General features: G+C 64.2%; 56 protein-coding genes and 1 riboswitch (1 of these 57 cut by a window edge). Of the genes, 25 read left to right on the forward strand and 31 right to left on the reverse strand.

The features are described 5' to 3' along the window. Positions 1-343 precede the first annotated feature (343 nt). From JNM03_RS01150 to JNM03_RS01170, 5 genes are all read right to left on the reverse strand, one after another. Positions 344-1,543 (reverse strand): reverse transcriptase domain-containing protein, encoded by a 1,200-nt coding sequence (locus tag JNM03_RS01150; protein WP_294033795.1) that lies wholly within the window; start codon positions 1,541-1,543, stop codon positions 344-346. Between the two features lie 278 nt (positions 1,544-1,821). Then, positions 1,822-3,708 carry a phosphomethylpyrimidine synthase ThiC gene (gene thiC, locus JNM03_RS01155; protein WP_294033797.1) on the reverse strand — a complete coding sequence of 629 codons (1,887 nt, stop codon included), beginning with the start codon at positions 3,706-3,708 and terminating at the stop codon, positions 1,822-1,824. Between the two features lie 57 nt (positions 3,709-3,765). Further along, a riboswitch (TPP riboswitch) is annotated at positions 3,766-3,876 on the reverse strand. 231 nt (positions 3,877-4,107) lie between these two features. After that, positions 4,108-6,585, reverse strand: coding sequence for a TonB-dependent receptor (locus tag JNM03_RS01160; RefSeq protein ID WP_294033799.1), 2,478 nt, complete (start codon positions 6,583-6,585; stop codon positions 4,108-4,110). 107 nt (positions 6,586-6,692) lie between these two features. Next, positions 6,693-7,496 (reverse strand): hypothetical protein, encoded by an 804-nt coding sequence (locus tag JNM03_RS01165; protein WP_294033801.1) that lies wholly within the window; start codon positions 7,494-7,496, stop codon positions 6,693-6,695. A 63-nt stretch (positions 7,497-7,559) separates the two neighbouring features. Beyond that, positions 7,560-8,033, reverse strand: a complete 474-nt coding sequence (locus JNM03_RS01170; RefSeq protein ID WP_294033803.1) for a hypothetical protein — start codon at positions 8,031-8,033, stop codon at positions 7,560-7,562. A 455-nt stretch (positions 8,034-8,488) separates the two neighbouring features. Here JNM03_RS01170 and JNM03_RS01175 point away from each other — a divergent pair, with 455 nt between their 5' ends. From JNM03_RS01175 to JNM03_RS01185, 3 genes are all read left to right on the forward strand, one after another. Continuing rightward, positions 8,489-9,979, forward strand: a complete 1,491-nt coding sequence (locus tag JNM03_RS01175) for a hypothetical protein (protein ID WP_294033805.1) — start codon at positions 8,489-8,491, stop codon at positions 9,977-9,979. A 78-nt stretch (positions 9,980-10,057) separates the two neighbouring features. Further along, a complete protein-coding gene (locus tag JNM03_RS01180) occupies positions 10,058-11,290 on the forward strand; it encodes a cytochrome P450 (RefSeq protein ID WP_294033807.1) in 1,233 nt (410 codons plus the stop codon). A gap of 74 nt (positions 11,291-11,364) precedes the next feature. Further along, positions 11,365-11,823 carry a DUF6265 family protein gene (locus tag JNM03_RS01185; RefSeq protein WP_294033809.1) on the forward strand — a complete coding sequence of 153 codons (459 nt, stop codon included), beginning with the start codon at positions 11,365-11,367 and terminating at the stop codon, positions 11,821-11,823. A gap of 45 nt (positions 11,824-11,868) precedes the next feature. On the opposite strand, the gene JNM03_RS01190 is transcribed toward JNM03_RS01185, so the two are convergent. From JNM03_RS01190 to JNM03_RS01205, 4 genes are read right to left on the reverse strand one after another with little or no spacing between them, the layout of a single operon-like run. Then, entirely contained in the window at positions 11,869-12,324 is a 456-nt protein-coding gene (locus JNM03_RS01190) for a DMT family transporter (RefSeq protein ID WP_294033811.1), read from the reverse strand. 19 nt (positions 12,325-12,343) lie between these two features. Continuing rightward, positions 12,344-12,820, reverse strand: a complete 477-nt coding sequence (locus JNM03_RS01195; RefSeq protein ID WP_294033813.1) for a nuclear transport factor 2 family protein — start codon at positions 12,818-12,820, stop codon at positions 12,344-12,346. 13 nt (positions 12,821-12,833) lie between these two features. Next, the gene (locus tag JNM03_RS01200) at positions 12,834-13,268 is read right to left on the reverse strand and encodes a VOC family protein (RefSeq protein WP_294033815.1); all 435 of its coding nucleotides are present in this window, start codon (positions 13,266-13,268) and stop codon (positions 12,834-12,836) included. Next, positions 13,265-13,900 carry a pyridoxamine 5'-phosphate oxidase family protein gene (locus JNM03_RS01205; protein WP_294033817.1) on the reverse strand — a complete coding sequence of 212 codons (636 nt, stop codon included), beginning with the start codon at positions 13,898-13,900 and terminating at the stop codon, positions 13,265-13,267. The genes JNM03_RS01200 and JNM03_RS01205 overlap by 4 nt, the downstream gene beginning before the upstream one ends. A 148-nt stretch (positions 13,901-14,048) precedes the next feature. Here JNM03_RS01205 and JNM03_RS01210 point away from each other — a divergent pair, with 148 nt between their 5' ends. Next, entirely contained in the window at positions 14,049-14,939 is an 891-nt protein-coding gene (locus JNM03_RS01210) for a LysR substrate-binding domain-containing protein (protein ID WP_294033819.1), read from the forward strand. 3 nt (positions 14,940-14,942) lie between these two features. Here JNM03_RS01210 and JNM03_RS01215 read toward each other — a convergent pair whose 3' ends face one another. Next, entirely contained in the window at positions 14,943-15,950 is a 1,008-nt protein-coding gene (locus JNM03_RS01215; RefSeq protein WP_294033820.1) for a MipA/OmpV family protein, read from the reverse strand. A gap of 162 nt (positions 15,951-16,112) precedes the next feature. Between JNM03_RS01215 and JNM03_RS01220 the strand changes: the two genes are divergently transcribed. From JNM03_RS01220 to JNM03_RS01230, 3 genes are read left to right on the forward strand one after another with little or no spacing between them, the layout of a single operon-like run. Continuing rightward, complete coding sequence (locus JNM03_RS01220; RefSeq protein ID WP_294033822.1) at positions 16,113-16,337, forward strand: hypothetical protein; 225 nt, start codon at positions 16,113-16,115, stop codon at positions 16,335-16,337. A gap of 47 nt (positions 16,338-16,384) precedes the next feature. Then, positions 16,385-18,313 (forward strand): 1-deoxy-D-xylulose-5-phosphate synthase, encoded by a 1,929-nt coding sequence (gene dxs, locus JNM03_RS01225; protein WP_294033824.1) that lies wholly within the window; start codon positions 16,385-16,387, stop codon positions 18,311-18,313. Then, positions 18,313-18,447 carry a hypothetical protein gene (locus tag JNM03_RS01230; RefSeq protein ID WP_294033826.1) on the forward strand — a complete coding sequence of 45 codons (135 nt, stop codon included), beginning with the start codon at positions 18,313-18,315 and terminating at the stop codon, positions 18,445-18,447. Before dxs ends, JNM03_RS01230 begins: the two co-directional genes overlap by 1 nt. A 64-nt stretch (positions 18,448-18,511) precedes the next feature. On the opposite strand, the gene JNM03_RS01235 is transcribed toward JNM03_RS01230, so the two are convergent. From JNM03_RS01235 to purE, 9 genes are all read right to left on the reverse strand, one after another. Beyond that, positions 18,512-18,931 carry a DUF3035 domain-containing protein gene (locus JNM03_RS01235; RefSeq protein WP_294033828.1) on the reverse strand — a complete coding sequence of 140 codons (420 nt, stop codon included), beginning with the start codon at positions 18,929-18,931 and terminating at the stop codon, positions 18,512-18,514. A gap of 27 nt (positions 18,932-18,958) precedes the next feature. Beyond that, positions 18,959-19,483 carry a signal peptidase II gene (gene lspA, locus JNM03_RS01240; protein WP_294033830.1) on the reverse strand — a complete coding sequence of 175 codons (525 nt, stop codon included), beginning with the start codon at positions 19,481-19,483 and terminating at the stop codon, positions 18,959-18,961. Then, complete coding sequence (gene ileS, locus JNM03_RS01245; RefSeq protein ID WP_294033832.1) at positions 19,480-22,437, reverse strand: isoleucine--tRNA ligase; 2,958 nt, start codon at positions 22,435-22,437, stop codon at positions 19,480-19,482. Before ileS ends, lspA begins: the two co-directional genes overlap by 4 nt. Positions 22,438-22,579: 142 nt before the next feature. Further along, on the reverse strand, positions 22,580-23,632 hold the full coding sequence (locus JNM03_RS01250) for a glycerophosphodiester phosphodiesterase family protein (RefSeq protein WP_294033833.1): 1,053 nt from the start codon (positions 23,630-23,632) through the stop codon (positions 22,580-22,582). Positions 23,633-23,674: 42 nt separating this feature from the next. Next, positions 23,675-24,604, reverse strand: coding sequence for a bifunctional riboflavin kinase/FAD synthetase (locus JNM03_RS01255; RefSeq protein ID WP_294033834.1), 930 nt, complete (start codon positions 24,602-24,604; stop codon positions 23,675-23,677). Then, positions 24,601-25,848, reverse strand: coding sequence for a dipeptidase (locus JNM03_RS01260; protein WP_294033836.1), 1,248 nt, complete (start codon positions 25,846-25,848; stop codon positions 24,601-24,603). The genes JNM03_RS01255 and JNM03_RS01260 overlap by 4 nt, the downstream gene beginning before the upstream one ends. Next, positions 25,848-26,342, reverse strand: coding sequence for a dihydrofolate reductase (locus JNM03_RS01265; RefSeq protein WP_294033838.1), 495 nt, complete (start codon positions 26,340-26,342; stop codon positions 25,848-25,850). The genes JNM03_RS01260 and JNM03_RS01265 overlap by 1 nt, the downstream gene beginning before the upstream one ends. Further along, the gene (locus JNM03_RS01270; RefSeq protein WP_294033840.1) at positions 26,339-27,424 is read right to left on the reverse strand and encodes a 5-(carboxyamino)imidazole ribonucleotide synthase; all 1,086 of its coding nucleotides are present in this window, start codon (positions 27,422-27,424) and stop codon (positions 26,339-26,341) included. The genes JNM03_RS01265 and JNM03_RS01270 overlap by 4 nt, the downstream gene beginning before the upstream one ends. Before the next feature lie 4 nt (positions 27,425-27,428). Then, complete coding sequence (purE, locus tag JNM03_RS01275; RefSeq protein WP_294033842.1) at positions 27,429-27,926, reverse strand: 5-(carboxyamino)imidazole ribonucleotide mutase; 498 nt, start codon at positions 27,924-27,926, stop codon at positions 27,429-27,431. 193 nt (positions 27,927-28,119) lie between these two features. Here purE and JNM03_RS01280 point away from each other — a divergent pair, with 193 nt between their 5' ends. From JNM03_RS01280 to JNM03_RS01295, 4 genes are all read left to right on the forward strand, one after another. Next, a complete protein-coding gene (locus JNM03_RS01280; RefSeq protein WP_294033844.1) occupies positions 28,120-28,764 on the forward strand; it encodes a GGDEF domain-containing protein in 645 nt (214 codons plus the stop codon). Positions 28,765-28,836: 72 nt separating this feature from the next. After that, positions 28,837-29,169, forward strand: a complete 333-nt coding sequence (locus JNM03_RS01285; RefSeq protein WP_294033846.1) for a hypothetical protein — start codon at positions 28,837-28,839, stop codon at positions 29,167-29,169. Between the two features lie 31 nt (positions 29,170-29,200). Beyond that, positions 29,201-29,761: a TMEM165/GDT1 family protein gene (locus JNM03_RS01290; protein WP_294033848.1), complete on the forward strand. Its 561-nt coding sequence runs from the start codon at positions 29,201-29,203 to the stop codon at positions 29,759-29,761. Between the two features lie 123 nt (positions 29,762-29,884). Beyond that, positions 29,885-30,370, forward strand: coding sequence for a DNA starvation/stationary phase protection protein (locus JNM03_RS01295; RefSeq protein WP_294033850.1), 486 nt, complete (start codon positions 29,885-29,887; stop codon positions 30,368-30,370). A 98-nt stretch (positions 30,371-30,468) separates the two neighbouring features. On the opposite strand, the gene JNM03_RS01300 is transcribed toward JNM03_RS01295, so the two are convergent. After that, positions 30,469-31,257, reverse strand: a complete 789-nt coding sequence (locus tag JNM03_RS01300) for a cold-shock protein (RefSeq protein WP_294033852.1) — start codon at positions 31,255-31,257, stop codon at positions 30,469-30,471. 261 nt (positions 31,258-31,518) lie between these two features. Here JNM03_RS01300 and JNM03_RS01305 point away from each other — a divergent pair, with 261 nt between their 5' ends. From JNM03_RS01305 to JNM03_RS01370, 14 genes are all read left to right on the forward strand, one after another. Then, positions 31,519-32,136: a ribonuclease H-like domain-containing protein gene (locus JNM03_RS01305; protein WP_294033853.1), complete on the forward strand. Its 618-nt coding sequence runs from the start codon at positions 31,519-31,521 to the stop codon at positions 32,134-32,136. 59 nt (positions 32,137-32,195) lie between these two features. Then, a complete protein-coding gene (gene lptC / locus JNM03_RS01310; RefSeq protein WP_294033855.1) occupies positions 32,196-32,837 on the forward strand; it encodes an LPS export ABC transporter periplasmic protein LptC in 642 nt (213 codons plus the stop codon). Continuing rightward, positions 32,834-33,409, forward strand: coding sequence for an LptA/OstA family protein (locus JNM03_RS01315; RefSeq protein ID WP_294033857.1), 576 nt, complete (start codon positions 32,834-32,836; stop codon positions 33,407-33,409). Before lptC ends, JNM03_RS01315 begins: the two co-directional genes overlap by 4 nt. A 103-nt stretch (positions 33,410-33,512) precedes the next feature. Further along, entirely contained in the window at positions 33,513-33,674 is a 162-nt protein-coding gene (locus JNM03_RS01320; RefSeq protein ID WP_294033859.1) for a hypothetical protein, read from the forward strand. Positions 33,675-33,779: 105 nt separating this feature from the next. Next, positions 33,780-35,591, forward strand: a complete 1,812-nt coding sequence (locus tag JNM03_RS01325) for an ABC transporter ATP-binding protein/permease (protein ID WP_294033860.1) — start codon at positions 33,780-33,782, stop codon at positions 35,589-35,591. Positions 35,592-35,700: 109 nt separating this feature from the next. After that, entirely contained in the window at positions 35,701-37,338 is a 1,638-nt protein-coding gene (ybaL, locus tag JNM03_RS01330) for a YbaL family putative K(+) efflux transporter (protein WP_294033861.1), read from the forward strand. A gap of 70 nt (positions 37,339-37,408) precedes the next feature. Continuing rightward, positions 37,409-39,184 carry a DNA helicase RecQ gene (gene recQ, locus JNM03_RS01335; RefSeq protein WP_294033863.1) on the forward strand — a complete coding sequence of 592 codons (1,776 nt, stop codon included), beginning with the start codon at positions 37,409-37,411 and terminating at the stop codon, positions 39,182-39,184. Positions 39,185-39,252: 68 nt separating this feature from the next. Next, positions 39,253-40,311, forward strand: coding sequence for an AraC family transcriptional regulator (locus JNM03_RS01340; protein ID WP_294033864.1), 1,059 nt, complete (start codon positions 39,253-39,255; stop codon positions 40,309-40,311). Between the two features lie 74 nt (positions 40,312-40,385). Next, the gene (locus tag JNM03_RS01345) at positions 40,386-41,198 is read left to right on the forward strand and encodes a sterol desaturase family protein (protein WP_294033865.1); all 813 of its coding nucleotides are present in this window, start codon (positions 40,386-40,388) and stop codon (positions 41,196-41,198) included. A gap of 71 nt (positions 41,199-41,269) precedes the next feature. Continuing rightward, positions 41,270-41,863: a hypothetical protein gene (locus JNM03_RS01350; protein WP_294033866.1), complete on the forward strand. Its 594-nt coding sequence runs from the start codon at positions 41,270-41,272 to the stop codon at positions 41,861-41,863. A 51-nt stretch (positions 41,864-41,914) separates the two neighbouring features. Continuing rightward, positions 41,915-42,349 carry a TIGR01244 family sulfur transferase gene (locus JNM03_RS01355; protein WP_294033867.1) on the forward strand — a complete coding sequence of 145 codons (435 nt, stop codon included), beginning with the start codon at positions 41,915-41,917 and terminating at the stop codon, positions 42,347-42,349. Then, on the forward strand, positions 42,346-42,753 hold the full coding sequence (locus JNM03_RS01360) for a hypothetical protein (protein ID WP_294033868.1): 408 nt from the start codon (positions 42,346-42,348) through the stop codon (positions 42,751-42,753). The genes JNM03_RS01355 and JNM03_RS01360 overlap by 4 nt, the downstream gene beginning before the upstream one ends. After that, entirely contained in the window at positions 42,746-43,657 is a 912-nt protein-coding gene (locus tag JNM03_RS01365) for a sterol desaturase family protein (RefSeq protein ID WP_294033869.1), read from the forward strand. Before JNM03_RS01360 ends, JNM03_RS01365 begins: the two co-directional genes overlap by 8 nt. A 115-nt stretch (positions 43,658-43,772) precedes the next feature. Next, complete coding sequence (locus tag JNM03_RS01370; RefSeq protein ID WP_294033870.1) at positions 43,773-45,362, forward strand: GMC family oxidoreductase; 1,590 nt, start codon at positions 43,773-43,775, stop codon at positions 45,360-45,362. Between the two features lie 336 nt (positions 45,363-45,698). Here the strand turns inward: JNM03_RS01370 and JNM03_RS01375 are convergent, their stop codons facing one another. From JNM03_RS01375 to JNM03_RS01425, 11 genes are all read right to left on the reverse strand, one after another. Beyond that, positions 45,699-48,065 carry a TonB-dependent receptor gene (locus JNM03_RS01375; protein WP_294033871.1) on the reverse strand — a complete coding sequence of 789 codons (2,367 nt, stop codon included), beginning with the start codon at positions 48,063-48,065 and terminating at the stop codon, positions 45,699-45,701. 215 nt (positions 48,066-48,280) lie between these two features. Beyond that, complete coding sequence (locus JNM03_RS01380; protein ID WP_294033872.1) at positions 48,281-49,621, reverse strand: ammonium transporter; 1,341 nt, start codon at positions 49,619-49,621, stop codon at positions 48,281-48,283. 17 nt (positions 49,622-49,638) lie between these two features. Further along, a complete protein-coding gene (locus JNM03_RS01385) occupies positions 49,639-49,977 on the reverse strand; it encodes a P-II family nitrogen regulator (protein ID WP_003043080.1) in 339 nt (112 codons plus the stop codon). Positions 49,978-50,154: 177 nt separating this feature from the next. Next, positions 50,155-50,856, reverse strand: a complete 702-nt coding sequence (locus tag JNM03_RS01390) for an endonuclease/exonuclease/phosphatase family protein (protein WP_294033873.1) — start codon at positions 50,854-50,856, stop codon at positions 50,155-50,157. Positions 50,857-50,927: 71 nt separating this feature from the next. Next, positions 50,928-51,140 carry a DUF2007 domain-containing protein gene (locus JNM03_RS01395; RefSeq protein ID WP_294033874.1) on the reverse strand — a complete coding sequence of 71 codons (213 nt, stop codon included), beginning with the start codon at positions 51,138-51,140 and terminating at the stop codon, positions 50,928-50,930. Then, positions 51,140-51,697 carry a pyridoxamine 5'-phosphate oxidase family protein gene (locus tag JNM03_RS01400; RefSeq protein WP_294033875.1) on the reverse strand — a complete coding sequence of 186 codons (558 nt, stop codon included), beginning with the start codon at positions 51,695-51,697 and terminating at the stop codon, positions 51,140-51,142. The genes JNM03_RS01395 and JNM03_RS01400 overlap by 1 nt, the downstream gene beginning before the upstream one ends. Before the next feature lie 28 nt (positions 51,698-51,725). Continuing rightward, positions 51,726-52,301 (reverse strand): DUF924 family protein, encoded by a 576-nt coding sequence (locus JNM03_RS01405; RefSeq protein WP_294033876.1) that lies wholly within the window; start codon positions 52,299-52,301, stop codon positions 51,726-51,728. 120 nt (positions 52,302-52,421) lie between these two features. Continuing rightward, positions 52,422-52,823, reverse strand: a complete 402-nt coding sequence (locus JNM03_RS01410) for a hypothetical protein (RefSeq protein ID WP_294033877.1) — start codon at positions 52,821-52,823, stop codon at positions 52,422-52,424. An 82-nt stretch (positions 52,824-52,905) separates the two neighbouring features. Continuing rightward, positions 52,906-54,117 (reverse strand): hypothetical protein, encoded by a 1,212-nt coding sequence (locus tag JNM03_RS01415; protein ID WP_294033878.1) that lies wholly within the window; start codon positions 54,115-54,117, stop codon positions 52,906-52,908. 238 nt (positions 54,118-54,355) lie between these two features. After that, entirely contained in the window at positions 54,356-55,798 is a 1,443-nt protein-coding gene (gene tldD / locus JNM03_RS01420) for a metalloprotease TldD (protein ID WP_294033879.1), read from the reverse strand. Positions 55,799-55,864: 66 nt separating this feature from the next. Further along, on the reverse strand, positions 55,865-56,221 hold the 3' portion of the coding sequence (locus JNM03_RS01425; protein WP_294033880.1) for a DUF4402 domain-containing protein. 195 nt of this gene lie beyond the right edge of the window; only the last 357 of its 552 coding nucleotides appear in the window; its start codon lies beyond the right edge, outside the window; its stop codon occupies positions 55,865-55,867.

Here is a 56,221-nt window from a genome sequence, read left to right on the forward strand (position 1 = left end):
AGCACCTCTATGAACTCCCGCTGTCGCTGGGGCGTCCAGCCGTCCGACCGGCGCTGGCGGGCGACGGGTAGCCATTCGTAATCATCGGGATTGAAGCCGTGGGCGTCGCGCGCGGCGGGTGTGGCGTTTGGGGCGGGGAAGGGGGTCTGATCGGTCATCTGTAAAGATTAACCGATTTGGTACGCTGTAGGACAATAGAATTTTTTGAGGCGTAGGGCGCTGATCAGTAACCCGTGGTCAGCATGTTGATTGCGGCCATGACTGTTTTGCCATGATGAATTGTAGAGGGGGTGACGCGATGGACGCAGCTAAAGTTGCTGGGTCGCGTCGAGGGACGGCCCGTCTATTCGATGCCAAGGAAACGGCGTTGTTTTTTATTGAGGGCGCTAAAATGCTGGCCCAACGCTTCTTCAATTGCGCTGACCAGCGCCGCGCGTTTCATTGTTGAGACTTCATGCACCAGTTCAGTGTGATTTGCCGCGCCTTTGTATGCCTGCAGGTACCCGGACGAGAGAGCATCAAGGAAACCGCCCAGCCTTGGTAGCGTGACCCTTTTTTGCAGAAGCGCATCGACTCTACCCAAACCTGCAATCTTTGCCCCGATGTTCTGAACGCATTTGTCGCTTATTCGAAGTTCGTACTCTCCGGAATCCGAAAACGCTATTTCCATTCCAAGAAATTCGGCGGATTCCTCGGGTTTATAAACCTTAGTCTTAGAGTTTTTTGTTCCGATAGCGCCAATGGATAGACTTAGCTTTTCAAGCTCACCTCGAAGAAATTTGTCAAAGGAAGTGCATTCTTCTTCGCAATCAAAAAAGGCAACTATATCATCAACATATCTTATTGCTCGGTATCCGTGCTTTTCGAGCGTTTTGTCCAAATCTCTAAGTATCAACCCGGCAAAATATGGAGATAGGGGCATGCCTTGACGGACGCCTTTTCCAGGGACAATTCCAGATCGTCCAATAATATTCCTCCAATCAGGGTCAAATCCGTCTTCAATCTCCGTATGTACAAACGGGATTATCAACTTGTGGAGAGATCGATGCGGTATTATTCTAGATGAGAGATCGACAATAATATCTCTAGGTATATTGTCGAAAAACTTCTCAATGTCGGCTTTGTAAACCCACTTGTGCTTGTTTCGGAAACGAATTGACTGAATTCGCGCGTCACCAACGGTTCGATTGGAGTTTCTTATGAGGCCGTAGCTGATTGAGTTGAGAAGGCCGCGTTTCTCAAGCGCTGGCCTTATTTCATTGAGAATCGCAAATTGAACAATTCGATCGGCGATGGTTGGGACGCAAATAATGCGATGCCCGCCGTTTTCTTTCGGCTTCGCGATAGCCAAAAGGCCCTTAGGTTTAAAGTTTCCTCGAATCCTTTCCCGGATTTGATAAAACTCAGAAGCAATATTCTCTTGAAATTTTTTGCCTGATTTTCGGTCTATACCGAAACAGGACTTTCTGAGGCGCCGTCCCTCATATCGCCAGACACTTTCGAGATTAGCCCTCGAAAATGCATTGTCCAAGGCGTTAGCCATCTAGTTGCCGCCAGCCTTACCTAATCGCCCCATGCTGGCGGGTATCTAGGAGCCGAGCCTCCGCATTCGGAGAACCGGCATTTGCCACGTGTACGAAGCTGCGGGATACGGCCACGAAGGCGCGTTTCGCCGAAACTTCGACCTGACTACAGAAAGCGGCTTTCCACTTCTGAAGGCAAACCCAAATGGGGGTCGTTAGCCGCCCATGAAGATGGGGTAATCATGGCAACTTTGCAAGCGGCCTCCAATACTGCCCGCAAACATTGCTCCCGAACTACTTAATCATGCTCCCGATCACCTGCGCCCATGTACAGTTCGCGCCCAGTGTCCTCATAGACTTGGCTCATTTCCGCCATGCCCTTCTCGGCTTCTTCTGCTGCAATAAAGCCCGCGCTGTCCTGATTTTGCAGCTTCGCGAAGTCGCGGACTTCCTGGCTGATCTTCATCGAGCAGAATTTCGGGCCACACATACTGCAGAAATGCGCCGACTTGGCGCCCTCCGCCGGGAGCGTCTGGTCGTGGTACTGCTCGGCGGTTTCGGGGTCGAGCGACAGGTTGAACTGGTCGCGCCAGCGGAATTCGAAGCGGGCTTTGCTGAGCGCGTCGTCGCGGACCTGCGCGGCGGGGTGGCCCTTGGCAAGGTCGGCGGCGTGGGCGGCGAGCTTGTAGGTGACGACGCCGACCTTCACATCGTCGCGGTCGGGGAGGCCGAGATGCTCCTTGGGCGTGACGTAGCAAAGCATCGCGGTGCCGTACCAGCCGATCTGCGCGGCGCCGATGCCGCTGGTGATATGGTCGTAGCCGGGCGCGATGTCGGTGGTGAGCGGCCCCAAGGTATAGAAGGGCGCTTCGCCGCAGGCTTCGAGCTGCTTTTCCATATTCTCCTTGATCTTGTGCATGGGCACGTGGCCCGGCCCCTCGATCATCACCTGCACATCCTGCGCCCACGCGCGCTTGGTGAGCTCGCCGAGCGTGTAGAGCTCTGCGAACTGCGCCTCGTCGTTCGCGTCGTAGATGCTGCCGGGGCGGAGGCCGTCGCCGAGGGAGTAGGCGACGTCATAGGCCTTCATGATCTCGGTAATCTCGTCGAAGCGTTCGTAGAGGAAGCTTTCCTTGTGATGCGCGAGGCACCATTTCGCCATGATGCTGCCGCCGCGCGACACGATGCCGGTCATGCGCTTCGCCGCGAGGGGGACGTAAGGAAGCCGGACGCCCGCATGGATGGTGAAATAATCGACGCCCTGTTCGGCCTGTTCGATCAGCGTGTCGGCGAAGATGTCCCAGGTCAGGTCCTCGGCGATGCCGCCGACTTTCTCGAGCGCCTGATAGATGGGGACGGTGCCGATCGGGACGGGCGAGTTGCGGATGATCCATTCGCGCGTGTCGTGGATGTTGCGCCCCGTGGACAGGTCCATGACGGTGTCGGCGCCCCAGCGGATCGACCAGACCATCTTGTCGACCTCGCTCGCGACGTCGGACGCGACCGCGCTGTTGCCGATATTGGCGTTGATCTTGACCAGGAAGTTGCGGCCGATCGCCATCGGCTCGCTTTCGGGGTGGTTGATGTTGCTGGGGATGATCGCGCGGCCTCTTGCCACTTCATCACGAACGAATTCGGGGGTGACATAATCGGGGATGCTGGCGCCCCAGTCCTGCCCGTCGCGCTTATATTCGGCAAGGCGTTCGCGGCCGAGATTCTCGCGCGTCGCGACATATTCCATCTCGGGCGTGATGATGCCGCGGCGGGCATAGTGCATCTGGCTGACGTTCGCGCCGGGCTTGGCGCGCAGCACCGTCTTGCGGACGTTGGGGAAGGCGGGGACACCGCCGCTGCGGTCGGGGCCAAGCTGGCCGTTATCCTCGGGCCGCACCTCGCGCTGGGTCACTTCCTCGACGTCGCCGCGGGCGCGGATCCAGCTTGCGCGCAGTTCGGGGAGGCCTTTGGCGATGTCGATCTGCGCGTTCGGATCGGTGTAGGGGCCCGACGTGTCATAGACGCGGACGCTGGGTTCGCCGCTGTGCGGGTCGAGGTCGATCTCGCGCATCGCGACGCGGATGCCGCTGCCGGTGGGGCTTGCAATCTGAACCTTGCGGCTGCCGCGGATCGGACCGGTCGTAACGCCGATCGGGGCGGAGTTTTCGAATTTCGCGTCGATGTCGGCCATGTGCAGTCGCTCCGTTTGGTATCGGAGCGAAAGACGGATTTCCCCCACTTGGCTTTTGGGTGGAACGCCGGCCCTCCCTCCGCCCGAGTTACCGGGATCAGGTTCAACGGGTCGCGGACTGTTCCGCTCTCAACCTGTTTCCACACTCAGGCTCCCCGGGGATGGGCGGACGTTAGGGCGGGGCGGGACGAATGTCCACATCTCGTCATTCCCGTGAACCCTGGTCCGGCTTGCGGCGCGATCATCGCGGCGCAATCGCCAAATGCGGGCAAGGAGCCGCCAGGATCTGGAGGGCAGACCCTCATCCGCGCCGAAAATTGCCAACCCGGATGGGCTTGCGGGTACAGGTGGCGGCCGCATCGCTTTTGAACGAGCAGGATATATGCCGAGTATTTCGAGTTAAAAAACCTTCCGAATGCCGAAGCTGATGAGCCTGCCGGGCGGATCGAGATAGGCCGGTTGATAGTTTAGCGGGGTCGAACCTGTGCTGTCGCGGACCTGTGGGCGTCGATCGAACAGGTTGACGATGCCCAGGGTCGTTCGCGCGCCCCGGAGCCATTGCGGTGCATTGGCGCCGCCGAAGCGGTCGGCAAGGTTCACGAACAGGTTGACGTTCACCGTCGCCAGGTCGGAGAAGGCCAGATCGCCGCCGCCGCTCGGATTGCGTATTATGGATCCGCTTTGCCAATTGAGCGTGATGCGCGCGCCCAGGCCCTTTTTGAAAAAGCCCGCCTGCAATTCGAGTTCGTGTCGCCTCGGACCGCCGCGCAAGTCGATCGCCGCACCATCGAGCAGGTCGAGCTTGGGCAGGTCCCGGCGGACGAGGATTTCATCTTGCAGACGCCACATATGATAGAGGCTGACAAATAGTCGGCTTTTCATATTCTCGAAACGTCGTGCCATTGCGCTGTTGGGCTGAACCATCGCGACCATGGTACCTGACGGAGCCGCCGCCCGTGCCTCCGCCTCGCTCGAATAGGTCCGTACAGGGGCGTTGCGCATCCACGGTTCTACCGCTCCCAAGGGGCGAACGAAGTTGACGCCCCAGCGCAACTGCTTTTGACGGGACCGTTCGAAATTGAGCGGCCTGCCGTCGATTTGTGCGAGTCGGCCATCGATACCGCGCGTGAAGCGTTCCGGAAACGCGACCTCAATTTCCGGGGTCACGATCGGAAAGGGGGCGATCGGGTGGTCGACCCCCGTCGTGACATAATCCACGCTCAGGGTCAGGTCGGTCGCGGCCAAAGGTTTTGCGTTGAGGCCTAGCCGCAGGACGTGGCGATCGTCGGAACGCAGAGTGGGATTGCCGCCGAATGTTTGTATGACATCCACCACCTCGCGTCGGGCAAAATCAAAGATACGAACATTCGGGGTCACGACAAGCGGCGCTCCCAGTTGCTCCATAGCTGGTGCGCCTTGTTCGTCGGAAACGGAGGCAACAAAGTTGATCGCTTCGACCGGCGCCCAGTTGAGACCATAGCCGAAGGTGCGCAGCGTGCCGAAATCGGAAAGTTGTTCGATCTCGAGATTGGCGTTGACGGAAAGATTGCCCAGCCCGGAACCACGCTGCGCACGCCGCCGGGTGATCGGCACGTCGAGATTCACTTGTACAGCGCCGCTGTCGCGGGAAATCTCTGCCCGCTCAACGCTACCATTTTGCGAGACGCTGTTGAAATCGCGCTGTTCGAGGCTTCCCCGGACGTTTGCCGATATTGGACCGGCAGGCAATTGCAGCACCGGACCGCTCACCAAAATATTGGCGCTCGCATGGCTGTCGGAGGATTGTGTCTTGTTTCGTTCAGCGGCGATGTCGGTGAAAACCTTCGTGCGCAGGCGATCATAATTTCCTGTGAAGGTCCAAAGCCATTTACCGATTCTACCGTGCAAGGTGGTTCCGATATGGGCGGTCCGTGTATCGGTCCGTTGGGCCAACGGTCCATTCGCGTCGCGCCCCACAAGGCCGTTGATATTGGTCGCCTCGAAACGGCCATGCAGCGTGGACGACACATCGTCCAGAACGTTTCCGCTGATCAGGCCGCTGAGTGCCAGCCGTTCTATTTCGGGTAGCAGCGTCCGAAATTCGCCCGCATCCGGCACGTCCTCGAACTGTGCCAGGTTCCGTTCGCTTTCGAGCAGCGATGTCGATCGATTATACTCTGCGCCAAAGTCGAACCGCGTATTTCCCCGGATAGCAAAATAATTGGCTTGCGCATTGTCAGTGTCGTATCCTCCGGCACTGGGGAGGATATGGCCAAGCTGGCCGAGGCGAGAGCTGAATCTCTCAAATGTTACGATATTGACGACCTTCTGATTAGCCCGATATCCATATCGCAAGGCTAGTTCCTCCGGGAACACCTCCATTCGTTCGATCGCCTCGGCGGGGATTTCAGCGATCTCGGTGAAACTCGATACACGCCGTCCATTCAGCAGCGTGACGGGGCGGCTGTCCGCCGCTCCGCGACCGCCGGCCACTTGTGATCCCAGTGCCTGGATGAGTTCCCCGATAGTACCGGCACCATAGGCGTCGATGTCGAGAGCGTTGAGCGTCCGTTCCGGCGGGATGTCTCCAACGACCGCTCCCCGAGGTCGCTGCCCGGTAACGAGGATGCTCCCGTCATTTTCCTGCGGCGGCGCATCGACCGCCGACCCGGCCCGCCCGCCGGTTTCAGGGTCTGAGGCCAGCGGGGGAGTTTCCTTGAATTGCTCTTCCAGATCTCGCTGTATATCGGTCGGCAGCGGATCGCCGTCAGCATCCAGATACTGTCGCTGCGGCGTTTCCACAGGTTCGGAAGGGGCTTGATCGGTTGCCGCAGGCGGCTCGGCCAGACAGGCGAGCGGAGCTATCGTCGTACCCCCGGCGATCAGCGCCGCGGCCAATCTAAGTCCTGGATTCATCCAGTTCCCTTCAACGCCCGACACGTCCCGCCGACCGTTCTCGAGGGCCGCTTGGGCGGTAGAAGGAAGCGGCCTGCGGTTCGGTCTTCTCACCGGCTGGCGCCGCCGCCATAGTCGGGATCACAGGCGATCCAGGTCAGGAAGTCAGCGTTTAACGCGTCGATTCCGTTTTCCCGTTCCTCATACCCGGTCCGGGCAAGTATCCACTGGTCAAGATTTTCGCCATCGCGGAAAGCTGCCGCCAATTGGGCGATGATAGCAGCGCTCTTTGTTCGGATGACCAGGAAGTCATAAAAAGCTGTGGCCGTGGAATAGAATTGGAGCGTCTCGTTGGATCGGGCCTCAAATACGGGCGCCAATTGCCCGGATGATGCGGGAATCGATCCCGTCGCCATCTCGGGGTGAACCATCGTCAAGAACCTCTGCAAGGGGATAAGCTTCGCTTCTCTGGCATAACGCACCGCCGCGCGGCGCCGAATCGCCTTCAGGGCCTCCCCTTCAAATGCTACGGCCGCCATCTCATCGAGCCAGTCAGGCGCATCGCCCCCATATTGATCGCGCTTCGTGCTGGGCACGAGGTAACGGACAAACAGGTCATGGCCAATTTCGTGCCGCAACAAATAGACAGGTGGGGGAAGCGTCCGATTGGTGGAGCTTTTTCTGAAAGTCCACACATAGACGGGCAGGCCGTCCGGAGACCGATCGCCCCATCTGGATGTCGTATAGTCTGAATCGACGATGCCGAAGCGCGCGTCGGCAAGGTTCAGCACTGATCCCGCCGATCGATACGCGGCGTTCCCTTCTTCCGTTGCCGACTCAGCACTTTCTGCGTCGACATCCACGTAACCGAATGCGGTGCTTCTGATGAACGATTGCCCCGAATGAGATTCCATGACCGAACTCATCGGGGGCATCAGGAGCATTATGGCAGCGACTCTCGGGACGGACAGCATATGTCAGGGTTGACGCGCCGCTGAAAATGGTACCGCCGCAATGCCATCGATAGTCGCGACCCCCGCCAAATTCCGGCTTTCAGCATCGATCGAAAGTGAAAAGCTGACCTTCGGATTGGACTCTATGCTAAACGATACGGATCGTTCGGAAATGGACAATTCGTTCAGCGGAAGCCAACTCTTGCCATCGGACCGCATATATTTCCCGGACCAGGCTCCGTTCTCATTTCTGAAATCAAAGGTCCAGTCTCTCTGAAGAAATTTCCCCGTCCACACCCCCTCCGTCGCACGTCCTTCAATATTCTGCACGGCAGCCCGATTTGGGAGCGCGGGTGTCGTGGAAGAGGGCGACATAATAACGGCTGAAAGAACCATCATTGCCAAAGAAAAAATCATGACATTTCCAATGTTCTCAAGTCGTGATGTACCCCAGGTCCGCTTGGGTCGGCTATCGCGCAGATATTGGAAGGTGCTCACATGGCAAGCACCTTCCGCGGAGAAGCCCGCTAAGTCATTGATTTAGACGTGGCCGCCTTGGGGAAAGCACAAGACACCTTCCACCGGACCTTCTGGTGTGTCAACAATAACAGGAACACATACTGATTGCGTCGTTTTGGTTGCAAGCGGTTCCGCATGGGCGACCGGAACGATTGTAGAAATCAGTATAGCGGCCGAAAATAGAACACGCTTCATCGATTTTACTCCTGTTTCTGCAAATGGGTTGGAACACGAACCCGATAAAAATCTATGAAAGTAAGCAGAGGAATCAAGATAAAGCTCGACCAATTTTGAGTATTTTAAGTCGATCTTGGATCAATATCTGCTGAACGAGCGCGCAAAACGATTGAACGTATACCCGGGATTTCAGATCGCTACTTCCAGCGAGTTGCAACATTGTGTCTCCGGAAAAGCGGGAATGACGATGACAGCGAGTGGGTGACAGCGCGAATCCCGCCCGCTACCACCGGTTCATGGGGGATAATCCGATACAGCAAGTAACGCGGCGCGACTGGATGGTCGTGCTGGGGCTGGCATTGGCGCTGCGGCTAGCGTCGGCGTGGTTCGAGACCGTGCTGCACCCCGACGAGGTCTATCAATATCTCGAAGGCGCGTTTCGCACGACGCACGCCTATTCGGTGATGACCTGGGAATATCGCGACGGGATGCGCGCGGACCTTTATCCGTGGCTGCTGTCGTGGCCGATGCGGCTGGGCGAATGGATCGCGCCGGACAGCCGGCTGCCGATCCTGTTGCCGCGTATCGTGATGGCGCTGCTGTCGCTGGGGATCGTCGGGGCGGCGGGATGGCTGGGGGCGCGGGTGTCGCGCGCGCATTTCTGGACGGCCGGGCTGCTGGCCGCCTTCTGGACCGACCTTGTCGGCTTCGCGCCGCATCCGCTGACCGAACAGATGGCGGCGCTGCTGACGGTGCCGGCGATCGCCCTGCTGGCGCGGCGCGACTGGAGCGCGCGGGTGCTCGTCGCCATCGGCTTTGCGCTGGGGATGGCCTTCCTGTTCCGGCCGCATCTGGCGCCCGCGATCGGCGTGACGGCGCTATGGTACCTTTGGACGGTGCGCTTTGCGGGCTTCGTGCCTTTGCTCGGCGGCAGTTTGCTGGCGCTCGCGGTCGGCGCGGGCAGCGACATGCTCGGCGGCGACTATCCCTTTGAATGGATGGTCAATAATTTCACCCGCAACATCGTCGACAACGTCTCCGCCCGCTACGGCGTCTCCGGCCCGCTGGGCTATGTGCGCGAAGTTTGGCAAGTTTGGTCCGTCTGGACATTCCCGATCCTCGCGCTCGCGGCGTGGGGGGCGCGGCGCTACCCGCTGCTGCTGATCTTTGCGGTGGCGAATATCGTCGTGCACAGCGCCATCGGTCACAAGGAATATCGCTTCCTCATCCCGTCGCTCAGCGCGTTCATCCTGCTGGCGGGGGTGGCGACCGCGGACTTTGCCGCATGGTGGGCGAAGCAGCGCAATCTGAACGCCGAGGGGCGGTTGCGGTTGCTGGTCGTGGTTTGGCTGCTCGCGGCGGCGACGGTGGTGCCGGTGTACAAGGCGCGCGATACGTTCATCGTGACATCGTTTACCGCAAAGGCGATCGACGACGCGCGCGCGCGACCCGATCTCTGCGGCTTCGCGCTCGTCGGGCGCGAGTTCGACGGAACCTATGGCTATGCGCGGCTGCGGCGCGACGTGCCGATCTTCATCCGCGGCAAGGGCGATCCAAAGATCGATCCCGCCTTCTATAATTATGCGGTTGTCTGGAACGGCTTTGAGGCTGAGCTGTCGTCGGCGTTCGTCAAAAGGGCGTGCACTGACGGCGAACAGAAGCAGTGCGTCTATGAGCGCGCGGGCGGGTGCAGCGAGGCGTCCTCACCGTCCGAGATCAACCGCTATCTCGCCGAGCATGATATGTAGCCGCGCTGGACTCCCGTTGCCGCCGTGGCATAGTCGCCAGGCAAGATCCACGAGACGCGCGGGCGGCGGGAGAGCGAGATGGCATCGGTGATGGACGAAGCGCGCGCGGTAAGCCCGGTCGATGTCAGCGACATCGCGCTTTATGTCGAAGACCGGTGGCGCGAACCGTTCGCGTCGCTGCGCGCCACGATGCCGGTAAGCTGGTGCCCCGACAGCCCCTATGGCGGATATTGGTCGGTCGCGAGCCACGCGCTGGTCCAGCAGGTCGAGCTCGATCCGGCGACCTTCTCCTCTTCGTGGGAGAATGGCAACATCGTCATCGCCGACCCCCCGCCGCAATCGAACTTGCCCAATTTCATCGCCGCCGACCCGCCGGTCCACACCGCGCAGCGGAAGGTGATCTCTCCCGCTTTCAGCCCGAGCCAGATGAGCGAACGCGAAAAGACGGTGAAACGACGGACGCGCGAACTGTTCGATGCGCTGCCGGTCGGCGAGACGTTCGACTGGGTCGAGAGCGTGTCGGTCCCGCTGACGATCGGAATGCTGTGCATCCTGTTCGATTTCCCGTGGGAGGAGCGCCACGACCTGAAGCGCTGGTCGGATTATGGCGGCAATGTTTCGCCCGAAACGGCCAGCGAGGAGTATCGCGCCGAATGGATGGCGCAGATGACCGCGATGCTGGCGCGGTTCGACGAGGAGTTCGCGAAGCGGAAGGCGCTGCCGCCGACCGACGACCTGCTGTCGCGCATGGTGCACAGCGACGCGATGGGCAGCCTCAACCCGATGGAGCGGCTGGCGAACATTGCGCTGCTGATCGTCGGCGGTAACGATACGACGCGCAATTCGATGAGCGGGCTGGTCGAGGCGCTGCACCGCTTTCCCGGCGAGCTGGACCGGCTGCGCGCCGACAAGGCGCTGATCCCCAACGCCGCGCAGGAAATCATCCGCTGGCAGTCGCCGGTGACGCATATGCGGCGCACCTGTACCGAGGATGTCGAACTGGGCGGGCAGACACTGCGCAAGGGCGAGAAGGTCATCCTCTGGTATATCTCGGCGAACCGGGACGAGAGTGTGTTTCCCGATGCCGAGCGGTTCGATGTCGGGCGCGATAATGCGCGGCGGCACGTCGCCTTCGGACATGGCATCCACCGTTGCGTCGGGGCGCGGCTGGCGGAAATCCAGCTTTGCACGCTGATCGAGGAGATCGTCGATCGCGGCATCCGCATTGAACCGCAGGGCCCGGCGGAGCGCCTACCGAGCCCCTTTCTGCATGGCTTCGTGCACATGCCGGTGCGGATCGTGGTGGACTGACAGGCACCTGCCGTCGGGAAGCGAGGGAAAGGCCGCGCTGGGGTGCCGTCGACAGCGGGTCGAAGAGGAACGGGATGAAGAGGATCGCAACTTTGCTCGCGGCGGTGCTCCTGATTGCGGCGACGCCTGTGCCGACGGTGGCCGATCTTGCGTGGATGGCGGGAAGCTGGGTCGAGGAGGGAAGCGCGGGCGCGGTTGGCGGCCGCTGGACCGAGGAATATTGGACGATCCCGCGCGGCGGCGTGATGCTGGGCGCGAGCCGGTCGAGGCGTGGCGCCGCGCTTGGGGAGTTCGAGTTCCTGCGGCTGCAGGTCGGTGAGGATGGCGTGGTCGCCTATGTGGCCCAACCCGGCGGCGGGACGCCGGTCGCTTTCCTGCTGGCCGATCAAGACGTCATGAGCGCGACCTTTGAAAATGCGGCGCACGACTATCCCCAGCGTATCCGTTACCAGCGCGACGGTGACGTCATGACGGCGACGATTTCGGCGATCGACGGATCGAAAGCGCGGTCCTGGGTGTATCGGCGCCGGTAGGAAGCCCGTGGCGCCTTGCGCGCGTGATCTCGCGGCGGTGGTGGGTCAGCCTGTCTTTCGCGCCAGATAGACCCCCGCGATCATCAGCGCGATGCCGGCGATGCGCTTTGCATCGACCGCTGATCGCAGCGCCCCGAACAGCCCGAAATGGTCGATCGTCGCGGCGCTGACGAGTTGGCCCAGAAGCACGAAGAAGATCGCGTTGCCGACGCCGAAGCGCGGCGCGATGATCGTGACGGCGATGACGTAAAAGGCGACGAATGTGCCGCCAAGATAGAATTGGAAGGGGATGGTGCCGGTCAGCCGGACCTGACCGAGCGAACCGGTGGCAACGGCCCCCGCAACGGCGATAAGCAGCGCCAGAGCGAAGAGGATGACCGATGCTGCCATCGGATGCCCGAGCCGCGTTCCAAGTCCGGCGTTGAGAGCCGCCAGAACCGGAATGCCGATCCCCGTCAGCAACATGACTGCCGCGAAAGCCGGCGCCTGTCCTGTTGTCATTGTTTTCCCCTGGATGCTGTCAGAGCCCGAGGTCTTCGAGTCCCGGATGATCGTCAGGGCGTCGGTCGCCCTGCCCGTCGCGTGCCCAGTGCAGCAGACGATCGGTCTCTGCAATCGCGACGTCGTTGATGCTGGCGATTCGGCGTCGCATTTCGCCATTGTCGGCGAATTCCCAATTTTCGTTGCCGTAGGAGCGCCACCAGCGCCCATCGTCGTCGTGCCATTCATAGGCGAAGCGCACCGCGATCCGGTTGCCGGCGAAGGCCCAGACATCCTTGACCAGTCGATAGTCATGCTCGCGCTGCCATTTTCCGGCCAGAAACGCGATGATGGCGGCGCGGCCGGTGATGAAATGCGCGCGGTTCCGCCACACACTGTCTTCCGTATAGCCGAGCGCCACGCGCGCCGGGTCGCGGCTGTTCCAGCCATCTTCGGCCAGGCGGACCTTCAGCCGCGCACTGTCGGCGTCGAAGGGCGGAAGAGGCGGCTTGGACATGCGATGGCTCCGGTCAGGCAAAGGGGGTGGCGAACTCGATGCGGATGCCGCCCGGCATCGCGCAGATGAAATGGTGCGTCGCCGCGCCGGGCCGAATCGGTTCGGGCGCGAATTCGATGATGGTGCCGGGGTGACGCTGGATGCGGTGGAACACCGTGTGTAGCGCCGCGAGATCGGCTACGCCGAGCGCGAGATGGTGGAGGCCGACATGGGCCCGCCGATCGAATGGGGCCGCCGTCGCTGGATCGGCGACCTGCCAGAGCGTGAGCAGGGTCGTGCCGTCGGTCACGAAGATGGCGGGATAATCCGGACGCTCGGCCGCAACGCGATAGCCCAGCGCCTCGACGAAGAAGGCGCACGCTTCGGCGACGTCGCGGACGGCAAGCCCGACATGATGTGCGCCGAGGGTGAGCGGGGCGGTGGAGGATTCGGCCGGAGCTTCGGTCATGACGGGGAACCTGTATCTGGAGCGGCGCGCAGTGCGGCGATTTCGGCGCGCAACTGATTGAGTTCCGCCGCCATCGGCCGGATCACGGCAGCGATCTCCGCCTCGGTGAAGCGCGGCGTGATATGCTGCGAACAATTCCATTCCCAGCCGATCACGTCGATGAACATCGCGCGTTCGGGCGTCGCGCGATATCCCTCCGGCATCAGCGCGGTGACCGCGGCGGGATCGTCGGCCAGTTCGACGCTGTGCGCATGCCCGACCAGTTTCAACCGATCGCGGTTCGGATAATCCATCAGGAACAGCGAGACGCGATCGTTCACCGACAGATTGGCGGTGCTGATAAACTGCCGGTTGCCGCGATAGTCGGCGAAACCAAGGCGATTGCCGCCGATATGGCGCAGAAAGCCCGGCGGACCGCCGCGGTGCTGCATATAGGGCCAGCCACCAGCGGTAACGCTGGCCATGTAGAGGCTGTCGCGCAGCGCGATGAAGCCAAGCTCCCTGTCGGTCAGCGGGTCGGGGGAGCCGTCGGCGCCCGCGTCGAGTCTGGCATAGAGATCGCGTGATCCCCTCTGCTCCTGTGCGGCTTTTACGGCGTCATCGAAGAGAGTGCGCCTGTAATTCCGCGCCATCGCTTTAGGCCTTTCATGCCAAAGCTGCGAACGAAGGAACCCGAGGGGGTGGGGGTGCTCCTTCGTTCGCCCGGCCCATTTAGATCGTTGCGCAAATGGTGATAATAGATGAAATGGAGATGATAATGTTCCGATAGGTGGAATAATAATGGATCATCTTCAGGCGATCGAGATGTTCGTTGCGGTGGCGGGTGAAGGCGGATTCGCGGCGGCGGCGCGCAAGTTGCGCATCTCTCCGCCGGCGGTGACGCGCGGTATCGCGGCCCTCGAGGCGCGGCTTGGCACCGCGCTGTTCCATCGGTCGACGCGCGCGGTCGCGCTGACCGATGCAGGGAGCGTCTTTCTCGGCGAGGCGCGGCGTCTGCTCGCCGGGCTGGCCGAGGCCGAGCGCGCGGTCCGCGGCGTGCAGGCCGAGCCGAGCGGGCAGCTTTTCCTTACCGCGCCGGTGATGTTCGGTCGGCTGCACGTCCTGCCGGTCGTCGATGCGCTGCTCACCGGGCATCACGATCTGGCGGTGCGGATGATGCTGATCGATCGCAATGTCCGCATCGTCGAGGAGGGAATCGACGTGGCGGTTCGGATCGGGTCGCTCGCGGATTCGAGCCTGAAGGCGGTGCGGGTCGGTGCGGTGCGGCAGGTGCTGGTCGCAAGCCCGGCCTATATCGCGCGACGCGGCGCCCCCACGACCCTTGCCGAGCTGGCCGCGCACGACGTGATCGGCATGGAAGGACCGCGCACCGCGAACGAGTGGAGCTTTGCGAGCGGGCGCTGGCGCGCCGAGCGACGGCCGCGGCTGATCGTCAACACGGTCGATGCGACATTGGCCGCGGCGGAAGCCGGGCGTGGAATCGCCAACCTGCTGAGCTATCAGGTGGCCGATGCGCTTGATGGCGGGCGGCTCGTGTCGCTGCTCCCCGATGAAGCGCCGCCGCCGCTTCCGGTGCACCTGCTGTTCGAGCCGTTGCGTGCGGCGTTGCCCTCGGTGCGCCTGTTCGTCGATGCCATGAAAGGCCGGATGCGGATGGCCGGGCTGGTCTGAGCGTCAGAACTGGTAGGCGATACCGCCCCCGGCAAGCCACTGGCTGCGGCTGCCCGCGATGCCGACAATCGGCGAATCGCCATAGCGGCCGGTGAGCCGTCCATATTGGGCGCCGCCGATCAGCACGAAGCCCTTGCGCAGATCGCCCGACAGCCCATAGGCGCCCGCGACGCCGATCGTGTATTTCCCCGCCGTCGCCTTGCGCCCGGCGCCCGAATAGACAGGCAGGCCGCTGGCCGCGCTGCCGGCGGGATCGACATCGAAATAGTAGCGGCCGAACCCCTTGCCATAGACGTTCATCGACGCCGACATGCCGATGTAGGCGCGTTTCGACAGCGGCGTGCCATAGTCGATTGTCGGCGAGACGACCCAACTTCCGTGGCGGCCGGAGATGTCCTTCAGCGCCACGACGCGCAGGCCGACCTGATCATAGCCGCTGGTGACGACACCGGTGTGCGTGATGCCCGCCGAAACGCCGGCCTCGACCGCCAGCTTCTTTTCGCCCAGCGCCTCGACCTGCGCGTCCTTGATGCGGCCCGTACGGTCGCTGCGCAGGTTGATGATCGGGCCGAATTTGATGTCGGTCTTTTGCCCGCGTTTCTGCCGGATCAGGTCGACCTGGAAATTGGTGCCGCGCGTCGAGAAGGCGAAGCCCTTGAACCGGCCCCGAAAATAGAAGGCGGGCAGGATGTTGCGTTCGTCCGAGCCATTGTAGCTGGGCACCGTGATCACGCCGCCGGCGACCGCGAAATAGTCGCGGGCCCATTTGCGGTCTTCGTCGTCATGCGGGCCCTGCGCGGGAAGGAGGATATTCTCGTCGATGTCGCCGCTGTCCTGGACGTACCGCGCAGGTGTTTCGCTGCTGCCGATCGCGATGGGACCGGTGCTCGCGGGAAGGTCGCGGGGCAGCGCGGTCTCTTCGGCAGCGGCGGGCGCGGCGGCGAAGATCGCAAGGGCGGCAGCGAGCGGAAGGGCACAGGCAAAACGGAAGAACGACGTCAAATCAGGCATATCCATCCTATGTTCTTGCCCCCTCGGCGGGGGGTGTATGTGATTGCCGCGACAATGCAAAGACTTCGTCTTGCCGGAAAATGCTTTTCACTTCATCGTGACTTTCATGCACCAACAATCTTTTACCCTAGCGATATGCGCATACCGCCGCATTTGTTCCCGATGAGCCGCGTTCCGCGTCTTGCCGGCTATGTGCTGATGGCCGCCGCCGTGCTGATGGCCGTGCTAGCGCGGCGCGGGCTGGACAAAATCGGGCCGGTGCCGTCGGTTGCGATCATCCTGCTGCTCGGGATGGTGGGGGTGATGCTGGTCTTCACCGACCTGATGGTGCGAGGGCTCTATGCCCGGATCGATGCGGCCAAGGCCCACGAGGGAGAGGGCGAGTAGCCCCCTTTTCGTTCGACAGTTTCTGTGGTTACCAGTATGACGACGCGATGACCGACCGTCCGCATACGCCGCTGCTCGACACGGTGGATGTCCCCGCCGACCTCCGCAAGCTGAAGCCCGAAGACCTCCGTCAGTTCGCCGACGAACTGCGCGCCGAGATGATTTCGGCCGTCGGAACCACCGGCGGCCACCTGGGCAGCGGGCTGGGCGTCGTCGAACTGACCGTCGCGCTGCATTATGTGTTCGACACGCCGCGCGACAAGATCGTGTGGGACGTCGGGCATCAATGCTATCCGCACAAGATCATCACCGGGCGCCGCGACCGCATCCGCACCTTGCGCACCGGCGGCGGCCTGTCGGGCTTTACCAAGCGCAGCGAGAGCGAATATGATCCCTTTGGCGCGGCGCATTCGTCCACCTCGATCAGCGCCGCGCTGGGCTTTGCGGTGGCCAACAAGCTGAAGGACGAACCCGGCCGCGCGATCGCGGTGATCGGCGACGGATCGATGTCGGCGGGCATGGCCTATGAGGCGATGAACAATGCGCAGGCTGCGGGAAACCGCCTGATCGTGATACTCAACGACAATGACATGTCGATCGCGCCGCCGGTCGGCGGGTTGTCGGCCTATCTGGCGAAGCTGGTGTCATCGCGCCCGTTTCTGGAACTGCGCGAAATCGCGCGGCGCTTTGCGCGCAAACTGCCCGAGCCGCTCCACAAGGCGGCGCGCAAGACCGATGAGTTCGCGCGCGGCATGGCGATGGGCGGTACGCTGTTCGAGGAATTGGGCTTTTATTATGTTGGGCCGATCGACGGGCATAATCTGGAACACCTGATCCCGGTGCTGGAGAATGTCCGCGACAGCGACCATGGCCCGGTGCTGATTCACGCGGTGACGCAGAAGGGCAAGGGCTATGCCCCCGCCGAAGCCGCCGCCGACAAATATCATGGTGTCCAGAAGTTCGACGTCATCACCGGCGAGCAGGCGAAGGCGCCGCCGGGGCCGCCGGCGTACCAGAATGTCTTTGGCGAGACGCTGGCGAAACTCGCGGACAGCGATCCGCGCATCGTCGCGATTACCGCGGCGATGCCGTCGGGAACAGGCGTCGACAAATTTGCCAAAGCGCATCCCGACCGCACCTTCGACGTCGGCATCGCCGAACAGCATGCGGTGACATTCGCGGCGGGCCTTGCCGCGCAGGGGATGCGGCCCTTTGCCGCCATCTATTCGACCTTTCTCCAGCGCGCCTATGATCAGGTCGTTCACGATGTCGCGATCCAGAATCTGCCGGTGCGCTTTGCGATCGACCGCGCGGGGCTGGTCGGCGCCGACGGATCGACGCATGCGGGGTCGTTCGACGTCACCTATCTTGCGACCCTGCCCAACATGGTCGTGATGGCGGCTGCCGACGAAGCGGAACTGGTCCATATGACCTATACCGCCGCCGAATATGACGATGGCCCGATCGCTTTCCGCTATCCGCGCGGGAGCGGCACCGGGGTGGCGCTTCCCGCCGTTCCCGAAAAGCTGGCGATCGGCAAGGGGCGCGTCGTGCGGCAGGGCAAGACGGTCGCGATCTTCTCGCTCGGCACGCGGCTGGCCGAAGCGTTGAAAGCCGCCGATACGCTGGAGGCGCGGGGGCTTTCGACCAGCGTGATCGACTTGCGCTTTGCCAAGCCGCTCGACGAGGAACTGATCCGCAGAACGCTGGCCAGTCACGAAGTCTGCGTGACGATCGAGGAAGGTAGCATCGGCGGACTGGGCGCACATGTGCTGACGCTGGCGAGCGACGAAGGGCTGATCGACGCGGGGTTGAAACTGCGGACGATGCGGCTGCCCGATGTGTTTCAGGACCAGGATTCGCCACAGGCGCAATATGACGCCGCAGGCCTCAACGCCCCGCAGATCGTCGATTGCGTGCTGAAGGCGCTCCGCCACAACAGCGCGGGCGTGGAAGAGGCCGGCGCACGGGCGTGATGGCTGATGATTCGGCGGCTAGCTGCGTCGGACTGTTTCTGCTGTTGTGGATCGTGATGGCCCGCCGCGGGCGAAGCGAGGCGGTGATGCGCGCAGCATTGCGGCAGTTCCATCGGCACCGCGAAGCAAAATAGCCTCATGCGACGGCATGAAAAAGGGCGGCCGCAGCCGCCCATTTTCTTTGCCGGATCGGACGACTTATGCGCCCGGGATGGCGGCGCTCGCGTCGCGGCCGTCGCCTTCGGGGGCGAAGATGATGTCGCGGGTGACCAGGCCTTTGTCGACGACCTGCGTGTTCGGGCTGCCGACATTGCTGCGGATACCGGGATCGCCGCGTTGGCCGTCGGCGCTGCCGATGATCGCGTTTTCGGTCGCGCTCCGCGGGGCGGGGCCGCCGAAGAGGGCGCGCAGCGTCTGCTCGGCGGTCGATTCGCCGCCGGGGCGCGCGGCGCCGGGCGCCGGCGGGTTCAGCGAGAAATCGGGAGGCACGACGAGCGGCGCCTGACGCGACACCGCGAATTCGTCGGGCCGGTCGCGGCTGAACAGATTGTTCGAGCCGCACGCCGAAAGCGTCGTCGCGAGAATCGAGGCGGCAAGAATGGCGGTGGTCCGGTTCACTAAACTAATACTCCCAATGCGCCCCGTTTACTCGGCGGACGGCGTACCATCCGCGGCTGGCGCCTTTTCGCTCAAGAGCAGCGCGCGCGCAACCAGCAAAAGCACGCCGATCGTGATGCAGGCATCGGCGACGTTGAAGATCATGAAAGGGCGAAAGCTGCCGAAATGGAGGTCGGCATAGTCGACGACATAGCCAAGGCGAACGCGATCGACGATATTGCCGAGCGCACCGCCGAGGATCAGCGCCAGCGCAACGACGTCGCCCTTCGCTTTTTCGCGCGTCATCCAGACCGCGACCGCGCCAGCGACGATCGCCGTCACCGCGACGATGATCCAGCGCGTCGTCGGCGACTGGTCGGAGAACATGGACAGCGAAATGCCATAATTCTGCGCCCAGGTCAGGTTGAAGAACGACAGGATCTCGATCGAGCCATAGGGCTTGGTCTGCAGCGACAACGGGACGGTGACGACCCATTTCGCCAGCTGGTCGAGAATGAAGGCGACGGCCGCGATGGCCAGACCGAAGCCGAGGTGGGGGGAGCGCTGACTCATCGCTCGTCCAATACCGTCTCGCAGCGATTGCACAAGCTGCCGTCCTCGGCCACTTCGGGGAGGTGGCGCCAGCAGCGGCCGCATTTGTGGTTTTCGGTGCGCTTCACGTCCCAGTCGCCTTGGCGAACCGTCGAGGTGATGAAGATTTCCTCGAAGTCGACGTCGCCCGGATCGGTCGGCACCCACACCTCTGCTTCGAGACTGGAGCGGACGACCTTCTCACGCCGCAGCGGTTCGATGCGTTCGGTGACGAGCGCACGGGTATTGCGGATGAGCGCCCATTTCTCCTCCAGCCCGCGCGAAGCCTGATCGAGCGCGGGAAGCGACGGCCATTCGAGCAGATGCACGCTGGCCGCATCGGGATAGCGCGTCCCCCAAACCTCTTCGCTGGTGAACACCAGCACCGGCGCGGCGTACCGGACCAGCGCGTGGAACAGCACGTCGAGGACGCTGCGATAGGCGCGGCGGGTGTCGGTGCCGAGTGGCGCGGCGGGGCCGAGGTCGCAGTAGAGGACATCCTTGCGGATATCGAAATAGAAGGCCGACAGGTCCTCGTTGCAGAAATCGGCGAGCAGGCGGGTATATGTGTTATAGTCGAAGTCATCGACCGCCTGATGCATCTTCGCGTCGAGGTCGGCGAGCAGGCCGAGCATGTAACGCTCAAGCTCGGGCATCGCCGAAACGTCGGTGACACGTTCCTCTTCGCTGAAGCCGTCGAGCGCGCCGAGCAGATAGCGGAAGGTGTTCCTGAGCTTGCGATACTGGTCGGCGACGCCGGTCAGGATTTCCTTGCCGATGCGGTGATCCTCGGTGAAGTCCACGCTCAGCGCCCACAGGCGGAGGATGTCGGCGCCATAGTCGCGCATCAGGTCGATCGGGCTGATCGTGTTGCCCAAGGACTTCGACATCTTGAAGCCCTTGGCGTCCATGGTGAAACCGTGTGTCAGCACCGCCTTGTATGGTGCCTGTCCGCGCGTGCCGCAGCTTTCGAGCAGCGACGACTGGAACCAGCCGCGATGCTGGTCGCTGCCCTCCAGATACAGGTCGGCGCTGTGGGTCGAGCCGTCATGGCGGACGAGCGCGGGCCATTTGCCGCTTTCGAGTACGAAAGCGTGGGTGCAGCCCGAATCGAACCAGACGTCAAGGATGTCGGTGATGCGCTCGAAATCGGCGGCGTTGTAATCTGGCCCAAGATAGTCCTGCGCGCGCGCGTCGCTCCATGCATCGACGCCCGATTCCTTCACCGCCGCGACGATACGGTCGTTGACCACGGGGTCATTCAGATACTGGCCGGTCTTGCGGTCGACGAAGAGCGTGATCGGCACGCCCCACGCCCGCTGGCGGGACAGCACCCAGTCGGGGCGACCTTCGACCATCGATCCGATGCGGTTTCGGCCCTTGGCGGGGACAAAGCGCGTGTCATCGATCGCCTGCATCGCTGCCTGCCGGAGCGTCGGTGCGGCGTCGAGCGCCTCCTCGGCGGGGTTGATCGCGCCGCCTTCGCCTTCCCAGCGCTTTTCGCCGCGCGACTTGGGCTCGATATGCGTCATCACCTTGTCCATCGGCACGAACCATTGCCGGGTGCAGCGATAGATGACCTTGGCTTTCGAGCGCCAGCTATGGGGATAGCTGTGCTTGTAGTCGGCCGATGCCGCGAGTAGCGCGCCGGCTTCACGCAGGTCCGAACAGATCGGGCCGTCGGGGGCGTTGAACTTGGGGTTGATCACGCTGCCCTGACCGCCGAGCCAGCCCCAGTCGGCGCGATATTTGCCGTCGCCCTCGACCGCGAACACGGGGTCGAGCCCGTTCGCCTTGCACAGGTCGAAGTCGTCCTCGCCATGGTCGGGCGCCATATGGACGAGGCCGGTGCCGCTGTCGGTTGTGACGAAATCGCCCGCAAGGAAGGGACGCGGCCGCGCGAAGAAGCCGCCGAGCGCGTGCATCGGGTGGCGGGCGATAGTGCCGGCGAGGTCGGCACCTTTGAAGGTCGCGATCAATTCTGGCAATTCGGCAACCGGATTTCCATCCGCGTCGACGCGATGGCCGCCGGCATCGCTGCCTGCGCCGATGGAGCGCTGTCCCGGCTGCCAACGCGTCATCGCTGCGGAAAACAGATCCGAAGCTACCAGATACTTGCGGCCGAAAATCGAAAAGACCAAATATTCAACCTCCGGCCCATAGGCTAAAGCCTGGTTGACCGGGATCGTCCACGGGGTCGTCGTCCAGATCACCGCATGCGCGCCCACCAGTTCGGCGATCGGGCTCTCGACGATCTCGAAGGCCACGTCGACTTGCGTCGAGACGATATCCTCATATTCGACTTCGGCTTCGGCGAGCGCGGTCTTTTCGACCGGCGACCACATCACCGGCTTGGCGCCGCGATAGAGCATGTCGTTCGCGGCGAATTTTAAGAGTTCGCGTACGATGGTGGCCTCGGCCTCATAGTCCATCGTGAGGTAGGGGTGGTCCCAGTCGCCGCCGATGCCGAGGCGCTTCAACTGCTCGCGCTGGGTGTCGACCCAATGCTGGGCATAGGCGCGGCATTCGGCGCGGAATTCCTCGACCGGAACCTCGTCCTTGTTGAGCTTTTTCTTGCGATACTGCTCCTCGACCTTCCACTCGATGGGGAGGCCGTGGCAGTCCCAGCCGGGGACGTAAGGTGCGTCGCGGCCTTTGAGCGTCTGGGTGCGGACGACCATGTCCTTCAGGATGTGGTTGAGCGCATGGCCGATATGCATGTCGCCATTGGCATAAGGCGGGCCGTCGTGGAGGATGAACTGGTCGCGGCCCTTGCGGGCCTCGCGAATCTGCCCCTCCAGGTTGCCTTCGAGCCATTTCGCCAGAATCAGCGGCTCCTTCTGCGGCAGTCCGGCCTTCATCGGGAAGTCGGTCTTGGGCAGGAAGACGGTGTCGCGATAGTCGCGGGCTTCGGGCGCAGAGGTGCTGTCGGTCATGGTGCGCGGCGCTTAGCGCAGATTCGCGGCGGCGCAAAGGTCGCCGAGAAAAGAAGGGGAGCGGAGAAGCCGCCAATTGGCGCTCTTCTTCGCGGCTTCGCGCGAGCCAAAATCTCTGCGCGCCCTGCGTCTCTGTTCGAATCTATTTCTGGCGTGGACGGAGCGCCGGGCCGAGGTTGTAGATGTCGTCGATCCAGACGTAACCGGTGAAGCTGGCGGGGATACGGGTCAGTTGCCGCACGTCGGTCAACCCCATGCCGTCCTTGTCGCCACCGCGCGGACCGACCAGCAGGACACGGGTCCCGTGCTTTGCGGCGCGGTCCTGCAGGCGGTCAGGCCAGCCCCAATACGCCCATTGATAGTCGAGCGGCACCATGATGGTCCTGCCGACGCAGCTTTGCGGATACCAGCCCGACCAGCCGAACTTGAGATAGTCCTTGGTGCAGCGCTTCGCGCTTTCGGGGTCCATCGTCCACGCCTTGGGCGCCCTGGCGCGGATAACCGGCATCAGCGGCGCCTTGCCGAAAAAGCCGAAGCGCGACTGGTTCGGGTCGATCCCCGCGCGTGCGAAGCTGGCGAGGACCAGTGCAGCCTCATTCGGATCGCGCGATTTGAAGTTGATCAGCAGAGAGGCGTGGCCAAGATCGTGCAGCACCTCGTCGAGGCTGGGCATCAGCCCGACCCCCGTGCCGCGCAGCGGGAAGGTCTTGCCGCCATCGGCGGTGTAGCCATAGCCGACGTCGAGCGCCTTCAGCTCGGCCATGGTCCGGTCGCGAACGGGACCCTTGCCGTCGGTGCGACAATCGAGCCCCCAGTCGTGGAATATGGCGACCTGTCCGTCCTTCGTCCCCGCGACATCGAACTTCACCATGCCCGCGTCGCGGCCGATCGCCGCCTTCATCGAGGGCAGAGTATTCTCGATATAGGGATGTTCGGGCGTGAAGATGCGCGTCGCGGTGCAGGTCGTGTCGGTGATTCCGCGATGGTCGAACAATTGCGATACGCCGCGATGTGCAATCAGGATGCGATGGCCCGCCGGGTCGGGCGCGAGCCAGCTTGCGTTGCTGAGCGTGAGCCAGGCGACGAGTACGGTGAAGAGCCAGAGGAGAATCCTGGTGCGCCCCTTCATCGCCTTTTTGGGTGGGCCGGTGAGCGCGGCGGCCCAATCGTCGCTGTCGCTGGTTTCGACCATCATCCCCCCTTTGTCGTGCCCGACCTGATCGGGGGTGACGACAATCTATACAGTGGCCAATAACTCGCGAGCCACGTCACAATCCAATGCAATTTGAACCATTAAGGCGTCCATGCTGTCGAACTTCGCCTCGGGCCGGATGAAGGCGTGGAAGGCGATGTCGATTTCCTGCCCGTAGAGGTCTTCGGCAAAGTCAAAGAAATGGGGTTCGAGCAATTCCTTCGGCGGGTCGAAGCTGGGGCGGACGCCGAGATTCGCCGCGCCTTTCAATACCCGCCCATCCGGCAGGTGACCGGTGACGGCGTAGATGCCGTAGCGGGGGCGAAGATACTGGCCCATTTCCAGATTCGCGGTGGGAAAGCCGAGCAAACGCCCGTTCTTGTCGCCGTGCTGGACGATATTGCGGACGGTGAAGGGGCGGGTCAGGAGGCGGGTCGCCGTGGCGCAATCGCCGGCGCGCAAGGCATCGCGAATGCGGCTCGACGAAATGACCGCGTCGGCATCGTCGACGGGGACGACCATTTCGGTAAAAAAGGCGAGCCGCCGGGCATGGTCGGCCAGCGTCACGACATTGCCGCGCCGTCCTTTGCCAAAGACGAAATCAGCGCCGGTGACAACGCCCGCTGCACCATAAAGATCGAGAAGAAGTCCGGTGATGAAATCCTCCGCCGTCGTCCCGGCGAGCGTGGCGTCGAAGGGGAGGACGAGCATCGCGTCGGCGCCCGCGGCCGCGAACAATTCCTGTCGCTGGGCGAGCGTCGTCAGCCGGAAGGGTGGCAGGTCGGGCTTGAAGAAGCGGACGGGATGCGGGTCGAACGTCGCGACGATCGCGGGGCGCCCCTCGTCGCGCGCGTGGCGTACCGCGCGACCGACGACGGTCTGGTGTCCGGCGTGAAAGCCGTCGAAATTGCCGAGCGCGATCACGCCGCCCCGCAATTCCCCGTCGATACGCCGATGGCCGTCGAGGCGGATCATGGCGCTTTGGCGAGCGGGCGCGGCGCCGCTTTCAGGGGGGCGACCCCTGCGCGCAGCACGCGGATCGCGTTGCCGCCCATTGCGGCGCGAATCTCGTCGTCGGTGAAGCCTGCATCGATCAGCGCCTGTGTAACCTGCACCAGCTTCGACGTGTCGAAGCGCACGGTTGTGCCGCCGTCATAATCGCTGCCGAGCCCGACATATTGGATGCCGACGAGGTCGCGGACATGTTTCATCGCCTTTGCGATGCTGGCGGGCGAGGTATCGCAGACCGCGGCGTCCCAATATCCGATGCCGATCACCCCGCCGGTTGCGGCGACGCCGCGGATTTCTTCGTCGGTGAGGTTGCGGTTGACCTTGCAGGTCGCCTGCACTCCGCCGTGGCTGGAGACGACGGGGCGGCGCGCGATCTTGAAGATGTCGGCGACGCAGGTGTGGCTGCAATGCGCGATATCGACGATCATGCCGAGTTCTTCCATTCGCGGGACGACCTTGCGGCCAAGCGGCGTCAGGCCGTACTTCCTGAGCCCGTGCATCGATCCGGCGACGTCATTGTCGAAGAAATGCGCGAGCCCGGCCATGCGAAAGCCGGCGGCGTGAAGCTGGTCGAGGTTGCGAATATCGCCCTCAAGGTCCTGCAACCCCTCGATGCTGAGCATGACGCCGCGCGGTAACGGATGATCGGGCAGGAGGGCGTTCTTCGGATCGCGCAGCCGGGCCAGTTCCTCGATCCCGGCGGCGTCGGTTTCGAGAGTCCAAGTCGTCAGATTTCGATCTCGCAGCTCCGCTTCACGTCGTTCCGCCAAAGCGCGTTTCAGCTTTTCGGCGTGCCACAGCGAGCGTTCGAGGAGCGAGGTCCAGGTGCGCGGCGGCTGGAGCTGAGCGACGGTCAGCAGCGTGATATTGTCGGTATCACCACTGTTCGCGTCGTAATTCTGTCCCTTGGGCGTCTTGGTGACGCTCGAGAGTATCTGCAAGGCGACATTGCCCTCCTCGAGGCGCGGCAAATCGACATGACCGCGATCCGCGCGATCCAGGATGTCGCGCTGCCAGAGCAGGGTGTCGCTGTGCAGATCGACGATCGTCAGCGTCTTGTGCAGCGCCTTCGCATGGTCCGACACGGCCGGCAGCGGTTTGCCATCGATCTTGTTGAGGCTGCGCTCGGTCATTCCGGGCGCGAGGCCGAAGAAGGCGCCGGCCGCGATGGCGAGCAGGAGCGCGGCGCCGAGGACCCAACGCCGCATCAGCGTTTCCGAACCAGGCTGACGAAGCTGAAGGCGGGACGGACGGATTCCTCGGCGGGATAATCCTCGCGCGCGATCTCTTGCCATTCGTCGGGATCGGGAGCGGGAATCGAGGCGTCGCCGGCCGGCGACAGCGCGACTTCCGTCAGCTCGATCCGGTCGGCCAGCGGGACGAAGAGGCGATAGATTTCGGCGCCGCCGATCACCATCACCTGCGGTGCATTGGCCAGTTTCAGCGCGTCCTCGATGCTGGTGGCCGTTTCGGCCCCCTCGTCCTGCCAGCTTTCGTTACGGGTCAGGACGATATGGCGGCGGCCTTCGAGGATCGCGGGCAGGCTATCGAAGGTCTTGCGCCCCATGATCATCGGCCGTCCCATCGTCAGCTGCTTGAAGCGGCGGAGGTCGGCGGGCAGGTGCCAGGGCATCTTGCCGTCGGCGCCGATCACGCCATTGGCGGCGCGCGCGAGGATGAGCGTGATTTCGGGTCGATTCATGCGGGAGAGGCTCCGGGCGCTGCACCCGCCCATGTGGCGTGACCGAGCTTGCGGCCTTCGCGGACTTCGGTCTTGCTGTAATGATGGACGTGGCATCGATCGTCGGCGAGCAGGTCGGGAACGATCGCGATGTCGGCGCCGATCAGGTTGCGCATGACGACCGGCAGCGCGCGCGTCGCGGCGCTCCCCAGCGGCAGGCCGGCGATCGCGCGGATATGGTTTTCGAACTGGCTCGTGACCGCGCCCTCGATTGTCCAGTGGCCGCTGTTGTGGACGCGCGGGGCCATTTCGTTGAACACCGGACCCGCGTCGGTGGCGAAAAACTCGCCGGTGAGGACGCCGACATAGTCGAGCGCGTCGGCGATCTGCGCCATCATCGCGCGCGCTTCATCCTGCTGGTCGAGGATCGAACGTGGCGGCGGCAGGCTGGCGGTCGCGAGGATGCCACCTTCATGGACGTTGACCGACGAATCCCAGAAACGAATCTCGCCATCGATGCCGCGGACGAGGATCACCGAAAATTCATGCTCGAAAGCAACAAAGCCTTCGAGGATCGCGGCATGTCCTCCGATCGTTTCCCATGCTCTGTCGGCATCTTGCGGACGCGCGATGCGCGCCTGGCCCTTGCCATCATAGCCCATGCGGACGGTCTTGAGGATTGCCGGGGCGCCGATTTCGGCGAGGGCGGCATCGAGCGCGGCGCGGTCGGGTACCGGCGCGAAGGGCGCGGTTCTGCCGCCAAGATCGACGACGAAGCGCTTTTCCGCCAGCCGATCCTGGGCGATTTCCAGCCCCAGTGCGCCAGGGCGCACCGCGACATGCCCCGCCAGAAAGCGCACCGTATCGACGGGGACATTCTCGAACTCGAAGGTCACGACGTCGCAGGCGGCAGCGAAGGCGGCGAGCCGCGGCTCGTCGTCCCACGCTGCCTGGCTGTGGTGCGCGGTCACCTCGGCGGCGACGCTTTCCGCGTCGGGGGCATAGATGTGAACCTTGAAACCGAGCTGCGCCGCGGCAAGGCCGAGCATTCGCCCGAGTTGGCCGCCGCCCAGAATGCCGATGGTCGCGCCGGGCGGGAGCAAGGGATCAGCCCTCGCGGACCGGCGTGGGGGCGACCGCGTCGCTTTGCCGGTTGCGCCAGGCGTCGAGCTTTGTCGCCAGATCGGAGTTTTCATTGGCGAGCAAAGCTGCCGCGAACAGGCCGGCGTTCGTCGCGCCCGCCTTGCCGATCGCGAAGGTCGCGACCGGAATCCCGCCGGGCATCTGGACGATCGAATACAGGCTGTCGACGCCGTTCAGCGCCGCCGACTGGACCGGCACGCCGAGGACCGGAACGCGCGTCATCGAGGCCACCATCCCGGGCAGGTGCGCGGCGCCGCCGGCCCCCGCGATGATTGCCCGAAGGCCGCGGTCTGCCGCGCTTTTTGCGTAGTCGATGAGCCGATCGGGCGTGCGGTGCGCCGACACGATCCGTACCTCGTGCGCGATACCGAATTCCTCGAGGATCTGGACCGCGTGCGCCATCGTCGGCCAGTCCGACTGGCTGCCCATGATAACCCCGACGAGCGGCGTTCCGTCGCCCATGATCCAACCCTCCTGCCCAGGCGATGAATCGCCGCCGCTATCCCCCTAAAGTCTGTCCCGCGTGCTGGCAACGCCGTGCGCGATTGTTCGCGGCGCGTTTACGGATTGGTATGAAGTCGCGGCTAACCTTCTGGCTGTATATCGTGCCGGCGTTCGTCGGCGGACCATTTTGGTATGCACCGGGGACGAGGGAATGGATAGCGTTGGGGGGGCAAGGATTGCGGTCGATCAGCTCGGCTTCGCATCCGTTGACTCCATCGAGGATCATCTGCGCGAGTTGCGCCGCGAACGCGATGCGCTGCGCCGGGAAAACCGCATCCTGAAGATCGCGGTGGCCGAGCTTGAGCGCGTGTCAGAGCGCGACACGCTGACCCCGTTGTTCAATCGCCGCTATTTCCTGACCGCGATCCACCAGCGCCTGGCGCGTTTCGAGCGCCACAGCGAAAGCGCCGCGGTGGTGTTCGTCGATGTCAACCAGCTCAAGTTCATCAACGACAGCTTCGGTCACGCGGCGGGCGATTTCGCGCTGATGGAGATCGCCAAGCGGCTCGACGCCTCGATTCGGGCGACCGACGTCGCGGCGCGCATCGGCGGCGACGAGTTCGGCCTGATTCTCGACCGGTCGAGCGAGGACGGTGCGCGGGTACAGGTCAACCGACTGGGCCATGTGTTGAGCAGCGAGCCCGCCATCTACGACGGCCATGCGATCACCCTGTCGGCCTGTTTCGGGATCGCGATGCTGCAGACCGGGATGACCGAATCGGACATCCTCGCCGCCGCCGACCGCGACATGTATCGCAGCAAGCAGCAGCAGCCGGGCCACGCCGGTCAACGGTGAGCAGGCGGCGGCTTCCCGCTTAAACGGCCGTTAACCAATAAGGCGCATCCTCACTTCAGGGACAGGGGGTGGATGATGCGTACCCAGGGCGAACAGTATCTCGACATCCAGGACCGGATCACCGGACAGATCGGCGCGTTGGCCGAAGCCTTGCCGCACTGCGCGCTCGCGCAGATCGTACAGTCGATCGACGACATTCGCTGCCTCGCGCGCGATCACGGCTTTGCCGCGGTCGAAACGCTGGCCAGCCGGCTGGAGTCCACGGTGGCCGGCGGCGGCTATCGCGCGGCGATCCTGACCTATCTCGACGCGATGAGCGATGCCGTCGCCGCACCGCCGGGGCCGCTGCCCGCCGCCGCGCAGGAAGCGTGGCTCGCGTCGGTTGCGATGCGACTGGGGCATTGACGCCAAAGCGTTGATATCACAGGCATTTGCCATGGACGCTATCATGCTTGCCCTTGTCGCGGTCGGTCTGGCCAACGCCGACGGACGAACGGGGATTTTCCTGTCGAACCTGCTGAACGAGCGCCGCGACCGGCGGACGATGGTCGTGATCCTGTTTGGGGCCTTTCTGGTCAATGCGGCGATTGCAGCGGCGTTCGGAGCCGTTGCGAACCGGCTGATCGGGCAGGGCGTCGTCGCGCTCCTCGTCGCGGCCGCGTTGCTTTCGGCGGCGGTGGCGTTGCTGTGGCGCGAGCGCCTGCCGGCGGACACCGCGTCGGGCGCGGCTTCGCCGATCGGGCTGGCCGGTCGTATGCTGGTCGCGCAGTTCGGCGACCGCAGCCATTTCCTGATCGGCGCGCTTGCCGCCACCAGCGGGGCGGGCGTCTGGGCCGCCGCGGGCGGGATGATCGGCTGGGTGCTAGCGATGGTGCCATTCCTGGCCTTTGGACCGGCGCTCGCCGAACAGCGCGCGGCGCGGCTGATTCGCTGGATTGCGGCAGCGATCCTGACGCTGTGGGGCGCGAGGACGGCCATGGGGGCTTTTGGCTTATAGAGTTTTTCGTTCGATCGCCGATTCTATCATCGTTTTTGTCGATGACAGCGAGCAAAGGGTTTCATGGGCATCGGCCCGGCATCGCCCTTACATGACGGGAGCACCAGAAGAAGGAGGCTCTCCATGACCACGAACACCTTGCCGGCGAACACCCGACCCGCGAACAACCATCCGGCCGTGGCCGATGCGCTCAACGGGCTGCTTGCCGACAGCTTTGCGCTGTATCTCAAGACCAAGAATTACCACTGGCACGTCCAGGGGCCGCGCTTTCGTGAGCTGCACTTGCTGTTCGACGAGCAGGCGACGCAGATTCTCGCCACGACCGACCTGATCGCCGAGCGGGTGCGCAAGAATGGCGCGCCGACGTTGCGATCGATCGGTGATGTGGCGCGGCGCCAGTCGATTCGCGACGATGATGCGGCCGCGGTCGACGCCGACGCGATGATCCGGACGCTTGCGGGCGACAACGGGACTCTGCTTGCGCAGCTTCGGGAGGTGAAGGCGACGGCCGAAAGCGATGGCGACATCGCGACGAGCGGCCTTGTCGATGGCTGGGCGGACGAGACGCAGCAGCGCATCTGGTTTCTGGAAGCCACGCTCGGCTATTGAGCCGCGAAAGGCCTCCCTCCTCCCGAGAGGGGAGGCGAGGTTCGGACAGCAAAAAGGGCGCCTTGCGGCGCCCTTTTCCTTTCAGCGATGATGATCGCTTATTCCTGAACCGGCTGCAGGTTCACCGCGGCGAACTTGCCGCGATCATCGACCTCGATATCGAAAGCGACGCGGTCGCCTTCCTCGAGGCCCGCCATGCCGGCGCGCTGGACGGCGCTGATGTGGACGAAGGCATCGGCCTGTCCGTCATCCCGCGCGATGAAGCCGAAACCCTTCGTCGTGTTGAAGAATTTGACCGTACCCGACGTGCGTTCGCCGGTGAGCTGGCGCCGCCCGCGGGCGCCGCCCGGACGGTCGCCACCGGGGCCGCCGCGGTCGTCGCGCTGGCGCGGAGCGAAATCCTCGATCGGCATCGGTTCGCCTTCGATCTTCAGATCGATGGCCGAGACCTTGCCATTGCGTTCGACGAGCGTGAAGCCGAGCGGCTGGCCCGAAGCAAGACCCTGAAGCCCCGCCTGTTCGACGGCGCTGATGTGGACGAAAACATCTTCGCCGCCATCGTCGCGTGCGACGAAGCCGAAACCCTTGGACGGGTTGAAGAACTTCACCGTGCCATTGCCCTCGCCGACGACCTGCGCCGGCATGCCGCCGCCACGTCCGCCGCCGAAGCCGCCACCACCGCCGCCGAAGCCGCCGCGGTCACCGCCACCGAAACCGCCACGATCGCGGTCGCCGCCGAAACCACCACGGTCGCCGAAGCCACCGCCGCGATTGCCGCCGCCATAGCTGTCGCCGCCATAGGGTGCGGGTTCAAAGCTGTCGAAATTGCCGAAATCGTCGCGCTTGCCGCGCCCCCGCTGGCCGCGGCGATCCTTGTTGAAACTCATAGTCTAATAGTCGCTTTCGGTCGTCCACACCCCATTGAACCGGCTCCTTGCGCCGGACGGGGACGCAGTTCACCATGGGCACAGACTCGCCCTATGCCGCTAACGGCGCAACTTATAACCTAATTATCCACAGGCTGCGAACGGAAAATTCAAGAAAGTGAAGCAGAATTTTGCACGCTTTGCCGCGCCGCACGGCCGGTTGCGGCCGGCCGGTGAATCCAGTCATTGAGCGGCAAGGCGGCTTGGCCTAAGGCGGCTTACATGACAGTCCATTTCCACGAAGAAGACCTGCCCGAGGGCGCGGTCGGGCCGGGACCGGTCGCGATCGACACCGAGACGATGGGCCTGAACCCGCTGCGCGACCGGCTGTGCCTGGTCCAGATCAGCGACGGGTCGGGCGACGAGCATCTGGTGCGTTTCAAGCCCGGCAGCCGCTATGACGCGCCGGTGCTGAAGGCGATATTGTCTGATTCTAACAGGCTGAAATTGTTTCATTTTGCGCGGTTCGACATTGCCGCACTGCAGCAGGCGCTGGGCGTGGTGACGGCGCCCGTCTATTGCACCAAGATCGCCTCGAAGCTGGTGCGGACCTATACCGACCGCCACGGGCTCAAGGAGCTGGTGCGCGAGCTTCTGGGTCAGGATATCTCGAAACAGCAGCAGTCGAGCGATTGGGGCGCGGCCGATCTTTCGGACGCGCAGCGCGACTATGCGGCGAGTGACGTGCGCTTTCTGCATGCGATGAAAACCGTGCTCGATGCGCGGCTCGCGCGCGAAGGGCGTACCGAATTGGCGCAGGCCTGTTTCGACTTTCTGCCGACCCGCGCGGCGCTCGACCTCGCGGGTTGGCCCGAGGTCGATATCTTCGCCCACAGCTGAGTCCAGCGATTCGTCGAAGATTTTGACGCCAACGGGTTTTGATGCCGGGGTTTTGTTGAATGTCCGAACGCGCAGATCATGATCGCACGATGCGCCGGATGTGGGCGGCCAGCGGGTCGAGCCACGACCGCGTCGTGCGCATCCTGCGCTTCGGTCTGCCGCTGGTGATCGGTGTGATCGCGGCCATCCTCGTCTTTTCGCCCTTTGCCCAGCGAACCGAGATCAGCTTTCTCCTCGCCAAGGACAAGGTGGCGATGGCGCAGGAACGGATGAAGGTAACGCGCGCCGAATATCGCGGTCAGGATTCGAAGGGCCAGCCGTTCGCGCTGCTCGCGGGAAGCGCGGTCCAGAAAAGCTCGGCCGAACCGATCGTGCGGATGAGCCAGCTTTCGGGCGCGATCAAGCTGAACGACGGTCCCGCGACGATCGCCGCGATCGAAGGACAGTATAATATGGACACCGAACAAGTATCGGTTCCGGGGACGGTCAAGGTGCGCAGCGCGAGCGGATATCGGCTCGACGCGAGCAATGTCGCGATCGACCTGAAAAGTCGCAGCCTCGCCGGGACGGGCGGGGTGAGCGGCGCATTGAATATCGGGCAATTTTCGGCCAATCAGCTATCGGCCGATCTCGACCAGCGCGTCGTGCGCCTGCAGGGCAATGCCAAGCTCAGGATCAATCAGGGAGCGCTGAAGAAATGAAGGGGCTTTGGACCATGAAGAGCATGGCGCTCGCGGGCGCGAGCTTTGCGCTCACCAGCCTGGCGATTCTCGCGACGGGATCCGGCGCGCCCGCGCAGGCGCAGGCCCTAGCCAACCATAACAGCAATGCTCCGGTCGATTTCGACGCGGGCAGCATCGAGGTGCAGGATCGCGCCGATCGCGTCGTGCTGGCGGGCGGCGTGAAGGTCACGCAGGCCGGAATGACCGTGACCTCGCAGCGCATGACCGTCGCCTATACGCGCGCCGGCGGCACCGACGTCAACCGGCTCGACGCGACCGGCGGCGTGACGGTGGTCAAGGGGAACGAGGTCGCGAAGGGCAATGTGGCAATCTATGACCTCGACCGGCGGCTGATCACGATGGTCGGGAATGTCCAGTTGACGCAGGGCGCGAACCGTCTGAACGGCGGGCGGCTGGTGATCGACCTTAACAGCGGCAAGGCGACGGTCGATGGCCGCGGCGCCGCGCGCGGACCCGACGGCAATCCCGTGTCGGGCGGAACGGGCGGCCGCGTCACGGGCACCTTTTCGGTACCCGAAAGAAAGCAGTAACCCTAAAATTTAAGCTTTGCGAAAGGCCGCGCCGCGATCCTCGTCTTTGGGGACCAGACCCATTTGCGGTGCCGGGGGGCGGCCGCGCGAGCAAGGCGTCCCCATGCGATATTCCCCCCTGCTTCCCACCCGCCGTCCGGTCTTTGGCCGCCGCCAGCACGACGCCATTGCATCTTCCGAGCCGGCACCCGTCGAACCGACGCGCGAGGAGCGTCGCTTGCTCGACCGCATCATCAGTCATCTGGGGCAGTCCAAGGCGCGCTGAGCGATCCGCTGCGCGCGGACTGCCGGGATAAGGATATCTCTGTCGCCAAGGTCATTCAGGCGAAACGCTTGGCCTGCGCCCCGTCCGCTCCTACATGGGCGTTTCATGCCGCCCCAGACGCCCTCATCGGGAACGACCCGCGAACCGCCGATCCTGGCGACGCTGAAGCGGTTCCTCCCCTATCTCTGGCCCGCGGGACAGACGGGGCACAAGGTCCGCATCGTCCTTGCCGCGCTGATCGTGCTCGCGTCGAAGGGCGTCCAGATCTCGATGGGCTTTCTCTATGGCGCCGCGATCGACCGGATGGCGCCGGGGATGGAAGCGGGCGCCGCGCTCGCGATCGGGCTGGTCGTCGCTTATGCCGGCGCGCGCTTTGCGGGGGTGCTGTTCGATAATCTTCGCAACGTGGTGTTCGAGCGCGTCGGGCAGGACGCGACCCGCGAACTGGCTATCGCGACCTTCACGCATCTGCACGCGCTGTCGCTGCGCTTTCACCTCGCACGGCGGACGGGTGAAGTGACCAAGGTGATCGAGCGGGGCACCAAGAGCATCGACACGATGCTGTATTTCCTGCTGTTCAACATCGCGCCCACGCTGATCGAACTGGTCGCGGTGATCGCGATCTTCTGGAGCAAATTCAGTGCGGGGCTGGCGGGCGCGACGGCGCTGATGGTGATCGTCTATATCATCTTCACGCGCACGGTGACCGACTGGCGCACCGCGCTCCGCACGCGGATGAACGACCTCGACACGCTGACCGTCGGGCGCAGCGTCGACAGCCTGCTCAATTACGAAACGGTCAAATATTTCGGCGCCGAAGACCGCGAAGCGGCGCGCTACCGCGACGTTGCCGATCAATATGCGCGCGCGGCGGTGAAGAGTGAGAACAGCCTGGCCTGGCTCAATGTCGGGCAGAGCTTCATCACTAACGCCGCGATGGCCGGGGCGATGGCGTACACCGTCTGGGGCTGGTCGCAGGGCGAATACAAGGTCGGCGACGTCGTGCTGGTCAATACGTTGCTCGCACAGCTTTTCCGCCCGCTCGATCTGCTCGGCATGGTCTATCGCACCATCCGGCAGGGACTGATCGACATGGAAGCGATGTTCCGCCTGATCGATACTCCGCCGGAGATTCGCGACATCCCGGATGCCTGGCCGCTGGTGGTGAGTGGCGGCGCGGTGGCGTTCGAGAGTGTCGTTTTCGGTTATGAACCCGACCGAACGATCCTGAATGGCGTCAGCTTCGCGGCGGGGGCGGGCGAGACGCTGGCGATCGTCGGGCCGTCGGGGGCGGGCAAGTCGACGATCGCGCGGCTGCTCTATCGCTTCTACGATCCGCAGGGCGGACGGATCACGATCGACGGGCAGGATATCGCGCGGGTGACGCAGCAAAGCCTGCGCGCCGAGATCGGTATCGTCCCGCAGGATACGGTGCTGTTCAACGATTCGATCGGCTATAACATCGCCTATGGCCGCGCCGATGCGAGCGCTGACGCGATCGCGGCTGCCGCCGAGGGGGCAGCGATCGACGGCTTCATCGCGATGCTGCCGCAAGGGTATGAGACCGAGGTCGGCGAACGCGGGCTCAAGCTGTCGGGCGGCGAAAAGCAGCGGGTGGCGATCGCGCGCACCCTCCTCAAGAATCCGCCGATCCTGATCCTCGACGAAGCGACGAGCGCGCTCGACAGCCGCACGGAGGCGGCGATTCAGGATACGCTCGACCGCATTGCCGAGCGCCGTACGACACTGGTCATCGCGCACCGTCTGTCGACGGTGGTGAACGCCGACCGGATTGTCGTGCTCGAAAAAGGGCGCGTCGCCGAGACCGGGACGCACGACCAGCTTCTGGCGATGCACGGGCTCTACGCCGACATGTGGGCGCGCCAGCAGGCGGAGAAGGAAGAGGGGACGGTCTAAGAGACCGTTCTTTGCCCAGTCCGCCCTCACATTCAGCACCGGGCAACCAATCGCAACAAAATCACTTGGGTTGCTTGACCATGCGCGCCTGCGCCCTTTACGCTGCCCTATGCCGCACGACACCACCCTGATCGGTACCTTGGTTGCCGGCCTTGGCGTTGCCTTCCTGATGGGGGCGCTCGCGCATCGTCTGCGGATTTCGCCGATCGCGGGCTATCTGCTCGCGGGCACCCTGGTCGGACCGTTCACCCCGGGGTTTGTCGCCGATACCGGGCTCGCGCTCCAACTCGCGGAAATCGGCGTGATCCTGCTGATGTTCGGGGTCGGGCTGCATTTTTCGCTGAAGGATCTGTTGTCGGTACGGCGCATCGCGGTGCCGGGTGCGATCGTACAGATTGCGGTGGCGACCGCACTCGGCACCGCGCTGGGGCTGTGGCTCGGCTGGCCCTTTGCCGGCAGCCTGATCTTTGGCCTCGCGCTGTCGGTCGCGAGCACGGTGGTGCTGTTGCGGGCGCTGCAGGCACGCGACATGGTCGAGACCGAGAAGGGGCGCATCGCGGTCGGATGGCTGATCGTCGAAGATCTGGCGATGGTGCTCGCGCTGGTGCTGTTGCCCGCGATGTTCGGGTCGCGCGGCGATGAAGGCGGCAGCGCCGGACTGTTTCAGTCGGCAGGGATCGTGCTGGTCAAGGTCGTCGGCTTCGTGGCCTTCATGCTCGTCGTGGCGCGGCGGATATTGCCCGCGGTGCTGCACTGGGTCGCGCATTCGGGTTCGCGCGAGCTGTTCCGCCTTGCCGTGCTGGCGATCGCGCTGGGGGTCGCGTTCGGCGCGGCGGTGGTATTCGACGTGAGCTTTGCGCTCGGTGCCTTCTTTGCCGGGATGATCCTGGGCGAGACGCAATTGAGCCGCCGCGCGGCGGAGGAGACGCTGCCGCTGCGCGACGCCTTCGCGGTGCTGTTCTTCGTGTCGGTGGGAATGTTGTTCGACCCGAAGGTGCTGGTCGAGCAGCCGCTGCCGTTGATCGCGACGGTGGCGATCATCGTCGTCGGCAAGTCGTTCGCGGCCTATGCGATCGTCCGCGCCTTCGGCCATCCGAACCAGACCGCGATGACGATCGCGGTCAGCCTCGCGCAGATCGGCGAATTCTCGTTCATCCTCGCCGGACTCGGCGTCGGGCTGAAGGTGATGCCGTCCGAGGCGCGCGACCTGATCCTGGCAGGGTCGATCCTGTCGATCCTCCTCAACCCGATCCTCTTCACGCTGATGGTCCGTCGCATCCGGGCCGGGGAGGCGTCCGAAGCCGGCACCGATGTCGCCGCCGCCGCGGTCCCGGCGGGCCCCGGCGTGGTGCTGATCGGCTATGGCCGTGTCGGCAGCCATATCGGCGGCCTGATCTGCGGACGAGGTGAGCGGCTGACGGTGATCGAGGACCAGAAGGATATGGCCGCCGCGGCCGAAGCGGCGGGCGCGACCGTCATCATCGGCGATGCGACGAAGGAGAGCGTGTTGCGCAAAGCCGGGCTCGACACCGCTCGCACGCTGCTTGTCGCGATTCCCGAGGGGGCGGAAGCCGGCGCGATCGTCCGCCGCGCACGGGCGATCAACCCGAAGCTTGTCATCGTCGCGCGCGCGCATTCGGACGAGGAGGTCGCCGATCTGGCGCGGCGCGGCGCCGATCATGTCGTGATGGCCGAGCGCGAGACCGCCGCGCGAATGACGGAAAGAGCGATGCTGGCAGGGGCGTGATGCCATGTGCTGCCGGGGGTGACGGATAGGGCTTCCCCCGCTTCGCCATCTTCCCTATCGCGGCCTCGCAATGTCCGCCGACACTCTCCTCCCGTTGCTCAAGTCTACCTTTGGTTTCGATGCCTTTCGCGGTCGCCAGGCAGAGGTTGTCGGCCGCGTGATGGCCGGCGAGCGGACGCTGGCGGTGATGCCGACCGGCGCAGGCAAGTCGTTGACCTACCAGCTTCCCGCCGTGGCGCTGGACGGCTGTGTCGTCGTCGTGTCGCCGCTGATCGCGCTGATGCACGACCAGCTTCGCGGCGCGCGCGCGGCGGGTATTCGGGCGGCGAGCCTGACAAGCGTCGATGCCGACTGGGCCGACACGCGGCAGGCCTATCGTGACGGCGGGCTCGACCTTCTCTATATCGCGCCGGAGCGCGCGACGGGTGAGGGGTTTCGTTCACTGATGGCGGCGCGCCGTCCGGCGCTGTTCGCGATCGACGAGGCGCATTGCGTGAGCGAATGGGGGCATGATTTCCGGCCCGACTATCGTCTGCTTCGCCCGCTGCTGGATGCGTTTCCCGATGTGCCCCGACTGGCGCTGACGGCGACCGCCGACAAGCATACGCGCGAGGATATTCTCGTCCAGCTTGGCATTCCGGCGGAAGGGCTGATACTCGCCGGCTTCGACCGGCCGAATATCCGCTATCGGGTGGGGCCGCGCGTATCGCCCGCGAGGCAGCTCACCGATTTCATCATCGCCAATCCGGGGCCGGGGATCGTCTATTGCCCGACCCGCGACGGGACCGAGCGGATGGCGGAGAAACTCGCGGCGGCGACGGGGCGCCGTGTGGCCGCCTATCACGCCGGGCTCGACCCCGAGCGCCGGGCGCAGGTGCAGCATGATTTCGTCGCGTCGGAGGACGGGATCGTCACCGCGACGGTCGCCTTCGGGATGGGGATCGACAAGCCCGATGTCCGCTTTGTCGCGCACGCCGGGCTGCCGAAATCGATCGAAAGCTATTATCAGGAAACGGGGCGCGCCGGGCGCGACGGCGACCCGGCCGAAGCGCTGATGCTGTGGGGGGCGGAGGATTTCGCGCGGGCGCGGATGCGGCTGGGCGAACTGCCCGACGCGCGGATCGCAGGCGAACGCGCGCGGTTGAACGCGCTCGCCGCGCTGGTGGAAACGGTCGAGTGTCGCCGCGCGCTGCTGCTGCGTCATTTTGGCGAAGTGCCGCCCGAACGCTGCGGCAATTGCGACAATTGCCTCGACCCGCCGCGTCAGGTCGATGCGACGGTGCTGGCGCAGAAACTGCTCTCTGCCGTCTATCGTACCGGGCAAAGCTATGGTGCGGGACATGTCGAAGCGGTGCTGACGGGGCGAAGCGATGAACGCATCGCCAGCCGGGGACATGACAAACTGTCGGTGTTCGGGATCGTCGAAGGCGAAGAGGCCCGGCTGATCAAACCGCTCGTCCGCACCCTCGTCGCGCGCGAGGCACTGGAGACGACCGAGCATGGCGGGCTGATGTTCGGCCCCGCCGGGCGCGCGGTGATGAAGGGCGAGACGCCGGTGCTGATGGCGGAACCGCCCGTGAAGCGCACGCAACGGGCTTCGCGTGGGGACCGCGCCGAAGCGAATCCGGTTGGCGATCCGCTGTTCGACGCGCTGCGCGCGATGCGCCGCGAACTCGCCGCCGAGGCGCAGGTGCCGCCCTATGTCATATTTCACGATGCGGTGCTGCGCGCGATGGCGAACGAGCGGCCGGCGACACGCAGCGAACTGGGGACGATTCCTGGCGTCGGTGCCAGGAAGCTAGAAGCTTGGGGCGATGCGTTTCTGGACGTGATCCGGCAGCACTGATCGCCGGTATCGGCGCGACGACAAACCGCTGGTGGCGGGCTGCGCGATCCTGCGATAGCACCGCGCGCATGGGAATTCTCGACACGATCGATCCAATGATTCGCGGGGGTGCGACCGCGCTGTTCCTGCTGTGGATCGCCCTGCTCTGGCGCGATCATCGCACCGTGCCGGCGGCGAGGGTCGCGATCGCGATGAACGTGGCGATCGTCGCCTATCTGCTGGCGCGGGTGCTGCATCCCGATGGACCGACACGCTTTCCCTATGTGATCGCCGACGCCCTGTCGGTGATGGTGCCGGCGCTGTTCTGGCTGTTCGCGCGATTGTGGTTCGATGACCAGCAACGCGTCGGCCGGCGAAGCTGGGTGCTGGTCGCGGCGTTCGGTACGCTGCCGCTGATCCAGATCGTGCTGATCGCGACGACGGGCCATTTCAGTTTGCCGATCTGGGCCCTCGTGCGCGCGGGCATGTTCGGCTTTGCCATCGCGGGGATGTGGATCGCGTGGCGCGGCCGCGCGAACGATTTGATCGAGGCGCGGCGCAGCTTTCGCCTCGGCGTCGTCGGCGCGATTGGCGGCTTTGTGATCTGGGTGAGCTTTCTCGAGATGTTCCACGATCGCGATATGGACCACGACCTCGCCCGCACGCTGACGCTCGCCGCGATTCTCATTGCCACGCTCATCGTGTCGGTGGGGTTGTACCGGTTCCGCTCCGCCGAACTGTTCGCGGTGTCCGATGCGCCCGAAAAGTCGATCGAAGGATTGTCCCCGCCCTCGTCGCTGGCGCTCCGGCTGCACGCGGTCATGGCCGACGAGCGGGCTTATCGCGCCGAAGGTTTCTCGATCGCGGCGCTGGCGGCGCGGCTCGGCGAAGCTGAATATCGGGTACGGCGCGCGATCAACGGTGAAATGGGCTATCGCAATTTCACCGCCTTTCTGAATGGTTTTCGTCTCGACGAGGTTCGGTCGGCGCTGGCCGATCCGGCGCAGCGCGAGGTGCCGATCCTGACGATCGCGCTCGATGCCGGTTTCGGATCGCTGGGACCGTTCAACCGCGCCTTTCGCGATGCAGAGGGCATGACGCCGAGCGAATATCGTGCCGCGCGCCTCGCCGATTCCGAAATCGGCTAGTCGATTTTCGACACCGGGGGGCCGGCGGCGCGGCAATCCGCTTGATGGGCACGATCCGCAACAAGGACGACGCCATGATCGATCAGATTCCTCCCCTTGCCATCTTGCTGAAGCAAGGCCCCGCGATGTTCGCGTTCGATTTCGGCCGCTACCTGATCGCGGCGAGCGTCACGAGCGCCGTCGTCTGGGGGCTGCGCCGGTCGCGCATCGCGGCGCGCAAGATTCAGGCGCGCGAAGCGACCGCCGCCGACAAGCGCCGCGAGTTCCTGCAATCGCTCCAGACCGTCGGCGTCTATCTGTTCGTCGCGCTGTTCATCGTCTGGGGCGTCGATACGGGCGTGTTGCATCGGTTTCAGGGTAGTTACGGCTTTTGGGGCGATGCGGCGTTGCTCGCCGCGATCGTCGTCGCGCACGACGCCTATTTCTATTGGGTTCATCGCGCGATGCACCATCCGAAGCTGTTCAAGCATTTCCACCGCGCGCACCACCGGTCGATCACGCCGACCCCGTGGGCGGCCTATAGCTTCGCGATTCCCGAAGCGTTCATCATGATCCTGTTCGTCCCGATCTGGCTGTTCTTCGTCGCAACACCGGTGTGGGTCATGTTCCTGTGGATCAATTTCCAGATCATCCGTAACGCGATGGGGCATGCCGGGTTCGAACTGCATCCGCGCTGGTGGCTTTCAAGCCCCGCGACGCGCTGGATCAACACGACGACGCACCACGACCTGCACCATGCGGGCGGCTTCAACACCAACTATGGCCTCTATTTCACCTGGTGGGACAAGATGATGGGGACCGAGCATCCCGACTATGCCGCGCGGTTTCACGAGGTCGTGTCGCGGCCGCCGGTCGAGGCCGGCGAGCGGGCGGGAGCAGCCGCCTGACGGCGGGCGCTTGACAGGCGCGGCGGCGGGAATAGGCAGCAGGTCGGGTCGCGATGAAGTTGGGAGATTTCATGCGCACCTCGCCTGCCTGGCTTTTGCCGCTCGCCTTGCTCCTCGCCGCCGGTTCGTCGGCAGCGTTCGAGCCACCGCCCATTCCCGAAAAGGATCTGGCCTTCGGCGATGGCTGGACCTTTCAGTCGCGCGGCAACAATTGCACCGCGACGCGAATGCTCGGCAAGGATCTGACCCTGCGGCTTGCCTTCACCAATTTCGAGGATGGTTATGTCTGGCTGTCGGGCAAGAGGCTTCCCGCGATCGGCGATGATGAGGGCGCGAAACATGAGAAGGGCGCAGGATCGGTCGAGGACGCCGAGGGCAATTATGTCGATGCGCTCGATGGCGGCGTCACCTACGCAAGCTTTCCGGGTACCGCGATCTTCGTCGATGGCCATGTCGCCGCCCGTTTCGTCTATGGTGAGACCGCGGGTGGCAAGACGAGCTACAAGCTCGGCCACCTCCAGTCGGCGGTCTGGCCTCGGCTCAAGGCGGGCAGGGAGATGCGGGTCAAGCTGCTCGGCAAGGAAGCCGCAGTGGTCCAGCTTTCCGCCGCGACCGGGCTTTGGGATGAGATGCAGGATTGCATCAGCCAATATCCGAACGGCTGAACCGCACCTTCACGCTTGTCAGCAAGCGGGCGGCGGGAGTAGATCGCTGGCATGAGCGATTTCAGACCCCTGTCCGCCGACTTCAGCGTCGCCCCGCAGATCAGCATCGAGGATGTCGCCGAGGCCAAGGCTCAGGGCTTTGCGATGATCGTCAACAACCGGCCTGACGGCGAGGAGCCGGCGGCGCCGCAGGGACTCGACATCGGACAGGCCGCGGCCGCCGAAGGACTGGCCTATGCCGCTATCCCGATCGGCCATGCGGGCTTCAGTCATCCGCAGATCGATGCGCTGGACACGCTGCTGGCCGATGCGACCGGGCCGATCCTTGCCTATTGCCGGTCGGGTACGCGCTCGACGCACCTTTGGGCGCTGGCGCAGGCGCGCGGTGGGAAGGACGTCGACGGGATCGTCGAAGCGGCAGCCAAAGCCGGCTATGACCTCTCCGGGCTGCGACCGATGCTCGACGCGCTCGCGGGGGATCGATGACCGCACAAGACCTGATCCAGCTTGGCATATCGCTCGTCGCGGTGCTTTTCGTCGCCTGGCTGGTCAAGCGCATGGGGCTGGGCGCCGATCCGCGCATTCAGGATGCCGAACATGCCATCCGGCTGGCCGAAGAGGCCGAAGCGGGATTCCGGGGCGTCGAGGTGGCCCGCGACCGCGCGGGCTTTTCCGCGATCGTACGCAATGGCGAGGGACGGATGATGCTGGTCCGTGCGCATGGCAATCATTTCGCGGCGCGGCCGGTCGATGCCGCTGTCGTTGGCCGGCTCGACAAGGATTTCCTGACGTTGACGATGCCGGAGAAGACGTTCGGCGCGGTGACGTTGCAACTGGGGAAGGACGCGGGGATGTGGGCGAGCCGGATGCGGGATCTCAACTGTGGATAAATTGCCCGACCCCGTCGTCTATGCGGTGCCCGCCTTCATCCTGCTGTTGATCGCGGAGATGGTGATCTCGCTGCGCGCCGACAAAAGTCGTTATGAGGCGCGCGATACGCTGACCTCGCTGATGCTCGGCACGGTCAGTCAGGTCGCGGGGGCGCTCGTCGGTGCGGCGGTGGTCGCGATGGCGGTGTGGGTCTACCAGTTCCGTCTGTTCGATATCGGTATCGATTTCCGGACCTGGTGGTGGGCGTGGATCCTCTGCTTTTTCCTCGACGATCTCGCCTATTATGTCTTTCACCGGAGCGCGCATCGCGTGCGCTGGTTCTGGGCGAGCCACGTCATCCACCACAGCTCGCAGCATTATAATCTCTCGACCGCGCTCCGGCAGACCTGGACCGGCTTTTTCAGCCTGACCTTCCTGTTCCGCCTGCCGCTGTTCCTGATCGGTTTTCCACCGGCGATGGTGTTCTTCTGCGCCGGCATCAACCTGATCTACCAGTTCTGGATCCATACAGAGGCGATCAAGCGGCTGCCCGCATGGTTCGAGGCGGTGATGAACACCCCATCGCACCACCGCGTTCACCATGGCGTGAATCCCCGCTACCTCGACGCGAACTATGCCGGTGTCTTCATCATCTGGGACAAGATGTTCGGCAGCTTCGTTCCGGAGCGCGACGACGAACCGGTCCGCTATGGCATCGTCAAGCAACTCGGCAGCTTCAACATCCTGTGGGCCGCGGTGCACGAGTGGGTGGGGATCGCGAAAGATGTGTGGCACGCGCCGTGGAAGCACAAGCTGTCCTATATGTGGCGCGAGCCCGGCTGGAGCCACGACGGCAGCCGCGCGACGAGTGCGATGATCAAGGACCGCTGGCGCGCGGGGCGGGCGGCAGAGCCGGCCGAATAGCCCAGCCATCCGATGCGTAGAGCGCGATCGGGAATGGGTCTTGCTTCGCCACTTAATGACATTCATGTAAGCATCGGGACGACCGCCAGCAGGCGGCGCAAGGGAGAGTCGCGGCATGGATCAGTTCGACATCATCGTCATCGGCGGGGGAAGCGCGGGAAGCGCGGCGGCGGGACGGCTTGCCGAGGATGGGTCGCGGATGGTCTGTCTGGTCGAGGCGGGCGGACGCAACGACAATATGCTGATCAAGACGCCGGGCTTCATGCCCTTCATCCCGGGTGCGTCGAACTACAAATATGAAACGGTGCCGCAGCCGGGCCTCAACGGCCGCACGGGGTACCAGCCGCGCGGGCGCGGGCTGGGGGGATCGAGCGCGATCAACGCGATGGTCTATATTCGCGGCCATGCCTTCGACTATGATCAATGGGCCTCGCTCGGCGCGACGGGGTGGAGCTACGCCGACGTGCTGCCCTGGTTCAAGCGGGCCGAGGGCAATGAGCGGGGAGCCGACGATTTCCACGGCGCGGGCGGTCCGCTGAACGTCATGGATCAGCGCTGGCCGAATGTGACGAGCCGCCGCTTCATCGAAAGCGCCGCGGCGTTGCAGTTGCCGCGCACGCCCGATTTCAACGGGGCGAGCCAAGAGGGGTTCGGCCTCTATCAGGTAACGCAAAAGGGGGGCGAGCGCTGGTCGGCGGCGCGCGCCTATGTCGAGCCGCTGCGAGAGAAGCCGAACTTCGCGGTGCGCACCGGGGCGCTGGTCGAAAAGATCCTGGTCGAGAACGGCCGTGCAACGGGCGTGGTGATCCGCCGGGGGCGTGCCACCGAAACGCTGCGCGCGCGGGGCGGCGTGGTGCTGTCGGCCGGGGCGTTCAACAGCCCACAGATCCTGATGCTGTCGGGGATCGGCCCCGCCGCGCACCTGAAGGACAAGGGCATCGACGTCGTTGCCGATCGCGGCGGCGTCGGTGCGAATCTGCAGGATCATATCGACTATGTGTCGAGCTGGGAAACCCGCTCGCGCGACCCGCTCGGCGACAGCCTTGGCGGTACATGGCGGATGGTGAAGGCGATCTTCGAACATCGCACCCGGCGCACCGGGATCATGACGACCTGCTTTGCCGAGGCCGGAGGATTCTGGAAATCGCGCCCCGACCTGCCCGCGCCCGACATCCAGTATCATTTCGTCCCCGCGATGCTGGAGGATCATGGCCGCACCAAGGTGAAGGGCCATGGCTTTTCCTGCCACGCCTGCGTGCTGCGGCCCGAGAGCCGGGGGTCGGTTACGCTGGCGTCGCGCGATGCGGCGGCGCCGCCGGTTATCGATCCGGGCTTTCTGACCGACGATCGCGACATGGATACACTGCGGGCCGGCGTGCGGATGATGCACCGCATCGCCGCCGCGCCGCCGCTGCGCGATTATGCCGGGGCCGACCGGCATCCGGTCGATATCGACGATGATGCAGCGCTGGATGCGCTGATTCGCAGCCGTGCCGACACCGTCTATCACCCCGTCGGCACGTGCCGGATGGGCAGCGATGGCGATGCCGTGGTCGACCCCGCGCTGAAGCTCAACGGCGTCGATGGATTGTGGGTCGCCGACGCCAGCGTGATGCCGCGGCTGGTGTCGGGCAACACCAATGCGCCGAGCATCATGATCGGCGAACGCGCCGCGGATTTCGTGAAGGCGGCGCTGGCGTCATAGCGGTCGGTCGCGGTCGGATCGGTGAGCTGGCGCACGATTCGACGTCGCCTTGGTCGCCGCTGTGCGTTGCCCATGCTGCGCGATTGGCACATACGATACTGTAATATCTAAACTTTATCGCGGAAATATGCTGCGCACAAAAAAAGAGGGCCGGAACTTTCGTCCCGGCCCAGCCTTTCAGGCTCTCCCCTCCTGAAACTGTTGACGCAATGAATGCCACATTAATGTCATGTTGGGAAGGCCAAAATTGCGGCAGCCCCGCCCAAAATTTGTGCAGCAATTTGTGCAGCATCGGGATCGGCTTCCGACATTGCGGGAAGCCGATCCCGACCGCGATCAGAACGTCTTGCGCGCGGTAATGCCGAAGGTGCGTGGCTGGCCGACCGTGTAGCCGAGGCGCGCGCGCCCGCCGCGTTCGCGGTCGAACGACAGCAGGGCATTCTCGTCGAACAGGTTGTTCACATAGGCGACCAGCGACAGGCCGTTATCGAAATCGACCCCGGCGCTGAGGTTCACCAACTGATAGTCGGGCAGTTGGAGGTCGACCGTCGTTGCGGCCCCCGCCGGGGCGCCGCCGAAGGGCAGGCCGTGGACGAAGGTGCGCGGATTATTCTCCTGATCCGCCGGCTGGGTATAGCGGGTGCCGACGTGCTGGACAGAAGCCGACACATAGGCCTTTGCCGTATCGCTGACCGGGAATTCATAACTGCCCGAGGCCGATAGCTGGAATTTCGGCACCGAGGGCAGGCGGTTGCCATCGCGAATGCCGGTCGCGGTGACCAGCGCGCCGGGCAGGGTGGTGTCGAATTCGGCCTCGATGATGCTGCCCGACAGGTTGAAGTCGAGTCCTTCGGTGGGGTTCAACCCCAGTTCGAATTCAAGCCCCATCGAGTGCGCTTTCGGCACGTTGAAGACGATACGCGACGAGCAGCTTCCCGCATCGAGTGTCACCTGCAGGTTGCGGATATCGTTATAGAAACCAGCCGCGTTGAAGGTGAAACCGCGCCCCCCGGACTTCACGCCGAGTTCGTAGTTCCACAGCGATTCGTCGTTATAGCTCTGGAAGCCGCCGAACAGCGCCGCGTCGGCGGGCGAGCAGAGCGGCAGGTTGAGCGGATCGTTGACCCCGCCGAGGCGGAAGCCCTTCGACGCCTGGGCATTGATCGTGACATCCTTCGCAACGTCGTAAGACAGGAGGAAGCGCGGGGTGAAGCCGCTCGACTTCGTGCTGTCGGTGCGGTTGTCGCCGTTTGCGAAGAGGCCGCCAGACTTGAAGCTGCGCGTTTCCTTGAAGTCGTAATAGCGCCCGCCCGCCGTTGCGGTGAAGGCATCGGTGATGTCGTAGCTGACCTCGCCGAACAGCGCGAACTGCTTGATGTCGTAGGGCAGATACGCATTGTAGGGCGAATTGGCGGCGAAGCCGTTCGCGACCGCCGCCGATGTCCCGGCACCGAGCGTCGCGTCGGTCACCGCGTCATAGCCCGGCGTCGGCAGCGTCTGCGAATAGACGCGGTCGATCTTCGAATAGAAGGCACCGAGCACCCACTGGAACGGGCTGTCATTGTCCGACGCGATGCGCGCTTCCTGCGTCCAGGTTTTGAGATCGGTCGTATCGACAAGGTTCGACGGCAGCAGGACGCCCGCGTCGGGGAAGCCAAGATCGACCGACACCGAACCGGTGAGCGCGCTGGCGTCGCGGCTGACGAGGATGTCGCGGTTGATATAGCTGGTCACCGAGGTGAGCTTTGCCCCGCCAAGGCCGATGTCGATCTTGAGGTCGGCGATAAGGGTTTCGTCCTTGAACCCTTCGCGCAGCAGCAGATATTGCTCGCGCTCGTCGAACGTCACCTTGGGCCGCGTGGTGGTGAACTCGTTGGCATAGAGATTGTAGATCTCCTGCCGGTTGAAGCCGTCGGCGGTCACCTTCTGATAGACGATACGCGGGGTGATCGACAGGTTTTCGCTGGGTTCGAACGTCAGCGCGAGGCGTCCGCCATAGCGTTCGCCGCTGTTGACGTCGTTGCCGCCCGCCGGGCCGATCGCGTTGATGAAGCCGCCGTAGCGGGTGTAATAGCCGACCGCGCGCAGCGCCGCCTTCTCTCCCATCGGAACATTGATCGCGCCCTTTAGGTGGCCGCCGATATCGTCGCCGTCGACAAGGTTGAGGTTCGCCTCGACCGCCCCTTCGGTCACGCCGAGCTTGGGCTGGTTGGTGATGTAGCGGATCGTACCGCCGACCGAACCCGATCCGAACAGCGTGCCCTGCGGACCGCGCAGCGTTTCGACGCGGTTGAGGTCGAACAGGTCGAGATCGGGGGTGAAGAGCGAAAGCGAGATCACGCTTTCGTCGAGATAGACGCCGACCTGTTCCTTGACGCCCGGCTGGTCGCGGACGACCTGTCCCGCCGAAACGCCGCGCACCGACACCTGGCTTTGCCCCGGCCCGAGGTTCTGGACCGAAAGACCCGCGACGTTGCGCGACAGGTCTTCCAGCGTGACCGCGCCGGATTTCTGGATATCCTCGGCGGTCTGCGCGTTGATCGAGAAGGGAATGTCCTGAATGCTCGTGTCGCGCTTGGTCGCGGTGACGATGATGGCGTTGCCGTCATAGGTATCCGCCGGTGTTTCCTGTGCGGCGGCCGATGTTGTGATCGCGAGCGCGAGCGTTGAAAGCCCCGCCAGCAGGGCGATGCGAACTTGCATATTATCCTCCCAGTTGCGTGCGCGGGGCTATCTTGCCCCTACGGCAATCACTGCTGCGCCTTTGGGTCGCACAAGGCAATGGGGTGCGAATCGAACATGAAAAAATGGCCGGGAGCTGTTGCATCCCGGCCACAAGTGGTTCGCAGGAGGAACCTCGGTAGGACCCCGCCGCCTGTTGAAAGAGGAGAGAGAGCGGCGGCGGGTATCCTGTCTCGTCAGATGTTGTAGGCGCGCTCCCCATGTTCGCCGAGGTCGAGCCCTTCGCGTTCGACCTCTTCGCTGACACGGAGGCCGGTGAGTGCCTTGGCGATGGTGATGGCGATCACGGTGCCGACGGTGGCCCAGACGATCGTCGCGGCGACGGCGGAAACCTGCGTCACGAGCTGCGGGCCGATGGCGAAATCCTCGCCGCCGGGGCCGCCGAGGCTCGGCGCATAGACGATGCCGGTGCCGATTGCGCCGACGATGCCGCCGATGCCGTGGATGCCGAAGGCGTCGAGCGCGTCGTCATACCCGAGCTTCGGCTTGAGCGCTGTGACGGCATAGAAGCAGATCACCGAGGCGACGGCGCCGAGCACGATGGCGCCGAACGGACCCGAATTGCCCGCCGCCGGGGTGACCGCGACGAGGCCGGCGATGATGCCCGAGCAGAAGCCGAGCGCCGACGGTTTGTGGCCCGCGACCTTTTCGGCCAGCATCCAGAACAGCGCGGCGGAGGCAGTGGCGACGAAGGTGTTGATCATCGCAAGCGCGGCCGAGCCATTGGCCTCGAGCGCCGAGCCGGCGTTGAAGCCGAACCAGCCCACCCACAGGAGACCGGTGCCGACCATCGTCAGCGTCAGCGAGTGCGGTGCCATGATTTCCTTTTGATAGCCGATGCGCTTGCCGAGGATGATCGAGGCAACGAGCGCCGAGACGCCGGCGTTGATATGCACCACGGTGCCGCCCGCGAAATCGAGCGCGCCCATTTCGAAGAACAGCCCGCCGGCCGCCCACACCATGTGTGCGATCGGGAAATAGACGATCGTCAGCCAGATGATGCCGAAGACGATCGCCGCCGAGAATTTCATGCGTTCGACGGTCGCGCCGAGGACCAGCGCGAGCGTGATCGCGGCGAAGGTCATCTGGAAACTGATGAACACATATTCGGGCAGCTTGAACCCGTCGCTGAATGTGTCGGCGAGGCTGTCGGGCGTCACGCCCGCCAGGAAGAACTTGCCCCAGGCGATGAAGGCATTGCCTTCGGGGCCGAAGGCGAGGCCATAGCCGTAGACGACCCAGACGATCATTGCGAGGCACGCGAGCGCGCCGATCTGCGTCATCGTCGAGAGCATGTTCTTGGTGCGGGTCAGGCCGCCATAGAAGAGCGCGAGGCCCGGCAGGATCATCGCCAGCACCAGCACGGTCGAAGTCATCATCCAGGCAGTATCGCCCTTGTCGACCACGGGTGCGGGGGCCGGTGCGGCAACCGCTTCCTGTGCCCAGGCGGGCAGCGCGGCGAACAGCGCGAGGCCTGCGGCCCCGGCGCTCGCCGCCATCTTGTTTGCGAACGTCATATGTTCCCCCTTCGTCATTAGAGCGCGGCCTCGCCGGTCTCGCCGGTGCGGATGCGCACGGCCTGACCCACGTCGAGGACGAAAATCTTGCCGTCGCCGATCGAACCGGTCCCGGCGCTTTGCTGGAGTGTTTCGACGACCCTCGGTGCGAGCGCGTCATCGCAGACCAGCTCGATCTTCACCTTCGGGACCATGTTGGTGGCATATTCGGCGCCCCGATAGATTTCGGTCTGCCCTTTCTGCCGGCCGAAACCCTTGACCTCGGTCACGGTCATGCCGGCGATGCCCAACCCGGTAAGCGCTTCGCGCACCTCGTCGAGCTTGAATGGTTTGATGATAGCCAGGATCAGCTTCATGATGCCCCCTTCTGCTTGTGACATCATGTTGCAGTGCAACAGCCGTGCCAGATTGCGCGAGCGGGGTGGAAGGTGACATTTTATGGCGGCCCAGGTGCCAGTGACGGGCTGGATCGTTCACGCGGCAGGCAGGTGAGGCACAGGATTGCCTAAAATTTGGGCGGAAGGGTCCTGACCCTAAGTATCGACCTTGGCGAACCGGGCCCAGATCGGGAGATGATCGGACGCGCGCGCGGCCAGAGCGCTCTGGTGAACGCCGGCGTCGATCGCCTCGAGGTCCGGCGACGCGAAAATGCGATCGAGTTTCGCGACCGGCCGGCGGCTGTGAAAGCTGTGGCCGGTATCGACAAGGCGGTGCCGGGCCCCAAAATCGGTCAGGCAACCGCCCGACGAGCGCCATTCGTTGCAGTCGCCCATCAGGATCGTCGGCAGATCTTCGCCTTCGGCGACATGATGCAGGATCGCGCGTGCCTGTTGGCGCCGCCGCAGTCCCGAAATGTCGAGGTGCATGCCGACGACCCGCAACCGGGTGTCGCCGATGCGCAGGATCGCCGCGACCGCGCCGCGCGGTTCGAGCGTCGGCAGATGGAGGGCGTGGCTTTCCTCGACCTCCACTCCCTTGCGGACGAGGAGAGCGTTGCCGTGCCAGCCGATCGCAAAGGGCCGGCCATCCAGCAGATCGACCGGCACATAGTCGCTATGGTCTTCGAACATGTGGGGCGGGATCGCGCTGGCGCGGGTGCCGAACCGGCGATCGGCTTCCTGCAGCGCGATGATGTCGGCGTCGAGCTCCCGAAGCACCGACAGAACCCGGCCGGGGTCGCGGCGGCGATCGAGCCCGATGCCCTTGCGCATATTATAGCTGGCGACCTTGATCATGGGGGAGGGGACTGGCTTTCGGTAGGGGTCTTCAGGATCAGGACGAATGAGCGGCGGGTTCGGTTGCGAGTCTAACCCGCGCCGAATTCGGCAATCAACGCGCGCGCGTCGTCCAGGTCTTCGTCGAGGACCATGACGCGGACGGGGATCAGCAACCCCACGCTTTCGGCGATATTCATCCCCGCGTCGAAACAGACCGCGTGAACGCCGGCGCTTTCGAGGCGGCCGCGCAGCAGCTCGGCCTCCCAGCCATTGGGCAGGCGGACGAGTTCGACGAGCGCCATCAGCCGGCGATGAACCGGTCGGTGGGGCGCGTCGGCAGGCCGTCGATGCTTTTCGTGCGGCCCTGAAGCTTTTCGACCCACAGCACGGGGTCGGCCTGGCGGTGATATTTTCGCAGCGTTTCGCGTTCGTGCTGCAATTCCATCATCGGCACGCCCCAGCCGCAGCTTGTCTGGACGCTTTCGACATCGATGACGAAAATCTGACGGGTGCCGGGCAGCAAGGTAAAATGGGCGGCAAGCGCGTCCCAGTCGCCATCCTGCGGCAACACCGCACGGCCGCGACCATAGATGCGCAGGATCAGGGCCGAGCGGTCAAAGGCGCAGAACATGATCGTGATCCGCCCGTCGGCCGCCAGATGGGCATGGGTCTCGTTTCCCGATCCGCCGAGATCGAGATAGGCGACCTGCGAGTCCGACAAGACCCTGAAGCTGTCGGTATAGCCTTTGGGCGACAGGTTGATGCGACCTTCCGGGGCCGCCGTCGCGGTGAAATAGACCGGCTGCCTTTCGATGAAGGCGATGTGTTTGTCGGTCAGCGTTTCGGTGAATTCGGCCATGGCGTCTGCTCTCCGTCGGGCGTGCCTATCACCAATCCTTCCCCTCTTCTATTGCCGCCGCCTCGTCGGGGCGCGACGCGCGACCGAGGGCTGCGTTGCGGTGCGGGAAGCGGCCGAAACGATCGACGATGTCGAAATGCTTTTGCGCATATTCGAGCGACCGGGGGTCGGTGAGCCGGGCCATCAGGCGCAGCGATTCCCGCTGGTCGGCGATATCCTCGCTATGCTCGAAGGGCAGATAGGCGAACTGGCGATGTTCTTCGGGCAGGCTTTCGTCCCAACCGCGCTCGACCATCCCGCGCGCGATCGCGCGGGCCAGCTCATCGGTCGCAAAGGCATCGGCGTGGTTGCGGTAGATGTTGCGCGGCACCTGGTCGAACAGGATGACGGCGGCGAGCGCGGTGTCGGGATCGGTCAGAAAGGCGCTGGGCGGCAGCGCGCGCAGCGCATCGTGCCAGTCGCCCGCCAGCGCGCGGACCTCTTCGTCGAAACGGGGGCCGCCCCCATACCAGTCGTCGAAACCATGTTCGTCGAACCAGAAGAGGAGAAGCTGCCGGGCCCAGTCGGCCGGGGGTGCGGCCGGTGGTTCAAGATCGTCCGTCATCGTGCGTCCTTCGTCTGTCGTGCCGCCGAACAGAATAGGGCCTCGCCCGTCGAAAGCGAGACCCATGCCGAGCCATTCCGATCGAAGTTCGGGGTCTCGTCCGGAAGGGCGAGGCCGTTTCTATTCTGCTTTCGGGCGACGATAGGGAACGAATTCGCCAAGCGAGACGAAGCCGCTGTAGAAATGGCTGGTGCGATCGTGCAACTGCACGGTGTCGATGCTGCAGAGCTGGCTGCCCGTCGTTTTGGTGACCAGAATGTCATCGTCGTCGAGCGATTCGGCCCCGCCGCGCGGACGGTTCACCCAGTAGGTATTGCCGGATTTGTAGACGATCGCCGTCCTGTCGATGATCTGCGAACTGCGCGCGCTCAAGAGCGAGATGCAATCCTGCGGTGCGCCGGCGACACGTCCGTCGAGCAGCTTGGCGAGCTGGTCTTCGGGTGCGAGCTTTTCGCGCGCCGAAGCCGACGGCGACGCTGCGATGGCCGCGGCGGCAAGAAGCGTGGGGACCAGGTGACGCATGGTTAGACTCCTGTCTGCAACATACCCTACCCGCTCCCCCTTTACACAAGTACGGGTGAACAGGGGCTGACTCGCGGACGAATCAGCAGGCCCCGTCGGGAAGCGGGATGCCGAGCGGACCTTTGCATTTCTTTTTCTTCGCCGGCTCGGCCGGCGTGCCGGCGCCGCCGCCGCTGGTCGAACCCATGCCGCCAAAGTCGGCGCCGATCAGCAGCATCGTGTGCGAGCGGAAACGCACTTTCGCCGTCCAGTCGATATTCCATACGGCATTGCCCGCGGGCTTCGGCGGATAGGAGAAATTGGCCTCGGGTCCGAAGGCGTTGAGGTTGCCCAGCATCATCTCGCCCGACGCCTTCTTGACCTCGGCGGGAATCTGGCAGCTCGTCTGCGACGGCGGCATCACGATCTTTTTCGTGATGAGGTTCGCCACGACCGACGGCGGCAGCCAGTCCCACAGCCCGCCGCCGAACTCCTTCGACGCGCTGCTGGTCCACCAGACGATGTCGCCGCCCTTGTCCTGCCGGTCCATGCCGCCGATCGTCCAGGCGACATAGCCGGTTGCGTTCGGCACCGAATTCCAGCGGACCATCACCGACTGGTCGCCCTGGATCGCGGTCGATGCGGAAAGCCCCTGCATATAATCCTGCGCGAGGGTGAAATTGATATCCGACCCGATATTGCTCGCGACGCGGTGGGCGCCGAGCAGCGACGAACCCGATCCGGGCTGCTTGCCGCCCTTGGCGTTCGGCCAGTCGACATAGGATTTGCTGTTCGCCTGACTGACTTCGCGAATCACCGGGACGGCGCTGGAAAACAGGTTGGGCGGGATCTGACCTGCCGCAACCTTGGCGAAATCGATGATCACCGGCTGCCCCGGACCCGCTTTCGCGCCGCAACCCCAATAAAGGAGAAGGCGACCCTTCGGGCGTTCGAACTCGGTCGGATAGCTGCCTTCCTTGCGTTCGGGGGCGATCAGCGGCACCGATTTGCCGAGTTTCGCCTGCGGCAGGAAGAAATGATCGCCCTTGGGCGGCGGCGCGGTCGGACCCTGATCGGCGCCGAGGCGAAGATTGAGCATATAGGCGACGCGGCTGCTGGGATCGCCGCCGAACGCCATGCCCAGCGCGCCGCCAAGACCACCCTTGCCGCCCGCCATCGCGGCGAACCCGGACATCGTCGCGACGTCCATTTCATAACGTTCCTTGGGGCCGCTGGTCTTTTGCGCCGAGCCGGGAACGGCGGCGAGCATCGAGGCGACAGCGGTGATGGAGACGAAACGCAGGCTCGAACGCATGAAATCCTCCCTGTTGCGGGACATGTCCCCGCGGATGACGATGCGGCCCAATTCTTCTTCTGTTTGAAGGGGGTATAGGCGGGTGAAGCGCGTTCGCCAAGTGAGCAGGGTCACAGCCTCTCGTCATCGCGAGCGGAGCGAAGCAATCTCCGGCTATCGGCCCCGCGCGAGGCCGATAGCCGGAGATTGCTTCGTCGCTACACTCCTCGCAAGGACGCCGCGGATTAGGGTCCTGACCCTATGCCGTGCCGCCCACGGTCAACCCGCTGACCAGCAGGGTCGGCTGGCCGACGCCGGCGGGAACGCTTTGTCCGGCCTTGCCGCAAATGCCGATGCCTTCGTCGATCGCCATGTCGTTGCCGATGCCGGTGACCTTGGTCAGGACGCTCGGTCCGTCGCCGATCAGCGTCGCGCCCTTGATCGAGTCGCCCAGCTTGCCATTCTCGATCTTGTACGCCTCGGTGCAGGAAAAGACGAACTTGCCCGACACGATGTCGACCTGTCCGCCGCCGAAACTCTTGGCGAAGATGCCATTTTTCACGCGGCCGAGCAGTTCGGCGGGATCGTCGGTGCCGCCGCGCATGAAGGTGTTGGTCATGCGCGGCATCGGCGCGTGGGCGAAACTTTCGCGGCGGCCGTTGCCCGTCGGCTGGACCCCCATCAGCCGCGCGTTGAGCCGGTCCTGCATATAGGCCTTGAGGATGCCATCCTCGATCAGGACCGTCTCGCCCGTCGGTGTGCCCTCGTCGTCGATGCTCAGCGATCCGCGGCGTCCGCCGCCGACCGGGCTTTCCATCGCGCCGTCGTCGACGACGGTGACGCCGGGCGCCGCAACGCGCTCCCCGATGCGGCCGGAGAAGGCACTGGTGCCCTTGCGGTTGAAATCGCCCTCAAGACCGTGACCGACCGCTTCATGGAGCAGGACGCCGGGCCAGCCGGGGCCGAGCAGCACGGTGAACTCGCCCGCCGGGGCGTCGACCGCGCGCAGATTGACCAGCGCCTGGTTCAGCGCCTCGTCGATCGCGCGGTTCCACTGCGCCTCTTCGAACAGATGATCGTACATGTAACGGCCGCCAAGGCCGAAATAGCCGCTTTCGCGCCGACCGTTTTCTTCGACGACGATCGAGACGTTCAGGCGGACCAGCGGGCGGATATCGGTCGCGAGAAAGCCGTCGGCACGGACGATTTCGACCACCGACCAGCTTCCGGCAAGCGCCACCGACACCTGGACGATGCGCGGGTCGCGGGCCCGCGCGGCCGCGTCGACCTTCTGGCAGAGCTCGACTTTCTTGGCGAAGGGGACGAGATCGAGCGGGTTCGCCTCGTCGTAAAGATGGCGGTTGGTTCGCGGCGGCGGGCCGGCGGGGGCCTGCGTCGCGGGGTCGAGCAGCGCCAGCGCTTCGGCGGCGCGGCGGATCGCGCCGGCACTGACGTCGCTTGCGTGGGCAAAGCCCGTCATCTCGCCCGACACGGCGCGCAGGCCAAAGCCGGCATCGGTCGAATAGTCGGCGGTCTTGAGCCGCCCGTCGTCGAAGCCGAAGCTCTCGGTCGCGCGATATTGCAGGTAGAGCTCGCCGTCGTCAGCCTTGGCCAGCGCTTCGCGCGCCAGCTTCTGCGCCAGATCGGGGTCGAGCGCGTCGGCGCGATAGAGGAAGCGGCGGGGGTCGGTCGGGCTGTTCATGGCGCCGATATAGGCACGCCCGCGCGCTTGCGCAAACGGCACCGGCGCGTCTGCCGGAATCGCGGGCTAAAGATAATTGACGGTCAGCGCGAACGTCCCGCTGTAATCTCCCGGGGGCTGGTTCGCCGCGACGCCCAGCGTGCCGCCGATGTAATAGGTCTGGACGCCGCTGGGCAGCAGGGTGGCGCCCAGCAGGGCGATGCCGCCGCCGCTGGTGGTGGCCGCGCGCACCAGGCTGGCGGTCATCGTCGCACCGCCGCCCGCGCGGGTCAGCGTAACGCTGGTGTCGCCGCTGACGGTGATGAGCAGGATACCGCCGGTGCCCTGAAACACCGCGCGCTGGGTGCCGGCTCCCACCGGGGTTACCCCGCCCGTCGTCGTCCGGACGCCGGTCACGGCGTCGATCGTCGCGGTGCCGGCGGT

Origin of the sequence: Sphingopyxis sp. (assembly GCF_016793825.1) — a bacterium.
GTDB lineage: Bacteria > Pseudomonadota > Alphaproteobacteria > Sphingomonadales > Sphingomonadaceae > Sphingopyxis.

Bases quoted from the DNA above. Each gene is read 5' to 3' on its own strand.
- JNM03_RS01150 (WP_294033795.1), bottom strand. From the start codon at position 1,543: ATGGCTAACGCCTTGGACAATGCATTTTCGAGGGCTAATCTCGAAAGT.
- thiC (WP_294033797.1), bottom strand. From the start codon at position 3,708: ATGGCCGACATCGACGCGAAATTCGAAAACTCCGCCCCGATCGGCGTT.
- JNM03_RS01165 (WP_294033801.1), bottom strand. From the start codon at position 7,496: ATGGAATCTCATTCGGGGCAATCGTTCATCAGAAGCACCGCATTCGGT.
- JNM03_RS01180 (WP_294033807.1), top strand. From the start codon at position 10,058: ATGGCATCGGTGATGGACGAAGCGCGCGCGGTAAGCCCGGTCGATGTC.
- JNM03_RS01185 (WP_294033809.1), top strand. From the start codon at position 11,365: ATGAAGAGGATCGCAACTTTGCTCGCGGCGGTGCTCCTGATTGCGGCG.
- JNM03_RS01190 (WP_294033811.1), bottom strand. From the start codon at position 12,324: ATGACAACAGGACAGGCGCCGGCTTTCGCGGCAGTCATGTTGCTGACG.
- JNM03_RS01195 (WP_294033813.1), bottom strand. From the start codon at position 12,820: ATGTCCAAGCCGCCTCTTCCGCCCTTCGACGCCGACAGTGCGCGGCTG.
- JNM03_RS01200 (WP_294033815.1), bottom strand. From the start codon at position 13,268: ATGACCGAAGCTCCGGCCGAATCCTCCACCGCCCCGCTCACCCTCGGC.
- JNM03_RS01205 (WP_294033817.1), bottom strand. From the start codon at position 13,900: ATGGCGCGGAATTACAGGCGCACTCTCTTCGATGACGCCGTAAAAGCC.
- JNM03_RS01210 (WP_294033819.1), top strand. From the start codon at position 14,049: ATGGATCATCTTCAGGCGATCGAGATGTTCGTTGCGGTGGCGGGTGAA.
- JNM03_RS01215 (WP_294033820.1), bottom strand. From the start codon at position 15,950: ATGCCTGATTTGACGTCGTTCTTCCGTTTTGCCTGTGCCCTTCCGCTC.
- JNM03_RS01220 (WP_294033822.1), top strand. From the start codon at position 16,113: ATGAGCCGCGTTCCGCGTCTTGCCGGCTATGTGCTGATGGCCGCCGCC.
- dxs (WP_294033824.1), top strand. From the start codon at position 16,385: ATGACCGACCGTCCGCATACGCCGCTGCTCGACACGGTGGATGTCCCC.
- JNM03_RS01230 (WP_294033826.1), top strand. From the start codon at position 18,313: ATGGCTGATGATTCGGCGGCTAGCTGCGTCGGACTGTTTCTGCTGTTG.
- lspA (WP_294033830.1), bottom strand. From the start codon at position 19,483: ATGAGTCAGCGCTCCCCCCACCTCGGCTTCGGTCTGGCCATCGCGGCC.
- ileS (WP_294033832.1), bottom strand. From the start codon at position 22,437: ATGACCGACAGCACCTCTGCGCCCGAAGCCCGCGACTATCGCGACACC.
- JNM03_RS01250 (WP_294033833.1), bottom strand. From the start codon at position 23,632: ATGATGGTCGAAACCAGCGACAGCGACGATTGGGCCGCCGCGCTCACC.
- JNM03_RS01255 (WP_294033834.1), bottom strand. From the start codon at position 24,604: ATGATCCGCCTCGACGGCCATCGGCGTATCGACGGGGAATTGCGGGGC.
- JNM03_RS01260 (WP_294033836.1), bottom strand. From the start codon at position 25,848: ATGCGGCGTTGGGTCCTCGGCGCCGCGCTCCTGCTCGCCATCGCGGCC.
- JNM03_RS01265 (WP_294033838.1), bottom strand. From the start codon at position 26,342: ATGAATCGACCCGAAATCACGCTCATCCTCGCGCGCGCCGCCAATGGC.
- purE (WP_294033842.1), bottom strand. From the start codon at position 27,926: ATGGGCGACGGAACGCCGCTCGTCGGGGTTATCATGGGCAGCCAGTCG.
- JNM03_RS01280 (WP_294033844.1), top strand. From the start codon at position 28,120: ATGGATAGCGTTGGGGGGGCAAGGATTGCGGTCGATCAGCTCGGCTTC.
- JNM03_RS01285 (WP_294033846.1), top strand. From the start codon at position 28,837: ATGATGCGTACCCAGGGCGAACAGTATCTCGACATCCAGGACCGGATC.
- JNM03_RS01290 (WP_294033848.1), top strand. From the start codon at position 29,201: ATGGACGCTATCATGCTTGCCCTTGTCGCGGTCGGTCTGGCCAACGCC.
- JNM03_RS01295 (WP_294033850.1), top strand. From the start codon at position 29,885: ATGACCACGAACACCTTGCCGGCGAACACCCGACCCGCGAACAACCAT.
- JNM03_RS01300 (WP_294033852.1), bottom strand. From the start codon at position 31,257: ATGAGTTTCAACAAGGATCGCCGCGGCCAGCGGGGGCGCGGCAAGCGC.
- JNM03_RS01305 (WP_294033853.1), top strand. From the start codon at position 31,519: ATGACAGTCCATTTCCACGAAGAAGACCTGCCCGAGGGCGCGGTCGGG.
- lptC (WP_294033855.1), top strand. From the start codon at position 32,196: ATGTCCGAACGCGCAGATCATGATCGCACGATGCGCCGGATGTGGGCG.
- JNM03_RS01315 (WP_294033857.1), top strand. From the start codon at position 32,834: ATGAAGGGGCTTTGGACCATGAAGAGCATGGCGCTCGCGGGCGCGAGC.
- JNM03_RS01320 (WP_294033859.1), top strand. From the start codon at position 33,513: ATGCGATATTCCCCCCTGCTTCCCACCCGCCGTCCGGTCTTTGGCCGC.
- JNM03_RS01325 (WP_294033860.1), top strand. From the start codon at position 33,780: ATGCCGCCCCAGACGCCCTCATCGGGAACGACCCGCGAACCGCCGATC.
- ybaL (WP_294033861.1), top strand. From the start codon at position 35,701: ATGCCGCACGACACCACCCTGATCGGTACCTTGGTTGCCGGCCTTGGC.
- recQ (WP_294033863.1), top strand. From the start codon at position 37,409: ATGTCCGCCGACACTCTCCTCCCGTTGCTCAAGTCTACCTTTGGTTTC.
- JNM03_RS01340 (WP_294033864.1), top strand. From the start codon at position 39,253: ATGGGAATTCTCGACACGATCGATCCAATGATTCGCGGGGGTGCGACC.
- JNM03_RS01345 (WP_294033865.1), top strand. From the start codon at position 40,386: ATGATCGATCAGATTCCTCCCCTTGCCATCTTGCTGAAGCAAGGCCCC.
- JNM03_RS01350 (WP_294033866.1), top strand. From the start codon at position 41,270: ATGCGCACCTCGCCTGCCTGGCTTTTGCCGCTCGCCTTGCTCCTCGCC.
- JNM03_RS01355 (WP_294033867.1), top strand. From the start codon at position 41,915: ATGAGCGATTTCAGACCCCTGTCCGCCGACTTCAGCGTCGCCCCGCAG.
- JNM03_RS01360 (WP_294033868.1), top strand. From the start codon at position 42,346: ATGACCGCACAAGACCTGATCCAGCTTGGCATATCGCTCGTCGCGGTG.
- JNM03_RS01370 (WP_294033870.1), top strand. From the start codon at position 43,773: ATGGATCAGTTCGACATCATCGTCATCGGCGGGGGAAGCGCGGGAAGC.
- JNM03_RS01375 (WP_294033871.1), bottom strand. From the start codon at position 48,065: ATGCAAGTTCGCATCGCCCTGCTGGCGGGGCTTTCAACGCTCGCGCTC.
- JNM03_RS01380 (WP_294033872.1), bottom strand. From the start codon at position 49,621: ATGACGTTCGCAAACAAGATGGCGGCGAGCGCCGGGGCCGCAGGCCTC.
- JNM03_RS01385 (WP_003043080.1), bottom strand. From the start codon at position 49,977: ATGAAGCTGATCCTGGCTATCATCAAACCATTCAAGCTCGACGAGGTG.
- JNM03_RS01390 (WP_294033873.1), bottom strand. From the start codon at position 50,856: ATGATCAAGGTCGCCAGCTATAATATGCGCAAGGGCATCGGGCTCGAT.
- JNM03_RS01395 (WP_294033874.1), bottom strand. From the start codon at position 51,140: ATGGCGCTCGTCGAACTCGTCCGCCTGCCCAATGGCTGGGAGGCCGAG.
- JNM03_RS01400 (WP_294033875.1), bottom strand. From the start codon at position 51,697: ATGGCCGAATTCACCGAAACGCTGACCGACAAACACATCGCCTTCATC.
- JNM03_RS01405 (WP_294033876.1), bottom strand. From the start codon at position 52,301: ATGACGGACGATCTTGAACCACCGGCCGCACCCCCGGCCGACTGGGCC.
- JNM03_RS01410 (WP_294033877.1), bottom strand. From the start codon at position 52,823: ATGCGTCACCTGGTCCCCACGCTTCTTGCCGCCGCGGCCATCGCAGCG.
- JNM03_RS01415 (WP_294033878.1), bottom strand. From the start codon at position 54,117: ATGCGTTCGAGCCTGCGTTTCGTCTCCATCACCGCTGTCGCCTCGATG.
- tldD (WP_294033879.1), bottom strand. From the start codon at position 55,798: ATGAACAGCCCGACCGACCCCCGCCGCTTCCTCTATCGCGCCGACGCG.